The 57,671-nt window shown below is 39.1% G+C and carries 59 protein-coding genes (1 of these 59 running past the window's edge); 13 read left to right on the top strand and 46 right to left on the bottom strand.

Annotated elements, in window-relative coordinates; translation table 11 throughout:
- The 3 genes from ispG to ctpC all read left to right on the top strand — a co-directional run.
- Window positions 1-237, top strand: partial view of a (E)-4-hydroxy-3-methylbut-2-enyl-diphosphate synthase gene (gene ispG, locus V7K31_RS19400; RefSeq protein WP_335096206.1) — the end only. The gene continues 990 nt to the left of window position 1, outside the view; only the last 237 of its 1,227 coding nucleotides appear in the window; its start codon lies off the left edge, out of view; the stop codon is at window positions 235-237.
- A 55-nt stretch (window positions 238-292) separates the two neighbouring features.
- Complete coding sequence (locus V7K31_RS19395) at window positions 293-430, top strand: histidine kinase (RefSeq protein ID WP_335096205.1); 138 nt, start codon at window positions 293-295, stop codon at window positions 428-430.
- Between the two features lie 91 nt (window positions 431-521).
- Window positions 522-1,805, top strand: coding sequence for a carboxyl-terminal processing protease CtpC (gene ctpC / locus V7K31_RS19390; protein WP_335096202.1), 1,284 nt, complete (start codon window positions 522-524; stop codon window positions 1,803-1,805).
- 149 nt (window positions 1,806-1,954) lie between these two features.
- Here the strand turns inward: ctpC and V7K31_RS19385 are convergent, their stop codons facing one another.
- A complete protein-coding gene (locus V7K31_RS19385; protein ID WP_335096200.1) occupies window positions 1,955-2,140 on the bottom strand; it encodes a DDE transposase family protein in 186 nt (61 codons plus the stop codon).
- Between the two features lie 378 nt (window positions 2,141-2,518).
- Between V7K31_RS19385 and V7K31_RS19380 the strand changes: the two genes are divergently transcribed.
- Entirely contained in the window at window positions 2,519-3,022 is a 504-nt protein-coding gene (locus V7K31_RS19380) for a DUF6174 domain-containing protein (RefSeq protein WP_335096199.1), read from the top strand.
- A 174-nt stretch (window positions 3,023-3,196) separates the two neighbouring features.
- Here V7K31_RS19380 and V7K31_RS19375 read toward each other — a convergent pair whose 3' ends face one another.
- The 18 genes from V7K31_RS19375 to V7K31_RS19290 all read right to left on the bottom strand — a co-directional run bounded on the left by V7K31_RS19375 (window position 3,197) and on the right by V7K31_RS19290 (window position 22,014).
- Complete coding sequence (locus V7K31_RS19375) at window positions 3,197-3,736, bottom strand: WcaF family extracellular polysaccharide biosynthesis acetyltransferase (protein WP_335096197.1); 540 nt, start codon at window positions 3,734-3,736, stop codon at window positions 3,197-3,199.
- Between the two features lie 214 nt (window positions 3,737-3,950).
- Window positions 3,951-4,925: an SGNH/GDSL hydrolase family protein gene (locus V7K31_RS19370; RefSeq protein ID WP_335096195.1), complete on the bottom strand. Its 975-nt coding sequence runs from the start codon at window positions 4,923-4,925 to the stop codon at window positions 3,951-3,953.
- 66 nt (window positions 4,926-4,991) lie between these two features.
- Complete coding sequence (locus V7K31_RS19365) at window positions 4,992-6,203, bottom strand: glycosyltransferase (protein WP_335096193.1); 1,212 nt, start codon at window positions 6,201-6,203, stop codon at window positions 4,992-4,994.
- Window positions 6,204-6,234: 31 nt separating this feature from the next.
- Window positions 6,235-7,410, bottom strand: a complete 1,176-nt coding sequence (locus V7K31_RS19360; protein ID WP_335096293.1) for a glycosyltransferase — start codon at window positions 7,408-7,410, stop codon at window positions 6,235-6,237.
- Between the two features lie 45 nt (window positions 7,411-7,455).
- Window positions 7,456-8,709, bottom strand: a complete 1,254-nt coding sequence (locus tag V7K31_RS19355) for a glycosyltransferase family 4 protein (RefSeq protein WP_335096191.1) — start codon at window positions 8,707-8,709, stop codon at window positions 7,456-7,458.
- Window positions 8,669-10,096, bottom strand: a complete 1,428-nt coding sequence (locus V7K31_RS19350) for a hypothetical protein (RefSeq protein WP_335096188.1) — start codon at window positions 10,094-10,096, stop codon at window positions 8,669-8,671. Before V7K31_RS19350 ends, V7K31_RS19355 begins: the two co-directional genes overlap by 41 nt.
- Window positions 10,097-10,244: 148 nt before the next feature.
- Window positions 10,245-10,913: a class I SAM-dependent methyltransferase gene (locus V7K31_RS19345; RefSeq protein WP_335096187.1), complete on the bottom strand. Its 669-nt coding sequence runs from the start codon at window positions 10,911-10,913 to the stop codon at window positions 10,245-10,247.
- A gap of 141 nt (window positions 10,914-11,054) precedes the next feature.
- A complete protein-coding gene (locus V7K31_RS19340) occupies window positions 11,055-12,185 on the bottom strand; it encodes a glycosyltransferase family 4 protein (protein WP_335096185.1) in 1,131 nt (376 codons plus the stop codon).
- 11 nt (window positions 12,186-12,196) lie between these two features.
- Window positions 12,197-12,877: a class I SAM-dependent methyltransferase gene (locus tag V7K31_RS19335; RefSeq protein ID WP_335096182.1), complete on the bottom strand. Its 681-nt coding sequence runs from the start codon at window positions 12,875-12,877 to the stop codon at window positions 12,197-12,199.
- 31 nt (window positions 12,878-12,908) lie between these two features.
- Complete coding sequence (locus tag V7K31_RS19330; protein WP_335096179.1) at window positions 12,909-14,000, bottom strand: glycosyltransferase family 1 protein; 1,092 nt, start codon at window positions 13,998-14,000, stop codon at window positions 12,909-12,911.
- A gap of 94 nt (window positions 14,001-14,094) precedes the next feature.
- A complete protein-coding gene (locus V7K31_RS19325; RefSeq protein ID WP_335096177.1) occupies window positions 14,095-14,877 on the bottom strand; it encodes an FkbM family methyltransferase in 783 nt (260 codons plus the stop codon).
- Window positions 14,878-14,926: 49 nt separating this feature from the next.
- Complete coding sequence (locus V7K31_RS19320; protein ID WP_335096174.1) at window positions 14,927-15,874, bottom strand: glycosyltransferase family 2 protein; 948 nt, start codon at window positions 15,872-15,874, stop codon at window positions 14,927-14,929.
- A 51-nt stretch (window positions 15,875-15,925) separates the two neighbouring features.
- Window positions 15,926-16,657 (bottom strand): FkbM family methyltransferase, encoded by a 732-nt coding sequence (locus V7K31_RS19315; protein WP_335096172.1) that lies wholly within the window; start codon window positions 16,655-16,657, stop codon window positions 15,926-15,928.
- Window positions 16,658-16,833: 176 nt separating this feature from the next.
- Window positions 16,834-17,982: a glycosyltransferase family 4 protein gene (locus V7K31_RS19310; RefSeq protein WP_335096169.1), complete on the bottom strand. Its 1,149-nt coding sequence runs from the start codon at window positions 17,980-17,982 to the stop codon at window positions 16,834-16,836.
- Between the two features lie 85 nt (window positions 17,983-18,067).
- Window positions 18,068-19,159, bottom strand: coding sequence for a glycosyltransferase family 4 protein (locus V7K31_RS19305; protein WP_335096166.1), 1,092 nt, complete (start codon window positions 19,157-19,159; stop codon window positions 18,068-18,070).
- Window positions 19,160-19,181: 22 nt separating this feature from the next.
- A complete protein-coding gene (locus tag V7K31_RS19300) occupies window positions 19,182-19,838 on the bottom strand; it encodes a methyltransferase domain-containing protein (protein ID WP_335096165.1) in 657 nt (218 codons plus the stop codon).
- Between the two features lie 66 nt (window positions 19,839-19,904).
- Entirely contained in the window at window positions 19,905-20,966 is a 1,062-nt protein-coding gene (locus V7K31_RS19295) for a glycosyltransferase family 2 protein (protein ID WP_335096163.1), read from the bottom strand.
- 265 nt (window positions 20,967-21,231) lie between these two features.
- Window positions 21,232-22,014 carry a Uma2 family endonuclease gene (locus V7K31_RS19290; RefSeq protein ID WP_335096292.1) on the bottom strand — a complete coding sequence of 261 codons (783 nt, stop codon included), beginning with the start codon at window positions 22,012-22,014 and terminating at the stop codon, window positions 21,232-21,234.
- Window positions 22,015-22,034: 20 nt separating this feature from the next.
- Here V7K31_RS19290 and V7K31_RS19285 point away from each other — a divergent pair, with 20 nt between their 5' ends.
- Complete coding sequence (locus V7K31_RS19285) at window positions 22,035-22,196, top strand: hypothetical protein (RefSeq protein WP_335096161.1); 162 nt, start codon at window positions 22,035-22,037, stop codon at window positions 22,194-22,196.
- 210 nt (window positions 22,197-22,406) lie between these two features.
- On the opposite strand, the gene V7K31_RS19280 is transcribed toward V7K31_RS19285, so the two are convergent.
- The 11 genes from V7K31_RS19280 to V7K31_RS19230 form a co-directional block, all read right to left on the bottom strand.
- Window positions 22,407-22,535: a DUF29 family protein gene (locus tag V7K31_RS19280; protein WP_335096160.1), complete on the bottom strand. Its 129-nt coding sequence runs from the start codon at window positions 22,533-22,535 to the stop codon at window positions 22,407-22,409.
- Window positions 22,536-22,594: 59 nt separating this feature from the next.
- Complete coding sequence (locus tag V7K31_RS19275) at window positions 22,595-23,077, bottom strand: DUF29 domain-containing protein (RefSeq protein WP_335096159.1); 483 nt, start codon at window positions 23,075-23,077, stop codon at window positions 22,595-22,597.
- A 206-nt stretch (window positions 23,078-23,283) separates the two neighbouring features.
- A complete protein-coding gene (locus V7K31_RS19270) occupies window positions 23,284-24,483 on the bottom strand; it encodes a glycosyltransferase (RefSeq protein ID WP_335096156.1) in 1,200 nt (399 codons plus the stop codon).
- Entirely contained in the window at window positions 24,480-25,415 is a 936-nt protein-coding gene (locus V7K31_RS19265; protein WP_335096154.1) for an NAD-dependent epimerase/dehydratase family protein, read from the bottom strand. The genes V7K31_RS19270 and V7K31_RS19265 overlap by 4 nt, the downstream gene beginning before the upstream one ends.
- Window positions 25,412-26,257 carry a class I SAM-dependent methyltransferase gene (locus tag V7K31_RS19260; RefSeq protein WP_335096153.1) on the bottom strand — a complete coding sequence of 282 codons (846 nt, stop codon included), beginning with the start codon at window positions 26,255-26,257 and terminating at the stop codon, window positions 25,412-25,414. The genes V7K31_RS19265 and V7K31_RS19260 overlap by 4 nt, the downstream gene beginning before the upstream one ends.
- Window positions 26,247-26,870, bottom strand: a complete 624-nt coding sequence (locus V7K31_RS19255; protein ID WP_335096150.1) for an acyltransferase — start codon at window positions 26,868-26,870, stop codon at window positions 26,247-26,249. The genes V7K31_RS19260 and V7K31_RS19255 overlap by 11 nt, the downstream gene beginning before the upstream one ends.
- A 121-nt stretch (window positions 26,871-26,991) precedes the next feature.
- Complete coding sequence (locus tag V7K31_RS19250) at window positions 26,992-28,263, bottom strand: ABC transporter ATP-binding protein (RefSeq protein WP_335096148.1); 1,272 nt, start codon at window positions 28,261-28,263, stop codon at window positions 26,992-26,994.
- Between the two features lie 132 nt (window positions 28,264-28,395).
- Window positions 28,396-29,355, bottom strand: a complete 960-nt coding sequence (locus V7K31_RS19245) for a GDP-mannose 4,6-dehydratase (protein WP_335096146.1) — start codon at window positions 29,353-29,355, stop codon at window positions 28,396-28,398.
- 185 nt (window positions 29,356-29,540) lie between these two features.
- Window positions 29,541-30,383 carry an ABC transporter permease gene (locus V7K31_RS19240; protein ID WP_335096145.1) on the bottom strand — a complete coding sequence of 281 codons (843 nt, stop codon included), beginning with the start codon at window positions 30,381-30,383 and terminating at the stop codon, window positions 29,541-29,543.
- A 49-nt stretch (window positions 30,384-30,432) separates the two neighbouring features.
- Window positions 30,433-30,861, bottom strand: coding sequence for a hypothetical protein (locus V7K31_RS19235; protein ID WP_335096143.1), 429 nt, complete (start codon window positions 30,859-30,861; stop codon window positions 30,433-30,435).
- Window positions 30,862-30,989: 128 nt separating this feature from the next.
- Window positions 30,990-32,351: a glycosyltransferase family 4 protein gene (locus V7K31_RS19230; protein WP_335096142.1), complete on the bottom strand. Its 1,362-nt coding sequence runs from the start codon at window positions 32,349-32,351 to the stop codon at window positions 30,990-30,992.
- A 1,122-nt stretch (window positions 32,352-33,473) separates the two neighbouring features.
- Here V7K31_RS19230 and V7K31_RS19225 point away from each other — a divergent pair.
- The 3 genes from V7K31_RS19225 (at window position 33,474) to V7K31_RS19215 (ending at window position 36,519) form a co-directional block, all read left to right on the top strand.
- On the top strand, window positions 33,474-35,651 hold the full coding sequence (locus V7K31_RS19225; protein ID WP_335096140.1) for a GumC family protein: 2,178 nt from the start codon (window positions 33,474-33,476) through the stop codon (window positions 35,649-35,651).
- Between the two features lie 195 nt (window positions 35,652-35,846).
- Window positions 35,847-36,104 (top strand): hypothetical protein, encoded by a 258-nt coding sequence (locus tag V7K31_RS19220; protein ID WP_335096137.1) that lies wholly within the window; start codon window positions 35,847-35,849, stop codon window positions 36,102-36,104.
- Window positions 36,094-36,519, top strand: coding sequence for a PIN domain-containing protein (locus tag V7K31_RS19215; RefSeq protein WP_335096136.1), 426 nt, complete (start codon window positions 36,094-36,096; stop codon window positions 36,517-36,519). The genes V7K31_RS19220 and V7K31_RS19215 overlap by 11 nt, the downstream gene beginning before the upstream one ends.
- Window positions 36,520-36,614: 95 nt before the next feature.
- Here V7K31_RS19215 and V7K31_RS19210 read toward each other — a convergent pair whose 3' ends face one another.
- The 5 genes from V7K31_RS19210 to V7K31_RS19190 all read right to left on the bottom strand — a co-directional run bounded on the left by V7K31_RS19210 (window position 36,615) and on the right by V7K31_RS19190 (window position 43,034).
- Window positions 36,615-36,743 (bottom strand): hypothetical protein, encoded by a 129-nt coding sequence (locus tag V7K31_RS19210; RefSeq protein WP_335096133.1) that lies wholly within the window; start codon window positions 36,741-36,743, stop codon window positions 36,615-36,617.
- Between the two features lie 82 nt (window positions 36,744-36,825).
- The gene (locus V7K31_RS19205) at window positions 36,826-37,839 is read right to left on the bottom strand and encodes a ComEC/Rec2 family competence protein (protein ID WP_335096130.1); all 1,014 of its coding nucleotides are present in this window, start codon (window positions 37,837-37,839) and stop codon (window positions 36,826-36,828) included.
- Window positions 37,823-38,524, bottom strand: coding sequence for a hypothetical protein (locus tag V7K31_RS19200; RefSeq protein ID WP_335096127.1), 702 nt, complete (start codon window positions 38,522-38,524; stop codon window positions 37,823-37,825). The genes V7K31_RS19205 and V7K31_RS19200 overlap by 17 nt, the downstream gene beginning before the upstream one ends.
- 5 nt (window positions 38,525-38,529) lie before the next feature.
- Window positions 38,530-40,608, bottom strand: coding sequence for a sensor histidine kinase (locus tag V7K31_RS19195; protein WP_335096125.1), 2,079 nt, complete (start codon window positions 40,606-40,608; stop codon window positions 38,530-38,532).
- Between the two features lie 377 nt (window positions 40,609-40,985).
- A complete protein-coding gene (locus V7K31_RS19190) occupies window positions 40,986-43,034 on the bottom strand; it encodes an elongation factor G (RefSeq protein WP_335096123.1) in 2,049 nt (682 codons plus the stop codon).
- Window positions 43,035-43,301: 267 nt separating this feature from the next.
- Between V7K31_RS19190 and V7K31_RS19185 the strand changes: the two genes are divergently transcribed.
- Window positions 43,302-44,225, top strand: coding sequence for a tetratricopeptide repeat protein (locus V7K31_RS19185; RefSeq protein ID WP_335096121.1), 924 nt, complete (start codon window positions 43,302-43,304; stop codon window positions 44,223-44,225).
- An 89-nt stretch (window positions 44,226-44,314) separates the two neighbouring features.
- A complete protein-coding gene (locus V7K31_RS19180; RefSeq protein WP_335096120.1) occupies window positions 44,315-44,863 on the top strand; it encodes a phosphate-starvation-inducible PsiE family protein in 549 nt (182 codons plus the stop codon).
- A gap of 4 nt (window positions 44,864-44,867) precedes the next feature.
- On the opposite strand, the gene V7K31_RS19175 is transcribed toward V7K31_RS19180, so the two are convergent.
- The 4 genes from V7K31_RS19175 to V7K31_RS19155 form a co-directional block, all read right to left on the bottom strand.
- Complete coding sequence (locus V7K31_RS19175; RefSeq protein ID WP_335096118.1) at window positions 44,868-45,119, bottom strand: DUF4915 domain-containing protein; 252 nt, start codon at window positions 45,117-45,119, stop codon at window positions 44,868-44,870.
- A 463-nt stretch (window positions 45,120-45,582) separates the two neighbouring features.
- The gene (locus V7K31_RS19170) at window positions 45,583-46,104 is read right to left on the bottom strand and encodes an FKBP-type peptidyl-prolyl cis-trans isomerase (RefSeq protein WP_335096117.1); all 522 of its coding nucleotides are present in this window, start codon (window positions 46,102-46,104) and stop codon (window positions 45,583-45,585) included.
- 78 nt (window positions 46,105-46,182) lie between these two features.
- The gene (locus V7K31_RS19165; RefSeq protein ID WP_335096115.1) at window positions 46,183-46,506 is read right to left on the bottom strand and encodes a phasin family protein; all 324 of its coding nucleotides are present in this window, start codon (window positions 46,504-46,506) and stop codon (window positions 46,183-46,185) included.
- 487 nt (window positions 46,507-46,993) lie between these two features.
- Complete coding sequence (locus V7K31_RS19155; protein ID WP_335096113.1) at window positions 46,994-47,404, bottom strand: 2TM domain-containing protein; 411 nt, start codon at window positions 47,402-47,404, stop codon at window positions 46,994-46,996.
- A 579-nt stretch (window positions 47,405-47,983) separates the two neighbouring features.
- On the opposite strand from V7K31_RS19155, the gene V7K31_RS19150 reads away from it, so the two are divergent.
- Entirely contained in the window at window positions 47,984-50,170 is a 2,187-nt protein-coding gene (locus V7K31_RS19150) for an FAD/NAD(P)-binding protein (RefSeq protein ID WP_335096111.1), read from the top strand.
- A 122-nt stretch (window positions 50,171-50,292) separates the two neighbouring features.
- Here the strand turns inward: V7K31_RS19150 and V7K31_RS19145 are convergent, their stop codons facing one another.
- The 3 genes from V7K31_RS19145 to modA all read right to left on the bottom strand — a co-directional run bounded on the left by V7K31_RS19145 (window position 50,293) and on the right by modA (window position 52,950).
- A complete protein-coding gene (locus V7K31_RS19145) occupies window positions 50,293-50,937 on the bottom strand; it encodes a DUF642 domain-containing protein (RefSeq protein WP_335096110.1) in 645 nt (214 codons plus the stop codon).
- A gap of 519 nt (window positions 50,938-51,456) precedes the next feature.
- The gene (locus tag V7K31_RS19140) at window positions 51,457-52,032 is read right to left on the bottom strand and encodes a DUF642 domain-containing protein (RefSeq protein WP_335096108.1); all 576 of its coding nucleotides are present in this window, start codon (window positions 52,030-52,032) and stop codon (window positions 51,457-51,459) included.
- A 66-nt stretch (window positions 52,033-52,098) separates the two neighbouring features.
- Window positions 52,099-52,950, bottom strand: coding sequence for a molybdate ABC transporter substrate-binding protein (gene modA / locus V7K31_RS19135; RefSeq protein WP_335096107.1), 852 nt, complete (start codon window positions 52,948-52,950; stop codon window positions 52,099-52,101).
- A 947-nt stretch (window positions 52,951-53,897) separates the two neighbouring features.
- On the opposite strand from modA, the gene V7K31_RS19130 reads away from it, so the two are divergent.
- Window positions 53,898-54,299: a fasciclin domain-containing protein gene (locus V7K31_RS19130; RefSeq protein WP_335096106.1), complete on the top strand. Its 402-nt coding sequence runs from the start codon at window positions 53,898-53,900 to the stop codon at window positions 54,297-54,299.
- A 191-nt stretch (window positions 54,300-54,490) separates the two neighbouring features.
- Here V7K31_RS19130 and sfsA read toward each other — a convergent pair whose 3' ends face one another.
- From sfsA to V7K31_RS19115, 3 genes are all read right to left on the bottom strand, one after another.
- Window positions 54,491-55,210 (bottom strand): DNA/RNA nuclease SfsA, encoded by a 720-nt coding sequence (sfsA, locus tag V7K31_RS19125; protein ID WP_442941321.1) that lies wholly within the window; start codon window positions 55,208-55,210, stop codon window positions 54,491-54,493.
- A gap of 408 nt (window positions 55,211-55,618) precedes the next feature.
- Complete coding sequence (locus V7K31_RS19120; protein WP_335096105.1) at window positions 55,619-56,008, bottom strand: hypothetical protein; 390 nt, start codon at window positions 56,006-56,008, stop codon at window positions 55,619-55,621.
- 157 nt (window positions 56,009-56,165) lie between these two features.
- The gene (locus tag V7K31_RS19115) at window positions 56,166-56,543 is read right to left on the bottom strand and encodes a hypothetical protein (protein WP_335096103.1); all 378 of its coding nucleotides are present in this window, start codon (window positions 56,541-56,543) and stop codon (window positions 56,166-56,168) included.
- Window positions 56,544-56,671: 128 nt separating this feature from the next.
- Here V7K31_RS19115 and V7K31_RS19110 point away from each other — a divergent pair, with 128 nt between their 5' ends.
- Window positions 56,672-56,860, top strand: a complete 189-nt coding sequence (locus tag V7K31_RS19110) for a hypothetical protein (RefSeq protein WP_335096102.1) — start codon at window positions 56,672-56,674, stop codon at window positions 56,858-56,860.
- Between the two features lie 313 nt (window positions 56,861-57,173).
- Here the strand turns inward: V7K31_RS19110 and V7K31_RS19105 are convergent, their stop codons facing one another.
- Complete coding sequence (locus tag V7K31_RS19105) at window positions 57,174-57,569, bottom strand: hypothetical protein (RefSeq protein WP_335096101.1); 396 nt, start codon at window positions 57,567-57,569, stop codon at window positions 57,174-57,176.
- Between the last annotated feature and the right edge of the window lie 102 nt (window positions 57,570-57,671).

The raw sequence follows: 57,671 nt of genomic DNA, 5'->3' as shown, positions 1-57,671 counted from the left end.
CTGCACAAAGTTCGGGAAGCCACTAAACACTTAACTGGTCTTGACATAGCAGTTATGGGTTGTATTGTCAATGGACCCGGAGAAATGGCGGATGCTGACTATGGTTATGTTGGCAAAACACCTGGTTACATTTCTTTGTATCGTGGCAGAGAGGAAATTAAAAAAGTCCCAGAAGATAAAGGTGTAGAGGAATTAATTAACCTCATTAAGGCAGATGAACGCTGGGTAGAGCCATAAAGGGGCTAGGGGAGTAGGGAGTAGGGAGTAGGGAGTAGGGAGTAGGGAGTAGGGAGTGGGGGCAGGGGGAGCAGGGGAAGATGAGGGAGACAAGGAGAATGCCCCATGCCCAATGCCCCATGCCCCATGCCCCATGCCCCATGCCCCATTCCCCAGTCCCCAAATTCGCCAGATTGTCAAGTATTTTGTTTAAATTAGGGATACATATTCGGTCTGTACAGTAGTAGCCTGTGTTAGATTGAGCATACTGAAATATATATTTTCCCTCTGACCCAGCTGTCATTATGGTGATTACAAAAAGTAGGCTTGTTTTGGGTGCTACGGCAGTGACACTCTCCACGATCGCTGTTACTAGCCTTGGCATTCACTCACGAGGTCAGGCTTTATTTAAAGCAAGTCCCAAAGAATTGGTAGATGAAGTTTGGCAAGTTATTCAACGCCAATATGTAGACGGTACTTTTAATCAAGTAGATTGGCAGGCTGTTCGTAAGGAGTACTTGAGCAAGTCCTACAGTAATCCACAGGAAGCGTATAAGTCCATTCGGGAAATGCTCAAAAAGCTACAAGATCCATACACCCGGTTTATGGACCCAGAGGAATTTAAGAATATGCAAGTGGACACCTCTGGAGAACTAATAGGTATTGGGATCACGATTAGTCAGGATGAAAAAACGAAGCAACTGGTTGTAATTGCCCCAATCGAAGATACACCAGCCTTTAAAGCTGGTGTTTTGGCGAAAGATGTCATCCTGAAAATCGACGGCAAAGATACTAAGGGGATGGATACCAATCAGGCAGTATCATTGATTAGGGGTGAAGCAGGAACTCAAGTCAGCCTGACAATTGGGCGCGACGGTAAAACAAAAGAGTTTGACATCAAACGGGCGCGAATTGAAATTCATCCAGTTAAGTTTTCCCAGAAGCAAACTCCAGCAGGGAATCTTGGCTACATTCGCTTGAACCAGTTCAGCGCCAATGCTGGTAAAGAAATGCAAACTGCCATCAAAAATTTAGAAAGCAAAAAGGTAGCTGGATATATTCTGGATCTACGTGGTAATCCTGGCGGCTTACTTTTCTCCAGTGTGGAAATTGCCCGGATGTGGATAGATAAAGGTAAGATTGTCTCCACCGTTGAACGCCAAGGAGAGGCAGAAAAGGAAGAGGCAAACGGACGAGCCTTGACAAATAAACCCTTGGTGGTGCTGGTAGATAAAGGTTCAGCCAGTGCAAGTGAAATCCTCTCCGGGGCTTTGCAGGATAATAAGCGTGCTACTTTGGTTGGTACTCAAACCTTTGGTAAGGGACTGGTGCAATCGGTGCGTCCCCTGGAAGATGGTTCAGGATTGGCGGTGACAATCGCTCATTACTATACCCCTAGCGGTAGAGATATCAATCATAAAGGGATTGAGCCAGATGTAAAGGTGGATTTGACCAAAGCGCAGATGGAGGAGTTGTGGCTCCATGAACGTGACAAACTCGCTACTCTAGCAGATCCCCAATTCGCTAAAGCAGTGGAAGTCATAAGTAAACAAATTCCTGCTAAGGGCACGCCTACAGCAGAAAAATGAACAGTTAGGAATAAAGTTAGGAGTGAATAGTCAGGAGTTAGGAATAAAAACCATCATTGTCAATTTCAAACTCTGCCAATTTTGGATTTTAGACTTTTCCTTCAATCCAAAATCCAAAATCTAAAATCCAAAATTGAATGACTCCTAACTTAAACTGGTTGGCATTTTCCTGCCCTAATAAGTCCGACACGCCGAGCGATCGCTTCTTCTTGCGAACTAAAAGGACCCCACTGTTCTATAATCTCTAAATTCCCGTCTCCAACTTGATCGCTGGGGACAATTTTACAATTACCAGCAGAACGCTTGACAATATACCAAGTTTGTGCATTATTCATGCTTGAAATAAAAAATTTTTTTTTACAGTAAGAATTTTACAGCATACAGAAAAGATTTTCGCCCGTATGCCATGCCTACGGTGGGTTGTGCCAACGCGCCGGATATGATTTGGCTATAGACTACACTCATGAATCAATTCCCTAGAGTCATAAATTTGCTATTTGCCCTTGGCTACCCACTGATGAATTTTAATTAAAATATAAAGTGTATTTAAAGAAATAGATGAATTAATAATATATAATTTTTTTATAAAATGGATTTGACGAGTTCCGTGGGTTTAAGTTGCTTGAGATTCTATCAAGCGGCAATTTTTGTCACAGAGTCTAAATCCCTGTTACAAAAGTTAATTACGAATTACGAATTACGAATTATTTAATATGCGTTTACCGATCATTATCAGTGCCGGATTATTGCTATCTTTTGGTCTGAACCTACCAGTAATGTCCAAATCTCCCATAGAGATAGCAGAATCGCCAGCGAGTAATAACTTGAATTTAAAACGATTAGAAAAGCGATTAGAATTTAATCGCCGTTTCTGGAATCGGCAAAATATTTCCAACTATGACTATACTTTGAGCAATAGTTGCTTTTGTATAGCCGACGCTAGGGGACCAGTAGTCATTAAAGTACGTAATGGTCAAACAACTTCCATCACTTCTGTAGCTACAGGTAAACCAGTTAATCCAGAATTCTTTCAAAACTACAACACAATTCCTAAGCTATTTGATGTGATTCAAGATGCTATCAACCGTCAAGCCTTCAGCCTGAATGTACGGTACAGTGCTAGATTTGGCTATCCAACCCAAATTGATATCGATTACAACAGTCAGATAGCAGATGAAGAAAAATATCTCACAATTGAGAATTTTAAGAAAATTTAATAGGGGGATCTGACTTTCGTAGAAAGCCTAAACCTCACCCCAGCCCTCTCCGTGAGTTCGGAGAGGGGGCAGGAATCTTGTTTCTCTATCTTTCTCCCCTGCCTCTTCGGTCAGCCGCTCCTCACCCAATTTGTAGTAAACTAAACTATGAGATGCGATCGCAAAAATTGGATATCAAAGCTTTCTCTGCTTGATAGGTTGAGCCGGATTACCTGCATAAATAGTCATTGGCTCTAGTGAGCTTCCAGTCACGCCACCTAAAGTCAGTACTGCTCCCCGACCAACAGTAACTCCTGGACCAATTACCGACTTGGCAGCAATCCAACTACTCTCTTGAATATTGATTGGAGCAACAATTAATTTAAAATCGGGATGATTCCAGTCATGATTTCCAGTGCAGAGATAGACCATTTGAGATAGACAAACATGGCTTTCGATGGTGACAAAAGCGAGGTTATCTATCCATACATTTTCCCCAATCCAAACAAAATCACCAATGTATAACCGCCAGGGAAATTTTACCCGGACTCCAGGTTTGATGCGGACACCTTGACCGATTTTAGATCCAAAACTGCGGAGTACCCAAATCTTAAAAACTGAAAATGGTAGCCAATAACTTTCAACCAAAGGCGACCCAACAAAATACCAAAAAAGTTGCTTCCAGAATGTTGCGCCTGGAGTATAGTTACCAATAGTATATTGATCTAGACGCATATGGTGGGTAAGCAAGGTAGGTTGAACAAGAATTCAATCAGCTAAAAGTCAGAGTGTCGGAAACCAGCGCTCTGACTTTTCAAGATAGTGAGGGATATACCTACCACCAAGGATAAGGGTAGCGATCGCCTTGGCTCTGGGTATGTGAAAATCTGAAGTAATTATAAATAGGTGTTATATCTGCTGTTGCTAGAAAACCCTTACTAATGATTTTTTATTGCTTGTAATAAATCGGCGATATCTGCTGAAACAGTAAATTCGCTAAGGCTTGATTCCCTACCTCATTTGGGTGTATGCCATCTCGAAATAAGGTTTCCACTTTTTTACTAGGCAACGTTGACCACTCGGACTCAGCGTCAATTAAAGGAACCTGTAAAAACTTTAACTGCTGAATAAATTCCAATTTATATTTAGGTGGATTGTTGGAGGGAACTAAGTTAGAAAGTTCCGGTACGAACAATACAAAAATAGGAATTTTTTGAATACGCACTAGCTGTACTGTAGTTTTTAGGATCTGCATATTCTGTTGGAACTGGCGATCGGGTTCAACTGATGAAGCAGTTAACGGAAAATCAGAAGAGACAGAGCCAATTTGAAAAATGTTTAATAACCTTGGCCAAGTATACCGAGTCCAAGCTTCTTGAATTGCCAACAGTGGAGGATGAGTAGGAAAATTAGGGTCATTTCCTACAGGTGCGCTAGTACTTGTGGGTTGAGCTAAATCGTTTGTACCAATTTCGAGAATGACAACATCACTATTAAAAGTACCAAATTCACGTAAATATCCTAAGTGGTTGCCAATTCCCCAGGAACCAGCAGAGGCATTAAGGACTTCTACAGGATGTTTAGCAGCCAATAATTTAGACTTAAAAATCTCAGTAATTATTTGCTGTTGATCAGTAGGACTACCACCATTAAGAATGGAATCACCGATCATCAGAATTCTTACTACTCCTTGGGGCTTTTGGGGATTAATTGGCTCTGAACGCTGGGAGTACTGGTTATATTCTATTCTTTTACGAAAACGAAATAATTTTTGATTTGCTTGAAAGCGATAACCTGTATAAGGATCTGCTTGACTTAATACCGGATTACCTAGTCCGAGCAGAAGTCTGAAAAAAATTTCAGCAATTATTATAGCAATTATTATGTAAATGAGTGTTCTATATTTATGAAAAAATTTCTTCATTAATTTCTACGAACCTCGTTTTGATCCAATTTTTCATATTCAATCAAGCGTAATAATTTCATATATCTAGATTTTTGCACTTGAGTCTACAAGATATTCTGGTAAAAGTTTTCTTTCAATAATCGCATGATAAACAGAGGTAAGATTTTGAGCGATCGCTCCCCAGGAATATTGCTGTTTAACAAGCTGTTTGCCATTCTCGCCTTGCTGTTGTCTCAGATTAGGAGATTTGAGTAACAGCGCGATCGCTTCTGTCAATGTTTCAAGTGTACCCTCAACAACCAACCCAGCTTGGGCAGCAGCAACTTCTGGAGAAATTTGAATTCCTGGAGTTATAATCACAGGCAATCCAGCCGCCATTGCTTCAGCAACGGCGATACCGAAATTCTCGGAAAAAGATGGTAAAATAAACATATCTGACCCTTGCAGCAGCAAGTCTTTCTCTTGCCCCATCACAAAACCAGCAAAGGAAGTTTGCTGTGAGATGCCAAGGGATATTGCCAGGTTTTTTAGCTCAGTTTCATATTCTGGTTCCCCTGAACCCGCTACAATTAGGTGAAAATTATAGTTTTGTTCTACAAGACGGGCAAGTGCCTGTAGTAGTAGGTCTGGGCGTTTTTTGTAGTGAAGACGAGAAAGAAACAGTATTACGGGTGTTTCTGTAGAAATTCCATAAATGTGTCGTAGTTTTTGTTTGGCATCGGGTAAAGGGTGAGGGATATTCACCCCAAGAGGTAAAGTGAGAACGGGTGTTTTAACACCGAAGTTACGGATATCTTCTGCTTCACCAGCAGATGTAGAATGAATAACAGCCGCACGATTTAGATTATGATGCTCAATCAGCCGACTATAAACCTGTTTCTTCAGACGACTTTGAGCTAGTGCCCAAGGTGACAATTGACCCATTGTGCGAACTAAATAGGGGATTCCTTGCCAACGGGCGATCGCCGCAGCACAAGTAGGAGCATAGGAAAAAAGATAGTGAGTTTCCACTAGGTTATAATTTCCCATGTGTTCCCAAAGCCAAGGTGCTAACTCAGGGGAAAAGATATATTCTTTGATTCGGCGGGAAACACGGGGGAAAAACCAGATTGGCACTTCTTTATACTCAATACGCTGACGAAGAGGGACATCCAACAAAGTATTTCCATCATCATTGGTGGTGACAATTTCAATATCTAACTCACACTGGCGCAAGGCTTTGGCCAAGTTTATAACAACTTCAGTAGGCCCGCCCATAGTCAGACTGATGGAGGGTATGACTTGTAATATCTTCATCTATTTTTTAGGTTAATTTTGTTGATCAACTTCACCAGGTAGTCGGTAGTAGTTTAGTTTGAATTAACTCAGCCAGAGTTTGTTGGAACTGTTCAAATCCAAATCTGGCAATCACTTGCTCGCGTAAAATTTGAGGTTGATAGAGGATAGGGTGAGGATAAGTACCTCGTAAGATTTGAATCAGTGTTTGGGCGATCGCATTTACATCATCAGGATTCACCAACACACCTAACTCCCCATTACAGAGGGCATCAACTGCACCATCTTGATTCCCTGCTAAAGTTGGTTTGCCACAAGCCATAGCTTCCAAATACACAATTCCAAATCCCTCTCCTTTACTAGGCATGGCAAAAACGTGGCAGAGATTGTAATAGTCACAGAGTTCTGAATCTGGTATAAATCCTGCTAGCGTTACACAATCGCGTAAGTTTAATTGAGAAATTAGTTGCTCAATTCGGGGGCGATCGCTTCCTTTGCCTACTAAGATGTAATGAGCATTGGGAATGGCTAGGCGAATCTTAGGCATTGCTAGTAAGATTTGGTCGTAGCCTTTGTAGCGTTCACTATTGTCTAATCGAGTTACGGTCAAAATGATTGGCTGTTCAAGAGTTAAGCTATGGCGTTCTAGTAGATATTGCGGCTTCGGAGCAATTTGGAAGCGTCTAGCATCAAAAGTAACTGGTAAAAGTTCAATCTTATCTGGATCTAAATTATGCTCATTAATTAGGCGATCACGGGTATAACCACTAATTGAAATTATTTTTTCAGCAGTATATAACGCTTTTGTTTTCCATGTATTTTGAATTTCCCAAGCATCAACACCATAAACAATAATTCCATAAGGAATACCCGTAAACTGATGAATAAAAAATGCTAAAGGAGAAAAATTAATATGCCCACATAAAATAAAACTTGGACGATTGATTAATGTTTTTGTAATTAATTTAAAAGTAAAGTGCGCTGTTTGTAACACACTAGGCAAATGACCGCTAAAAGTAAATGAATAATTGTTTGAATTGAATTTATCTACAGGTTTATTTCTGTCTAGCTTATCTAAAATACATACAGATAAGTTGGGTAGTGCTTCTTGTATAGCCTGGAGAACATCCTGGAGATAAACCTGAATACCACCCTTAAATTCAAACAGGTTAGGAAACCAAAGATGCAGAGACTCTCGCTTTGCAGATTTTAGCTTTTCAACATTCATTATTTGCATATTTATACCTCTAAAATTTTATGCTTAGTTAAGTATTTAGTAATTGATAATTTCCTGAACTCGACTTGCCAATCTCTGGCAGTACATACCCCAGTTCAACTCTTCAGCTTTGCGTCGGGCAGATCGCCCCATTTCTACTAACTCTTGGGGATGAGAGTAGCACCACTCTAGTTTTTCTTTGAGTGCTTCCACATCTCGAATGGGAATAATAAACCCTTCCACCCCATCGGTTAAAATATCAGGGCCTGCTGTGTTAGGCGTGGTAATTACAGGAATGCCACAAGCCATCGCTTCTAGAAGTACCAGTCCAAAGCCTTCTACTAAAGAAGGAAACACAAACACATTGGCATTACTGTAATATTGATTCAGCGTAGTATGGGGTACTGATGGGATGTAATTAACTCCATCAGGAAGTTGGGAAAGCCAGGTTTCTGGAAATTCGTTCACTCCTACTAGCATTAACTCTGCCTGGGGAAGTTGTAGTTCTTCCCATGCTTTGACGAGGTAATGAACTCCTTTGCGAACACCGACGCGACCGACAAACAAGGCACGAAAAGTTTGATCTAGTTTGGGTTGGGGTTGAAAATAATCAATCGGTGCGCCGTAAGGGATAACCGTAATTTTGTCAGGACTAACCCCTTCCCTGAGTAAGGATTGCTGGGTAATGGAAGAGGCCACAAAAATATGATCTGCCAGCGCCACTTCTTGCTCCTTGCGTCTCAACTTCCAGTCAGGTTCTCGTACTGCTTGCAGTGATGCAGACAGTGCTGGGAACCGTTCAGCCTCCTCTTGCTGAATTTCTCGCGCCATGCGGTAGAACAGGATAGGCAAGTCGTACAGGCATAAAATTCCCTGTTGCTTGGCAATCTTAAAGGTAGTAGCAGCCCCATCTTCATAAGCATAAACTGCTGCCAGACCCTGGAGGTGATGCTTGGCAACATGGCGATCGAGAGAAGCATAAACCCAATCTATAGGACCTTGAGAACCGAAGCCAAAACGCCTACTGAGTCCAGTTTTTACTAAGATCATCCGCATTGCTTCACTCCAAGGGTGCGATCGCATGGCTACACCGTTTGGAGGAATCCAGGTACGCCGCCCTAGTTCATTAGCAATAGAATTACTAATTTGAGCCGGAAGCAGCTTTAAGTAGTGGCTGATACTTCCTTCTGGGTTATAGGCAATGGTTGTAATCACCTCCCGCAGCAGACCGACTTCTCCTAGTGCATTCGCTGCCTGACGGACGTTAGGATTACCTGTAGGATGTATGAGGGTGATAGGTATCTGGACCATTGAAGTATTCCTGTTGTTGTTTCCAGTTCTCTATCTGTTCGAGTCGGGGTAGAAGGAAAATAAATCCTGCTAGGAACCAGTAGTAGACTAAGAGAGTATGGTTGAACACAACCCGATCAGTAAATAGAAGCGCATGAATCAAAAAAGCTGACAGCGCTAGCTGTCGCAACAGAGGGCGCTTTAATTTCAGGAATGTGCGCCACAGTAGATAAATGAATATGAGTCTCAGCAAATACCACAAGAAAAAACCTATAGGACCAATTTCCAGAACTATTCGACCCATTTCCGACTCATAGTAGACAGGAATGGTCTCTCCTAGAGGTAAATTTAGAATCCTACGCAATACTGAAGTTGCTGGATGAGTTGCGCCTGGACCATAACTATCCAGTCCTTTTAACTTTATAAATTCAAAAGGCTCAATGAAGATTCCCGAAATGCGACTAGATACATCATGATTGGAATTGATGCGGAATAGTAAAGAATTGATAGCAGACTGAAACAAAGTGACAGTCACAACAGCTATGGTGATAATAGGCACTGTAAACTGTTTGATCAAGGGAACGGCTGTTTTCAGATTAGTTAGTAACTGTCCCCCAAAATAACTAATTAGAAACAGGATTTCAGTGAAAAAAAGACCACGAGCGCCGGTCATAAACGAGGTGCCACTAATTAGTAGTAATTCTGCGATTGTTGCCCAACGCCACCATCGAGATTGCGGAACTGCTAACAGGGGAACTAACAATCCAAAGGAAATAATTGCATAAACTGAATAGCCACTAATGTAGGAAAAAGTGCCTGTGACACGAACACTCGTGGAATTTCCATCTCCAAAAGTTGCAATATTTTGTTTTATATCTTGGGCATAGGTGTTGAGGGGACTTGAAGGGGGGCTAAAGAACTGTGCTACTGCCAATAGCGCTACTGGAATGACCAACAGCAGGTAGGATCGTAGAAATCTATATAATTCTTCTTCTGAACGGAAGAGATTGGGTAACATCCATATTAAAGGAATGTATAATAAGTATCCTCTTATTCCAAAAATAGCAATAATTGGAGAACCCAAGCTGGGATTAAAAACTTGTAACAGACACCAAGCTGTTAATAGCAAAATCACCGAAGCGATAGTTTCAGCTCCCGAATTGCCTTTGATACGAAAGGTTTTTTCAGTAGATGAGAAAATGTAATAACGAAGATAAGCCCCTATAAGTACAATATCTTTCAAAAAATAGATGAACTGACTGGCTTCGGGTAGAACCCATTTCCGTAAAGCACCTTCAATTACCACTAAAACTAGTATAGTTTTTATAGAAGTCCGCCAGTTTTGAGCAGAAAGATAGAGAATAACTATAATGGCAAAGGGAGCTAAAACTCCAATATACTCTTTCACCGAATTACTGCCTCAATTACTTCTAAATTATTTTTCATAACTCTTATACAATGTGACGAATTAAAACAGTTATTGGGTTAATACCCTCTGACATTAACTTGTATCCAGTGTAGTCTACATAGTCTAGTTACTCGAAATAACTATATAGTTAATAACTGGTTATTCGTTCTGCAACAGTTAACAAGGAAGGATATGATCTTTTATATTTTCCAAACAATGCTGATAGCTTAATTAACTGCAAATTTGGAATTTGGGAAGCCATTGTTCTTAACAGAAAAGGATTATATAAGTAAGATTGATGAATTGGTCGCCAACCACAGTGAAATAGAAGGTTTGTTATATTTTGAAATGTCCAACATTGAAAGTGCTGGTCGGAATCAGGTTGTAAACTTGGATTCAAATTCGTTTCAATAGGTAAAATTAAAAATAATTTACTATTAGGTTTTAAGTATTGGTGGAATTCCTTCAAATCATTAGCGGGTTCTGGTGAGTGTTCTAGAGAATGAGAGGATATCAGGTAATCAAAACAGTCTAGAGGAATAGATTTTCGGTTACTTGTAGCATTTTTCCCTTGACGACGGAGAAAATCAACTGCAAAGTCTGATGGATCAAAAAAAGTTACATTTTTCAGAGAGGCAGTAACCTGTCCTAAACCACAGCCATAATCTAACGTAGATAGTTCAGGTGAAAAACCTAATTTTTGAAAAATTGCATATTTCCAGTAATTTGAAAGTATCTCATAATAATCATTGTCATTCAGGAGAAAACCGTAGTGAGATTTATAATAATCTTGATCATAAAAATTAAGGCTCTGCATAGTTAAATTTCCTCATAAAAAATGTTTGATCAACATGGGTATAACGCTAAGTTTAGTCATAAATTATCTCTAATTTACAATATATATATGTTTTTTTTATAACTACTTGCCCCTAATCATGAGAATAAATTTTAATATATTTCATGTATATTTATTAATTACTTGGGCATAAATTTCTACATATTTTTCTGTAAGTTTAACTTCATCAAATATTTCAAGCCTAGTATCAGATAATTTTAATTGTTGTTGAGCTAAACTTTCTTCAGAAAGAATTGTCTTCATACACTCATAGAGTGCATTAATATCTCCATTTTTGAACTTAAGACCAGCATTGCCAACACATTCTGCAAGACCTCCAGACTCAGAAACAATAACATTCTTACCTGCTGCAAGTAATTCTAAGGATACTCCTCCCATTGGTTCTTCATAAGCTGAAGGAATAATCCCAATTTTTGCAGTACTAATAATATCAGTTAGTTCAGAACCATACTTATGTCCTAGAAAAGAGACATTAAGCTCCAAGTTCAATTTATTAACTATTTCTTCTAACTTGGCTTTCATGTTTCCAGAGCCTACAATTGCAAGACTTTTATTTTCGTATCCAGGTGTTATAATTAGTAATTTAAATGCTTTAATTAAATCAGGCAGACCTTTTTCACTGACTAAACGGCCAACATAAATAAAGTCATACTTCCAGCTATTATTAATTTTTTTGGCATTTTTAAAGCGATTAATTGGGTAGGGTGTATAAGCAACAATCTGGTTTTTCAAGGGTTGCCGCTTTGCAACCCAGTAAGTTGCTGCAATGTTCAAATCTACGTGATTTGCAACGTAACGCCTTATCCCAAGTTTTAGAGACTCTTTTAAGCCATGAAATAAACCTTTCTTCCGAAAGTGGTAAGCCAGAGATGCAAGGGGAGTGATTGGCGCTGGTTCACCATCCACCCATCCTAATCCATCCACACAGCAAACCTGATATCCGTTGTGTGTCCAAATAAATGGTTTATTACTGAATTTAGCAAAAGGATACAGAGCAACGCTTGCACCGTTAGAGTGTACTATATCGAATTCACTAGTTAATGCGAGTCGCTCTTTCCAAGTTGGTTGTCGTATAACTTTATAACTATTGTGTTCATCAGTATTAGTAGGAGTTTCAGTGATAACTGTACATTCATGACCCAGCTGAATGAGATTTGCAGCTAATGTTGCACTAATAGTTTCAATACCACCCAGAGAAGGGAAAAAAACTGAGGAGTATAGTAAAATTTTCATAGTTGAAATAATTAGGGTTTGTAAGCAATAGTCAGTAAATTATCGCTGTAGCGTAAACCCTTAAGTAGTCCTCCTGAAATTTGTTGCCATTTAAATTGAGGAAGTTTGGGAATACCTCCAAGATTAGTAAAAACAAATGTTGGCTCAGAAAAGCCCACTTCGCCTAAAATGCGCCGAATATCTTTGCGAAGAAGCGCTGTAATGTGCGCTGGATAGCAAGTATCGCTGAAAAGTACAAAATGTCCTTGTAGGAGGAGAGCAATTAAAGCTCGCCAACTTTCATTATTAGGTGTGCTAAAAATTATAATTCCATTAGGACGTAGTAATCGAAACCATTCTCTGATAGTTGCTCTGGGATTTTCTAGATGTTCAATAACCTCAGCAGATACAATAACATCAAATTGTTGGCCAGGTATATCTAGTGATTCATTAAGATCCCAGCTAATCCACTTAATTGAATCATCTATCCCGACAGGACGCTGCATCATGTCAGCAGCAGTAATAGAATTAAAGCAGTCTCGACTTGGAAGCAGTTGAGTTAAATTTCCTATACCTGCTCCAAAATCAAGACAATCACCTTGAATATTTAAGTCCTCTATTAATTCCAAAAAATTATCATATATTGGTTGGCTGCTAATGCCCCCACTAGCTATAGATGCAGCCTGTCTTTTGTTTTTCAAATTCAAATTCATCTTAGCTCCTATTAATTAATTCAGTACTTAATTACTTATTAAGTAGTTCAGCAAAAGTTTTAACAGTTATTGATAGTCTATGCGTTTGATACCATAAATAAGCATTGTCTGCGATCGCCTGCATCTCCCCGTCATTTCCTAACTCGTTCCCTTGATGATTAGGAACCCAATAATGCTTACCTGATTCTATACCATCAACTACTGAGGCATTACCTTTCGCATTGATAGGTAATAGTCGGTGGGCACAGTAAGAAGCAAAAATAGTTGACTTAGCTAAAAAATCGGGGTTATAGTTTGAGAAAGCAGCAACAGAATCTGCCAAAATATCACTCACCTTTTCGGGAGATTGCTGTCCTATTTCTAAGATAGGTATTTGAGTAATTGAGGATAAATTTATTCCCATAGAAGTTCCTATATCCCAAATTTCTTGAATGTTTAACCTCTGACAAACGTAGTCCAAAATGGCTTGAGACTCTCGGTAAACTCTTGCGCGGTTGGCAATACCTCCAAAGACAACTAACCTCTGCTGGCGTTCTAACAAAGGAAGTACTTTATCTGGTTCACCAATATTAGAAAAAACTGGGAGGAATGAAATTTGATCATGCTTGCCTCGGCTAATATTAGCAATTATTTCAGCATAAAGTTGTTTACTAGTAATACAGCGATCGCTCATTTGTGCCAAACGTGCTGCTAAACTTTTTTGTAGGGATGATAGCCAAAAAGCACTTGTCCAGGGTGGGCCAGAAGCAGAAATTTCGTGGAACATGGTAAGGAGCGATCGCTTGGGAAATAAACTTTTCCATCGCTGTAACCCATCGACTAACCAAACTGGACAGCCTCGTTGAGCATAGCCGTAGCCTACATAATGTAAAAGGATGCTGGATGAGCGATCGGTTGATAATAAATTTAGCAGTGCATCAGGAGAGCGATCGCTAATTTGGCTAACAGGAAATCCTTCAATTTCTGCTGCACCAGTCCAGGTAGTATCACCTATTATAAAATCAGTTTGAATATGAAAGTTCTTGCGAAGTTGACGAGCTAAATTTAGCGCATAGTCTCCTACACCATCAATTGCAGGAGGCAGTCGAGGGACAATAGAGATTACATTATTTAAATTGACCATCAGATGCTTTTAGACCAAATTTAGAAAATTTTAGCCTATACTATAATCTTTTTATAAAAATCTAAAATTAATTATAGGGAAAAGCATATCAAATTTACTCAGTCGCTGGTATAAGGGTGGCATACCATTCTCCTTTACCGATTGGTTTAAGTTGATAGCCACAGGATAGGAGTAATTCTTTTGCTGTCTCTGATGAAAGTCCTAATGCAGACATCCGTACTTTATTCTCCTCAAAAAAGATATGCTTTATTCTTTTTTCTTTAAGTAGTTGAGATGCGCCTTCCAATACCCATGTATCGGCTCCTTCTGTATCAATTTTTAACACGTTAATCGTTGGATATGAAGTCTTTGCCCAAAATTGATCTAAGGTAACAACAGGTACATTAATAGTGTTAATTTCATCTTTAAGAGACAAACCTCCCCATTCTGTTTGCTCATCGGACATGAAACTAAAAGGTAAATTACCTATTTCCTTTCCTAATGCAATATCATAAATATCTACACGAGGCTGAATATGGTTATTGATAATATTTTTACGCAAAGGAAATATATTTCTCGGAGAAGCTTCAAAAGCTATAACTTGATTTTCGGAATTTGTGGCAGCCCATAAACAGGAGTAATATCCATAGTTCGCACCCACATCTACAAATAAACCACCTTGTTTACCTAATGCAACAATTCTACGCGTGACTTCTAATTCATAAAAACCACAGAAAGCTATCACCTGGTGTCCCACGTCTTTTGGTTCAAGTTTTAACCTTGTATTTGGGGCAAATTCTAAAGATATAGAGTCAAACAAATGGGAAAATTTAGAAAATTCTTTTGAAAAGAAGCGATAGTATAACTTTTTTCTTAACCATAGGGGTTTAATTTGCATGAAAAAAAGCTGATTGTGCATAAGATTTAATTAAGGATCATTAAAATACTCACTCATCCAAATCTTTCCTTGATTCAAACCCAGCACACGTTGTTGATTTGGTTGCGTTGAAGCGGGAATAAGAACCTATCTTGAATACAAGTGGTCTTGCTAATAAGCCCCTAATAATAACTTTACAGTGCCAAACTGTAAGACCATTTCGAGAATGAATAGCAGCTAGGAACATTTTTACACATCCTAACAACACTTTACTTCGTTGTCCTAATTGTAAAGCTGCTTCCATTTCATCATAGTAAGCAAGAGACTGATACTCTTTGCTAATTTTTTTGAGTTCATTTGAGTTTGTCCAACTAGGAGGTTGTTGAGACATTAAAAGAAGTTTATCTCCTAAATTATAGTTGATTTTAGCTAGGTGATAATACCAAACATCTGGTGATTTACTACCCATCATACTGGAAGTATGAACACGGTAAAAGGTCAATGCTTTATCTATGTTGATTCCATGTCCAGCCGATTTAAGAGGATGAAAAAAAATTTCATTTTGGACTGGTATCAAAGAAAGTGCAGCAACACGATTCAGGCATAGAGTACTAGTATTTCCACCCCCATGAGTAATAAAATCTATAGCCTTGCCATTTGGATCTATGTAATACGTATTATTCTCTATGTATAAGTAACCAGATATAATCCAAGGGAGAAGAGTCAGTATCTTGTTACTGCTAAAATAGTCATCCGCATCCAATAAGCAAACATAGTCTCCTGATGCTTCACGAATAGCTTTATCTAAACTAGAACCAAATCCTTGATTTGGAGAATGCAGTACTCGAATACGATTGTGATAACTTTGACAAACTTCTGGGGTTTCATCTGTAGAACCATCATTAATGACTAAAACTTCTAATTCATACTCACCTGGTTCTTGATTGAGACAACTATCAATTGCTTGAGCTAAGTAACGACCATAGTTATAGCAAAGAATAGAACAAGTTATTTTCATTTATTGTCTTTTAGAAAAGCATTTATATTTTTTATCCAAGTAATAATAAATTTAGGCATTTTTGTGTTTTGCCCAAAAAACTCCTGCTAAACCATCAGCAAAAGGGAACCATTGCTCAATTTCAAAGCCCCTATTTTTTAAGATTTCTAGTCCTAATTGTGGATTACCAAACTGACAAGTATGTAGTTCTCCAACGATATATCTAAATGACTCCAAAGATGATGCCTGCATGATTTCATATTCATAACCTTCGCAATCAAGCTTTAGCAAGCTGACTGGTGTCTCCAGCTTGGCTGCTATATCATCAAGACTAATTAATTCACACTCTTGGCTTCCTAAAAAAGAAATATCATTTTCTAAAGAGATATAGGAGGCACTCAAATCATCTAGCTCATTAAGAATAACTTTTCCTCTAGTATTACCAACTGCATAAGGGTAAACTTCAATATTAAGCCCAGTAACATTCATTTCTAGGAATAATCTCGATTGGATACTCGGCTCAAAAGCAAGTATCCTAGCTTTGGGAAATAGAGTAGAAGCATGAAGAGAAAATGTACCGATATTAGCGCCAACATCCACAATATTATCTAGGTATCTAAATCTTTTTAAGCCATATGAATCATTAATGACAACATCAAGTAACATACTTAAGGCTTGTTCACCTTCAACTGTGCGGATAATTCCATTAATGTTGTAAGTACAACCTCTTGGTATTTGTTTGGCACGAAAATACTTTCTAGTTAGCTTTATAATTTTGAAAGAACGCTCAATTCTATCTAGCATATTAATTTTTGATTATTTGTTAATAGCTATCTTATTCCAAGGATAATTTAGCCCTACTTCAACACAGCTTTCAGAAAATTTATAACATCTGAACTGTGTAAAATTTTAGCAAAAAATTAGTAAAGTTCATAAATTTTGCAGTATCCCTAACTTAAACGAGTAATTAATTATCTACTTTAGTTTTTAGATGCTTCCAAAAACTTATAGTAAATTTCTAACGTTTGTTTAGCAGTTTTTTCCCAAGAAAAGTTACTGGCAATCTCAAGACACTTGTTAGTTAGATAACTATAATTTTCTAACTCCATATCTAGCAGAGAAACTAATTTATGAGAAAACTGCTCAACATTTCCAGCCGTAATCAGCAAAGACTCATCCAAAAGTCTTAAGGTTTCTCTCGGTCCCGGTACGTCATAAGCTACAGTTGCTATTCCACAAGCTAGTTTTTCCAGCACAGCGAAACCAAACCCCTCAATATAACTTGGGAAAGCTCCTACTGTTGCTCCACTCAAAAGTCTAGGAAGTTCATCGCTGTCATAGCTGGGGATAATCTCAATCCAGTCACAAACTGGAATATGCAAATCCTCTAAAACTTTTTGAACACTAAAACCTGTTCCTAAAAAAAGAAAGCGAACCTCTGGAACTTGCTTTTTAACGCCCATGATGATTTCTCTCCAATCTCTAGAACCTTTGCGCGGTCCCCAGACACCTATGAAGACAACTTGTTTATTTGCCAATCTAACTTCGACAGACTGAATAGCTTCAATAAATACTTTTTGTCGTTGTTGCGAAAGTCCAAAGGGAAAAACTACACACTTATTACGTAGTTCTAGAATATCACGAATATAAGCCAATTCATCATGGTTTGGTACATTAATCAGATCGCAGGTTTGTAAACTCCAAGAGTATAAGGGATACTCACGTCTGTTCTGCCAAGACCTGAGCAGATTTCCCAACCTAGTTTTGATTTTTTGAGGTGCTTTTCTTGCGTTTTCTTGCTTGGTAAATTCATCATAAAAAGCATAAAGCCCTACTGAACGAGCAACTAGCAAACCTTGAAATCCTAATTCTTGCTTTAAAAATGGTAAATTTCCTTGATGAGCATCAATAATATCAAAACGATGGGCATTAGCTTGAACAAAAGCTTTTGCTTTTACTGAAAAGCTAGGACGAAATAATTCTCCTAAGCGAGCTGATTGATGTTTAGGGAATGCGTCATAGTAGTCAAACTTTTCTACCTCATGACCTAATTTCCGAAACTCTTCAGCTAATTCAAGTTGGACACGAGATCCCCCTAAATTTCGCTCCCAGGGCATGTGGAGAACCATAAGTATGCGGAGAAATTGATTCATTTGGAAGCAATCATATAAGTATCTACGTGTAAATTAAACATTTTTTCAGGCTTCTGTCCGACTACTTAGCGTCTTTGTAAATATCTAAATGTCTTTGCACTACCGTTAACCAACTAAGTGGATTTATCCACTCACGACAACGTATTTGATATTCTGCATATTCTAATGGAGATAAATTAACTATTTGACGCAAAGCAGTAGCGATCGCTTCCCCAGAATTTTGCTTAACTACAAATCCAGTCTTGGCATTATCTAAAAACTCATGCATTGCACCAGCATCTGTACAGATGACAGGAGTTCCGCAGGCTTGAGACTCTAATAAAGTAAAACCCATTAACTCTGGAACTGGGGTATAATCTCCGTAGCAATTAGTATGAACAGATGGTAAAACTGTTACCGTAGCTGTGCGATATTCTTGTATCAATCGCTGATCATTAGCATCGTGAACAAATTCCACATTCAGTCCTTCTGTTTGGTGTTTAATATCTTGATAGAATTGTTCACTGTAGACTCTTCCAATAATTTTTAGTTTGTAATCTGAACGATTAAGTAGATGGAATCCATCGATTAAATAGTTAATACCCTTGTGAGGTAAAATTCGGCCTACATACAAAATATTATTTTCCTTTTTTAAGGATGTATCAGGATAAAATTTATCTGTATCAATGCCTCCTTTAATCAAAACAGATTTTTTTTGAAGTTCAACAGGGATAAAATCTAGACCAAAGCGAGAATAGGCGATCGCATTTTTATAACTCCTAAATACGGGTAGCTTATGGTTCAATACCAAGCTTCCTCCACCGCCATAGTCAGTAACAAAAACTCGTTTACCAAGCAAACCAGCTATGAGACAGCCCAAATCAGAAACTAGAGTATGAATATGGTGTATATGTACTATATCAGCGCTGATAATTGAGCGTAGATATTGAAAACTTAATGGATTTATCTTATTCCCATGAATTAAGTGTTTAACTGGATAGGTTTCGATTTTGAGTTTACCTTGATTATAAGTTCTACGCACTGAAGAAAAACTTACAAGAGTAGTATCTACAAAATTCGACATCCAAGCAGCTAATTCTGTGGGATATCTTTCTCCACCACCAATGATTGACGACTCATCAAAATAGGTTGGAGTAATATGAACAATTTTCATAATGAAATGCTCAAGAACAGTGTTATTTAATAGCCTCTAACTCAAAATAAACATACCAAGCCGGAAACATCCAAGCCCATCTTTGCTCATAAATTTTAGGAAATTTGTTAGCTAATCTGCTCAAAATAGAACGGTTGAACCTACCACCTTGAAATTGGAGATGACGATATCTAATTCGGTATCTAGCTTTCGAGTAATATGACAAATTGTGGCTATTAGAGAAATAATCAAAAGAGAAATAGCTTAAATGCCATTTATGGGTTGGATCTATGTACGAATTAGCACAAGAAAAATGAGGAGTTGTAATCTTTAACACGCCATCTGGATGCAATATTTTATGAAAATATTCTAAAACTTTTGGGATGTTATTTAAGTGTTCTATAACATCAAAACATTCAATAATAGAGAAACTTGACTCATCAAAAGGATAAGGAAAAGAATTAAGATTCCACACTACATCGGGATTAACTTCTGGAGAAATATCCAGACGTATTACTCCAGATTCACTTTGACGTGAGCCGCATCCTACAGAAAGAATATTGCCTTGATTATTTACAGTTGGGTTCATAGAGATTAAGCCTTCAAAAAGTTGAGGAATAAATTTATTGTTATTGTATAGAATTATGCATAAATTTTTTAAAAGCGAAGTATCGTTTTTTGCCAATACAAGATTTGACAAATATTTTCCAAAAAATAGACCAACGTGCAAGGTTCGTGAGTAAGAAGCTAAATCATTTATACAAAACTATTTCAGTTTCTCCTCATATTCATATAAACCAAAAATATAGTTCCTAACTTTTTTTATAAAAAAAAGATTTCTTTCTCCTATTAACGAAAATATATATTTTAATAATAAAATAGGAGTGAGAGATCTGAAACTAGATATTGCAACTAATTCTGTAATGCGCTTCCGAAAAAGACCGAATTTTAATTCTGCAAAGTCATTTAAGCAACAACCACGCATACAAGATAAAACTTTTTCTTTAATATCTGCTTCAAGATTAGTATCTTTATAAAGAAATTTATATACTTCAAAAAACTCTTTATCTGCAATATCTTTTTGTGTATGACCTTTCGCTTTTGAATGTTGCCTATGACTAGCACTTATTGCAGGAATAAATTTAAATTGATAATTTGCTAAAGCTAGTCGCCAAAAAAAATCATAATCCATAACATGCTGTTTATCTTCATCTATAAAATTTCCATCTATAAAAATTTTACTTTTAAAAAAAGTTGCCTGATTCAATATGCATAACCAAGGTAACATTTTCTTAAAATCAAATTGGCTAATTTCAGCTTCAAATATTATGGTTCCGCCTTCATCAACATAATTGACGTTGCCATAAATAATATTAGCATCGCTATAAGTCACTGAAGCTTGTGCAGCAAAAAGAAAGGCTCCAGGGTTATAATAATCATCTGAATTCTGCCAGCCGACTAAATTACCTGTGCCTTTACGGAAACCTTTATTAAGTGCATGTGACTGCCCCCGATCCGGTTCACTAATCCAATAAGCTAAGTACGGCTCGTACTTCTTGATAATTTCAATTGAATTATCAGTACTACCACCATCAATAATAATGTATTCTAAATTAGTGTAACCTTGCAATAACACGGAGCGGATAGTCTCTTCGATAAACTGACCTTGGTTGTAGCTTGGAGTTACTATAGTAATCCTCGGCCATTCCAAACCATTAGGCATCCGTCTTGGAAGTGGTTGATTTTCTTCTGTCCAAGGCCAACCTGTTTTACCTTCCGGTGATGTAGGTAAATCTTTTAATGTCAAAGCACCGTTAACAATTGCCATTTTATTTAATTAATTTTCTCTACTGAATGTATAAATAAAAAGCTCCAGCGTAGCCGTCGTAGACATCCCTCCAGTCTAAAAATTGCGATTACATTTTATTCAGCAAATAGGAATTAGGGAATAGACGATCGCCTGTAGTGTTGAATCTAGTGAGTATCGCAGTATTATACAACACCATAAAAATAACATTTGCCTTTGACTCAAAAGCGATCGCCTGCCAATCAAGTTATAAATCATCTGGATCAACACCGAGCGATCGCAATTTTTATGCTAATCGTTCGGCTCGTTGACTTTCCTGTTCGGCTCGTTCCTCTGGTGTCACAATCCAATTACCTGTAGCATCGTACCAACGCAGCCATAAACCTTCAGTTTGCTGATAACTCCCAATCCATACCCCTAACCCTAATTCCAGTTCTCTTAACCAAAACTTTTGTTCTGGAATTTCTACCGCTTGATATCGTGTTGCGGTTGATTGAAACACTCGCAATTGATTTTGATAGCGGTCAAACACGATATAGTAAGGAATTCGCAAACTCTGTTCATACACCAGCCATTTTGTTGGCGGCTTGTTGGCATCTCTGAATGTTTGTCCTAAATCTTCGGCTTCGGTACCGGGTGAAAGTAATTCAACTACTAAAAATGGGGCGATTCCCTCTTGCCAAACAACATAGCTGAGGCGCATATCTTGTTGTTGTTGGGCACGAGATACACCTAATACCAAAAACCAGTCTGGTCTTTTGTGCCACAATCGATTGCGGGCATCGTAATACAAATTTAAATCTGTGCCAATAAACATTTCCCCAGTTGGGTAATTTGGGGGTTTACAGGTTTCGCGTAATAATTGGGGTTGGAAGTCGTGGAATTCGTCCGGCAAACCAGGCTCCTCTGGATCTTCACTAGGAAGATCATACATTGTCGGCATGGTTTCCCTTGGTGGACGAGGATGCATATGTTCCGGTAAGTCCATATCCTCTGGATCTTCACTGGGCAGATCATACATTGTCGGTAGGACTTGGCTGGGAGGTAAGGGTGGATCTGTTTGGTACATAGCTTCGTTTTTCACCACAATTGGCTAAAGTTATTCCTGTTTCTGCTGATGCCTCCCGACGAGCAGCTTACTACTTGTATTTTATAAGAGCGATCGCCCCATTCCAAGCATTGCGATCGCTCGACAATTTTTACCCATGCGATCGCAAATATCAACATCTGGCGATCGCTCCTCAAGGTTGAGATTATCTATTTCAAACCTTAGTGATCAAATTTTTTACCTCAAAATGACCAAATTATCAATTAGCAAAGGGGCTATGATGTACTTCATGTCATTAGGAAACGCTATACCTATTTTAATCCGAGCAACCTTTTATTTATCTCAGAGGATGTTTGAAAAGTATTTGGCGAATAAAATTCGCTACTACACAAACTCTCGTCTTCCTCCGTGGACTAACGAAAAAGTAGTGTTTTTAACCGATTCTCCCAATCTAAAGCTGCCACATCTCGATTAGCTAAGGCTGATTGCTGCTGGGTTAACCAAGCCAAAAAATCTTGCTCGTAGAGAGATGATTGAGACATGATATCTTTGCCAAGCTTAATATTGCTGATAGCTGACGGCTGAATGCTTACCTCAATTTTTATTGAATTTCTTCAGGTAGCCATTTTTCATCTAACGCTTGTTCAGGAGTCACAATGGATTCTAAAGGAAAAATTTGCGGTTCAAGTCCAGTTTTAACAATTGTAATATCTCTAGCATCTTGATAAGTTTCTGCAAATATTTCTAAAAAGAAAGGTTTGAGGCTAGGATTTCTTTTGAGAAGCTTTTTGATTTGTTTTCTTTGTTCTATAATTGTACCTTGCCATCCTCGAATGTTATAGTTTCTTTCTTGATACCAATAAGTTAGTTTGAGCAGATGCTCAAGTAAGACAAGTAGGCGGCTTTCTAATTGATGCTTTTGTTCGTTACCCAAGCCTTCTAACTCTTCTAATAAATTTTCCCAATCCAGAGACTTTAAATCTCGATTACGGATGTTGTGAATAGTAGTTTGTACCCACTGATAGAAATCTTGATTATATAAAGCATTTAACTCGTTATGTGAGTCTTTTATTATCTGATTCATATATCTGTCAATTCAAGACAACTATCTATATGCTACAACAGTCGCCAGTTCAAAATTCAAAGTAATATTATTCAAGGGCGATCGCCTTAGTATGGGTTATGATTCCCGATTACCTGATGACATTTTATACTTTACAAATATCCTTTAAGAGCAGTGTGCGATCGCAAATATTGACTTCATAATGCAAAAACCTTTTGCAGCCTGAGCTAGAAAGCCTTAGTTCTAGCAATTTCCAAAAAACTGTATCCAAATATTTTAACTTCTTCCCTATTTCTTGCCTGAGCTAAAGTTTCTTCCTCATAATTTGATCCAGGTTTGAGTTTTTCCCACCATTCACCAATTAAATCTGCTAGTTGTTGAGGGGAGTGTCGATCAAAAAATGCACTTCCTGGTGGGTCTTGCTCTAAGTGAACTGGAAAATCTGAGAGAATCATTTTCTTACCAAGACAACGAGCATCTTCTACAACCGTACTCCAACCTTCAAATAGAGAAGGCTGAATCACAGCAAGCGAACGACGCATAAGTTGAATTTGGTCAATTCTTGGAATTAGACCTAGTAGGTAAACTTGGTTTACTAAACCACAAGTATGAATAGTTTGTAAAATAGTATCTATGTAATCAGGCTTGCGATAATCATAAGGATGACCAGTAAATACAATTACTGGATAGATAGAACTGGCTTTTAGTATTTTTAGAGCTTCTAAAACAATCAAATGATTTTTGTGCTGCCAAAATTGATTGCTAATTATGAAAAATCTATCAGGTAGATGGTATTTGCTTTGCAAATTAACCGAATTTAATTCATACCAACTTAAAGGTAAAGAAGTTCTAAATTGTAATACTTTCGTATTACAATCTGAATTTAGAAAAAACTTTTTAAAGTCGGCTGCTGCTGTTTTACTACTTAATACAACTCTTGAACTTGAATTGGCTATTTTAGCAAATCCTCTATCACGTTCATCAATATCAGACTGTGTAAATAAATGAGGTAAATACTTATGTTGAAAGTCGTAAATCCAAGGACATCCTTGATAAGGCGCTTTTTCAGTATGAGGGACTAAATAAGGATAAACAAAATGAAATTTATTTTTTTTCAAAAAATTTGATGTACGAGGATCTGATTGCTTGAAAACTACCCTCTTTACTTTCCACTTCAAGCGGTTGAAAAATGTAAAAGAATCTAATTCTGTTTCTAGGTTGTAAGTATCCTTTAAATAAGGTTTTAATTGATTTTGAATATCCTGCTCAAAAGATTCTCCATAATATAATAAGCAAATTTCAAAAGTTGAACGTTCTTCATCTGGAAGACTAGATAATGCCAAGATAATATTTTTGATATACTCAACACCACCTATCCAGCCACGTCCACCTTGCATTATTAAACCAATTCGTAAAGGTTGATTCATACACCTACCAGTTCAGCACGACACCAGTTTACAAAGGTCTTAACTCCCCGTTCTAGCTCAACAGTTGGAGTAAAGCCTATCGATTTCAGCTTAGAAATGTCCGCTTGCCAATTGAGAGGATTACCTATGGGGACAACACCATCAAATTGCAGCTGACAATTTTGCTCTAATGACTCTAGCACTATCCTTGCTAGTTCAGATATTGTTACCTCTCTACCTGTGCCTAGATTATATATTTCCCCTTCCATTGGTGCTGATTCGACAACTACGCTTAATGCTTTAGCAATATCTAAGGCATGGATAAAATCACGGCTTTCTTGACCTGTACCTTGTAGTAATAAAGAACTTTGAGTAATTGCTTTTTGGCAAATATCCCAGAGAACCTGACGACGCAAACCAGGGCCATAAGCAGAGAAAATTCTCAAACTGGCTGTTGATAAGCCATAAATTTTTGTGAATTCGAGGCACAGTTGCTCACACATCAGTTTATGAAAACCATAAGGTGAAATAGGAGCGACTGTTTGTGTTTCCCTCACAGGTAATGACTCAGGATTCCCGTAAATTGCGGCGCTAGAGAGAAAAATAAATTTACATTTGGGAGAATAGATACGCAGTGCATTAAGGACTTCAAAGGTAACTATTGAGTTTGTATAAAAGTCTGATGCTGGTTCAGAGACGGATAAGCCTACTGAAGCCCTACCAGCACAATGAATACAAATTAAGGGAGAACGTTCCTGGAGTATTTCGTGTAAATTTGAATTCGGTAATTTAAGACAATAGTATTTTGTCAAATTTGCTAAAGGTGCATTCTCTGGGGGAGAAGTGCCAATACCAATGACAGACCAGCCTTGCTCTGAGAAATAACGGGCAACGTAGCGACCAAGAAAGCCAGTAACACCTGTAACTAATGCAACTTTATTACTTACATTCACGGCTTAACTGCTAGAAATGAATATAAACGACCAGGATTATTCAACTTTTGTGATATGTACCAGCCATAAAAATCTTGTACCATCTTAAATTCAGCCAACTTAGATCCTAATGTATTCCCGAAACGCCTTGCTAAAAAAGATTTGACTAAATTTTGATACTCTGCTTGAGTCATCGGAGCATAGTTAATAACACTCTCGAATGGAGCAAGATTTTGCAATACTTGTAAGCCTGCTGAACGAATTGCTGTAGTATATTCTTTCAAAAGATAAGCATTTTCTCCTCCGTACAGAAAATGAAGGGGATGGGAATCTAAAAAATCTTGTAAGTCCTCTTTTTTTGAAATGATATGTTCGCGGGTAGCAATGAAATAACCACCATGTTTTAAAACTCTCGATCCTTCTTTACATAGCTGGTTTAAGTCTTGTGCATGGTGTAGTACTGCTCTACCATAAACAATATCGAAAGCATGATCAGGAAATGGTAATGTTTCGCCCCAATCCTGTACCACTTGAATAGATAAACCTGTACTATTAGACAAATTACGAATTGCTACAGCACCTACTAAGTCACTTGAATTAGGCTCTAATGCGGTAACGGAACATCCCGCTTTTGCAAAGGCGTAACTTGAAATTCCTCTACCTGCTCCTATATCTAAAACCTGTCCCGGTATTTTGTGTTTAAGAAGTTTGGTCAATGCACTCCATTCTTCGCTTTCACTAAAGCGTTCAGCAGTAGAATATAGTGGATCATCATAATAGCAATGTTTAACAAGTTCGTGTCTTTCAGGCTGATTTCTTAGCCATTGGACTGCTTCTTCCCAAGTTAATATTTTATCGCTCATCTTCTGGAATCTCTCTAATTACTCGTGCTGGGTTGCCAGCTACAATTGTCCAAGGTGGAATATCTTTTGTAACTACTGAACCTGCTCCAATTACTGCACCTTCACCAATTGTTACTCCTTTTAAAATAATTGAGTTAAAACCAATCCAAACTTTGTTACATATTTTGACTGGTAATATTTTGACATAACTCCAGTCTTTTTTACCTACTAACCAATCAATAGCATCTTTCTCACGATATGAAAATGATATGGAATGAGAGTTATGGTCAACAATTGTTGTTCCCCATGAAATTAGTACATCATCGCCAATTTTTACGCTTTGAGCAACAATAACCGAACCACTTATAAATACACGCTTGCCAATTGATATAGAGGCATTTTCTTTATCAAAGATAATAGAGCCACTCACTTGAGTCTGTTCATCTATATTTACGGTACATCCATTTTTTAGAATAATATTAGACAAATTACATTTTGAAGATGGATGAACTTTAATGTTTTTATTAGAAAAATCGTCATTATTATCAAAAAAAACTTTTTCTAATTGAGTTGCTGTTTTATTTAAAAAAAAACTAGTTTTTTGAATGATTATTTTAATTGCATCTTTGTTCATAATTAATATATAGTACATATAAATCTGATTTTTGTAAAATTACTACTAATAGTGTAATACTCTAGTAATATTTACGAATATATATTTTTAAATATCTCTATTTAAATAAATTGTATTCTTCTTAATTTCTATTTGTTGGGCAAACTTCTTTCCAGGTCAAATTCACTAGTACAACTCCAAAAGCAGCACCACTATATACAGCCATGTTACTTCCTGTTTCTTCTATTTCAAAACTAATTAAAGATGAATAATGTGATAAAACTTCAACATTTGGAATATGTGCGCCAATATCAATACTATAAGTATCAGATACAAGTAATTTACCTGGAAATTTAATTTCCGCAATATAAGTACCTTCTCTAACTTCAGAGCTTAAAGAAGAAGAAGACCGATTTACACTAAAAATTGGTATGCCACTAGAATTATAAACTCTCATAGTTAGCTCTAAGTCTTTAACAAACTGTATTGAGCAGTATTCTAAACGAACTCTTATTGGTTGTCTTATATCAAAGACAGACGTAACTTTACCTTCTACATTTAACAATGATATGCGCTTAAAGCAAAAACGCGGATCTTGTCTACCTGTCTCTAAGCTTATGTCTCCTGATAATTCAGAACCATGAATTAAATATTTACTGGTTATCCAATCTGCATTTCCTTCTTGATGTATCTTACCATTAATCAACCATATTACACGTTGACAAAGTGAAGTTACTGTAGCCATATTGTGACTAACAAAAAGAACTGTACGTCCTTCCTTTCCTACATCCTCCATCTTTCCCAAACATTTCTTTTGGAATTGAGAATCTCCTACTGCTAACACCTCATCCACAATCAAAATCTCTGGTTCTAAATGTGCCGCCACCGCAAACGCCAAGCGCACATACATCCCCGATGAATACCGCTTAACTGGCGTATCTAAAAACTTTTCCACCTCCGCAAACGCTACAATTTCATCAAACTGACGCTTAATATCTACCCTACTCATTCCCAAAATTGCACCATTGAGATAAATATTTTCTCTCCCAGTCAACTCTGGATGAAACCCCGTACCCACCTCCAACAAACTAGCAACTCTTCCCTTAATTTTGATGCTTCCTTGCGTAGGTTCAGTAATCCGGCTGAGAATTTTTAAAAGTGTAGATTTTCCCGCACCATTGCGCCCAATAATTCCAACTCTGTCACCCTGTTTGATTTCAAACGATACATCCTTAAGCGCCCAAAACTCCTCCTGGGAATTTTGGATTTTGGATTTTGGATTTTGGATTAAAGTACCAAGGGACTTAACTTTATTAGCAATCACATCGCGCAGCGCAGTGTAACGTTCTTGCTGTTGATGCCCAATAATATATTTTTTACCTAAATTTTCAACTTGAATAACAGTATCAGACATTGGTTTTTCACTTATCAGTTATCAATAGGTATAATTATGTTCGCAGCGATGAGAAACGACAAAGCAATCCCAATCATTGCGAGCTACCCATCGGGAAAGCTTTATGACTCTTTCTTCGCATTTATGAATGATTTAGGATTGTGATAGTTTAGCCTCCACCATCATTTGCACCACCTGCTTCATCTTGTATTTCGCCTGCCATCCGAGCTTGTCCTTCGCCTTAACTGGATTACCTCTACCCACTGCCAAATCTGTAGGTCGCAGCAAGCTATTATCTATCACAACATGGTGACGCCAATCTAAATCTAGAGACGCAAATGCTGCTGCTACGAAATCCTCTAATAAAGAACTTTCTCCCGTAGCAATTACATAATCATCCGGCTGTTCCTGTTGCAGCATCAAATACATCGCCTCCACATATTCCGGTGCCCAACCCCAGTCACGCTGAATCTGCATATTTCCCAAATAAAGCTGCTCAGTGCTACCTTGAGCAATGCGACAAGCAGCCGCAACAATCTTTTGAGTCACAAATCTTTCTGGTCGCAAGGGAGATTCATGATTAAATAGAATCCCAGAACAGGCAAACAAACCATAAGCTTCCCGGTAGTTAGCAACTTCCCAAAAAGCAGCAGCTTTAGCTACAGCATAGGGGCTTCTGGGGCGGAATGGTGTTGTTTCATCAGCCGCAGTTTCGCCAGTATCCCCAAAACATTCACTAGAACCAGCATTATAGAGTTTGATTGGCACACCCAAAAAGCGAATAGCTTCTAATAAATTTAGAGTCCCAGTAGTGATACTTTCTAAAGTTTCTACTGGTTGTTCAAAAGACAAACCAACTGAACTTTGTCCTGCCAAATTGTAGATTTCATCTGGCTGAATTTTTGTCAGCACTTGCAATACACTCCGAAAGTCATTCAGAGCCATTGACTCTAATTTTACCTGGTCACGGATAGCTAAGTAAACCAAATTTCGGAAAGAGGAAATCTGGGCATCTCGTGAACTACCACACACGCTATAGCCTTGATTAAGAAGTAACTGTGCCAGGTAAGCTCCATCCTGACCCGATATTCCACAAATGAGAGCTTTCTTCATCAGCTTATTTTAGAGGATGTTTTAAAACTATTGGGCGAATATATAACGTTTCCCAACAAGAGTGAAGTACATCTCAAAACCTCACCCCCAACCCCTCTCCTTACTAAGGAGAGGGGAGATAAAGAATAAGCTTTATCGGGGTGAGATTAAGCTGTACCTCAGTTGCTTAAGGATTCGCTATAACTTTATATCACATCTGCAAATGTCCGTTCCACCTTCCGAAAATACCAAATCCCACTGATAAATAACAAAATTACTAATCCCAAAGACAGCAAAAAACCTGAGAGATATAACTTTGACTCACCCCCTAAAATCGCCCAACGGAAACCATCAATTACTCCTACTATAGGATTCAGGGAGTATAACAACCGCCATTTTTCTGGAACAACACTGCTGCTAAATCCCACTGGCGAGATATACAAACCAAACTGCACAATAAACGGCACAATGTAACGAAAATCTCGATACTTGACATTTAGAGAAGCAAACCATAATCCCGCCCCCATTGAAGCAGTAAAGGCAATAGCAATAAACAGTGGTAGTGTCAGAATTCGCCAACTGGGGACAAAGTTATACCAAGCCATTAACCCCAATAAAATCATCCCGGAAATCAGGAAGTCTACGAAGCTAACTACTACTGCACTTGTCGGTATAATTAAGCGGGGAAAATATACCTTTGAGATTAAGTTAGCATTGCCAATCAAACTATTGCTGCACTCCGAGAGTGAATTGGCGAAGAATTGCCAAGGCAACATTGCTGAAAAGACTAGAATTGGATAAGGCACACCCTGGGAAGGTAACTTTGCCAATTGTCCAAACACAATTGTAAAAACTACCATAGTCAAAAATGGACGAATCAGCGCCCAAGCAATACCGATCGCAGTTTGCTTATACCGTACCAAAATATCACGCCAAGCAAGAAAATAGAATAATTCTCTATATCGCCAGATGTCTTTCCAATATTGGTGGTCTGTGCGTCCAGCTTCAATCACTAACTCCTGTTGAGAGATAATTTTTGGATCACTCATAATTATTGATTGAAGATTAATATATTTAACAAAATGGCACTAATAACACTTACCTCACAAACTGGAAACCTTTAAGACCTTGATAACCAACATATCTGGCACTCTTGCGCGTAAACTCCCCAACAGAAGGGTTCCCCAGAGCATCAATCACTCCGCTTACTTGCTGCCATAGTTCTTGTGGTGCTACCGAAATTTCATAACTGCGATCGCCACACTTGTGAATATGATACCAAGTTGTTTGCTGACACTCTTCACACCAAAAAGCTTCTAACCATTCCCCTTCTATAGGCACTGTGGTTTGGTTAGATACTAACATCAAGGCATTCCGCCGACTCATCCCTCGTTGCTGTAATTGACCTGCTTGGTCTGCAAACATTTTATATTTCTGACTGACGCTATCGATATAGCAGCTATGAATGAGGCAATAAATAGCCCGTCGCTGGGAACGTTTCCGATTTCGGTCACACCTTTTCTGCAATTCCACCTCCTGTATAGACAAAAACTATGAGCAAGGAAGGCTATGTTGGAGGGACTGAGATCAATAAGACCATCGAAGCCCAACTCCTAAAAAAGTAGTGCGAAAATATGCAATTAATTCTAATATACTTACTTTACATCGCTTTGAGATATGGCTATTATTTCATCAGACAATAGTGCCTGCTCCAAAATATGTAAGTATTGTTGAGAGATAACTTTCGGTGTAAAGTGCGACGATCGCAAATACTGGCGACCTGCTTTGCCCATCTGTTCTCCTATTTGTGGATCTCGATTCAGAAAGCGAATAAATTGCGCTAGACCTTGACCATCTCCATTGTCAAATGTCCCACCACAGTTGGCTTCAGCCATTAGTTCTCTGAGATATGAAGTCTGTGAGCAAATTACTGCTATTGGCCGCTCAGAGGCTAGAGCTGAATAAAATTTGCAGGGAACAACTAAACCCTCTGTAGTTGCATCCACACTCACTAATGATAGATCGCAAGCTGTTAAAGAATAGGGTAACACTTGCTGGTCTTGATAGGGTAAAAACGTAAAATTGTTCAGCCCTAACCGATTTACTTCCGTGATTAATTCTTCGCGTTTAGCACCACCACCAATGCAGACAAACTGAATTGGCTCGTCTTGTAGTTGCTTTGCAGCTTCTAACATCGTGTCGATGTCATGGCAGCGACCCATATTGCCAGAATAGAGTACGGTAAATTTGTTAACTAAGTTATACTTCCAAGCAAACCAGTTTTCTCGTTTGGCAATCGGCACGATCGCTTCTGGGTTAGCCCAACTGTGAATTATAGAAATCTTATCAGCTACTTCGGGACAATGCGCTAATACCTGTTGTTTCATCACCGGACTAAGTACTATAATCCCCTTGGCTTTTAGCCAAACCTGTTTGTTGATCCCATGCCACAAGCGTACTAGCCAGTGACGCTTGGAAATTACGCCTAGTGCGATCGCAATATCAGGGTATAGATCATAGAGTACACACACATAGGGCAATCGGAACAATAAATAACCAAGATATCCGATAACTGGCAAAAATGGGGGAGCTGTAGTTATTAATAATATATTGTTGCGACGCCAAGCTTTGAGTAGATAGAGCATAGCGCGTAAAGTATATAGTACCCCATTAACAGCTTTACCACGAATTCTTCCCGTCCAAATTTGGGCAGTGCGCGATCGCTGAATTCTGATTTGGTCAGCCCATTCAACTGCTGGGGCGCGATGAGAGCTAAACGCATATCCTGGCTGACTTGTAAAGACTTCAATCTCCACCCCTTGCTTCCCTAACTGTTTCACTAGTTCTTCAATCAACTGCCCTGTAGCAGCATAATCTGGGGGAAAAAATTGGGTCAGCACAGATAATTTAATTGATTTTTGAGTTTTTACAGAAGGTTTATTCCTTGCATCTAACTCAGTAGAAATCGATGGCAATAATTGTTGATTAATCCATTGATTAAGTTCATTAAGTCTCATGAGTTATGTTCCTAGTCTAGAGTAGAAAAAAGCTTGTTTCTTCTCTCAATGTTTGAAAGGTTAAAGCTATGTATTAAAGTTTCCCTAAGCGGAACGAGTTAAAGCAAAAAGCCTAATCTCCCTTTAGGACTGAGACGCTTTACCAAGAAAGAATAAAGGCATCAATTGCCAGAACAAAGCCCAGCCCGCGAGCTTCTGAATAAAGGGGTTTAAGATCCCCACTAAATATGCATATATATTTAGTGGTCAACAATAAAGTGGTGGTCACTGACCAGTTCGACAGGTATTACAGTGGCTTTGTCGAACTGCTCACTGTAATACTTTTGCCTGCACTGAGCTTGTCGAAGGATCGAAGTGCGGGTTTGAATCCCCACTGATAGCGCCACGCTTTCTCGTGTCCGCGAGCGTCTTCATTCTGACTCCTGACTTTTGAATTATTCTTGGAACACTACGCACCCTGTGGCAAGGCTTTTCTACGAAAAGCTACCTAAACTAGAAAAATAATGATACAAAACTCACTGTTCAAACATCCTTAAGAGATTTAAAGATATCATCATTGAGTTTTATTTTTTACGTGTAACATCTGTTACGCCCCACCTTATCATGTTTCAATTATGAAGACCAAAACCTCATCAAAACTTTATATTCTCAAAGATATACTAGCAAAATTTTTATAAAACAAATATTTTTATTACTTACGCACTGTATAAATTGATTGGTATATATATACTACTTTTAACTAAAATAGGGCATTTCAGGCTTTTCTCAATCATCCTTTGATAAGTCGCCGAGGCATAGCCCAACCCTGTTATCGCTGAAAAAGCGTCGAAAAATCAAGTTTTAATACCTTAAACTCGTATTTGATATTTGGTATTTTTTGTCAATACTTGAGTTCTATTGTTATACTTTGAGCAAGCAAATACTAAGTAAGTACTGTAAGTTATACTTTTTACTTACTTTATTACGTGCTAGGCTCAAGAAAAAATACAGAGCTTTCATTAAAAAGAATATCAAATAATATTATACGTAGTATATATTACTACTTACAGTTCAAGAACCTAACTGAAAGTTTCAAAAGCCTTTTTACTGCTCCCGTTCAGTGCATTAGCAACTATTAAACACATGATAGAGAATTATCCTTCTCAAAATTCAAGTTCTAATCGCAGTAATAACTCTGTGCCTCCATTTCCTCAAAATCAACCTGTTCGCTGGGCTGAAGAACAAGAAGAGGAATGGAGCTTTCAAGAATTTATAAGTATTTTACGGCGGCGATCGCTACTCATGACAAGTGTAACGATTGCTTTGATGACACTTGTAGTAATTAACTTGGTGGTAAACGAGAAGCCCCCAGAATATGAAGGCAGTTTTCAACTGTTGGTAGAACCTGTAAATGATGATCCCAAAGTTGTGGATGTTGTCAAAGACTTGAACTCACAGAAGTCTAGTCTAGATTATGAAAGCCAAATTCAGGTTCTTAAGAGTCCTGAACTGATGAAAAACACTCTTAAACAGTTGCAAGCCTACTATCCAGAAATCAACTATTATTCTCTTGTCGAATCTCTGAAGATTAATCGATTGCAAGAAACCAAGATTATAGAAGTTCGTTATCAAAGTAGCAATCCAAAGCAGACTCAAGTTGTACTAGAGCGAATAGCAAATAATTACTTAGACTATAGTCAATTAAGGAGGCAAACCAAGTTACGTCAGGGGCTTCAGTTTGTTGAAAAACAACTGCCATTTATCCAAAATCGGGTCGATCAGATTCAAAAAGAATTGCAACTTTTTCGACAAAAGTACAATTTTAATGACCCAGAAAGCCAAGTAAGCCAAATTGCTTTACAAACTGTTGAATTCTCTAGACAAAAACAAGTAATTGATCTACAGTTAGCCCAAGTTCGTGCTAATTTTGCTATCCTACAAGGAAAAAATGGAGCAACGACAATACTGAATAATGCTCCTTTATATCAACAGTTGATTGCTCAAATACGCCTATTTGATCTTCAGATTGCTACAGAATCAGCTCGTTTGCAAGAAGAGAATCCCAGCATCCAAACATTGAAAGAGAAACGAGCTAGTCTTTTACCTTTGCTACGTCAAGAGTCAGAGCGCTTATTGAGTGTAGAGTTTGCCGAAGTAGCGACACAGTTTCAAACCTTAGAAGTACAAAGCCAAGAACTTGCGAAAATAGAACAAAAATTTGCACAACGACGCAGCCAACTGCCAATTTTAATCCGACAGTACACTGAATTACAGCGCAAATTACAAATTGCTACTGAAAGTTTAAATCGGTTTCTATCAACCCACGAAAATCTCCAAATTGAAATATCCCAATCGGATATTGGCTGGCAATTACTTCAAAGACCAACTACCCTAGATATTCCTGTTGATCCTTTTTCTACTCAACGCAATTTTATACTGGGATTCGTTGCAAGCATCCTCGCAGCAATTGGTATTGTTTTACTTGTAGAAAAGCTAGATAATACCTACCATACTGTTGATGAACTGAAAAAAAAGCTCAAACAACCATTGTTAGGAAATATTCCTTTTGAAAAGCAAGTTAAAACTAACAAAAACCGCACTTTTAATCAAAAAACTTCCTTAGCAAGTATCCAAAATTCTTCTTCTCAGGGAATTGCTGGATTGGCTGTTTTACCAGATCAAAAGTATGGTGACTCTTCTACCAACTTTTTAGAAGCCCTACGGGTACTTTATAGCAATATTCAACTACTCAGTTCCGATCGCCCGATTCGCTCCATAGTTATTAGTTCAGCGATGAGTGGTGATGGTAAGTCTACGGTTGCCCTCCATCTAGCTCAAATAGCTACAACAATGGGGCAACGAGTTCTACTTGTAGATGCTGATCTTCGTAAACCCACAATTCACGAGCTATCAGGTTTAAATAATCTATGGGGATTAAGCAATTTAATTTCTACAAACTTGCCATTGGGAGAAATAATACGACAACTACCTTCCATGAACCAATTATCTGTAATCACCTCTGGACCAATACCACCCGATCCGACAAAGTTGCTCTCATCTCAAAAAATGAAGCAACTAATGACAGATTTACATAACAGTTTTGACTTAGTGATTTATGATGTCCCTCCTTTGGTGGGATTAGCCGATGCTAGTCTGATAGTACCCCACACTGATGGGCTTTTGATAGTAGCCAGGATTCAAAAAACAAATTCCTCAATGCTAAAAGCAGCTTTAGATAACCTGAAAATTTCTCGGTTGAATATATTAGGCATAGTTGGTAATGGTCAGAAAAATACCAACAATAGTTATTATTATTATTAGTAAATAAATAGTCACGTCAGGACTCACACTAGCTAACTACAACCAAAGTGCGACTTTATTACCATAGGGGTAGAAAATCAAATACAGCAGATGGTCGTATTCCCAGTGGAAGGAACCAACGCCGAGAGTGAGCGATCGCAATCTCACTAAAAAGCAATGTATAATGTAATGTATACATTATACAAATTTTAAATTGTGTCGAGCAAAATTCGTAAGCAGATTTATATTGAACCACGTCAAGAGCATCTGCTAAAAGCGATCGCCCAACAGGCCGGTGTAAGCGAAGCAGAGATTATTCGCCAAGCCATTGACCTCCATCTTGGTGAAATAACTGCACCCCAAACAAATCTCGCAATCTGGGAAGCCGAAAGAGAATTTATTAACCAAATCAAAACTCGACCTGCTCAACTTGGAGGTCGGGATTGGGAGCGTGAAGACCTCTATGAACGGTAGGGTTTTACTGGATACTAACATTCTCGTTTACATCTACGATCCACTGGATACCGCAAAACAGGAACGAGCGATCGCAGTTGCTGACCAATTGATTCGTTCTGGGAAGGCGGTAATTAGTACCCAGGTGTTGGGAGAGTTTTTTATGGCCACAACCCGGACTCGGCGATCGCTTTTAACTCCTGCTGAGGCGCTGGTGCGAATGCGTAACTATTTAGCTGCTTGCCATATCGTTGATATTACACGGCTCATTTCTTTAGAAGCAATTCGCGGTGTGGAAACCCATCACTTCGGGTTTTGGGACGCGCAAATTTGGGCAACGGCGCGACTCAACCAAATTGAAGAAGTTTATACTGAGGACTTTGCATCAGGTGCGATAGTTGAGGGCGTGCGATTTACAAATCCTTTTATAGATTGAAAAAGATTCCCGACTTTTGAGAGAAGTGGGGAATCTGAGCTTTGAAATGATGCCTACGGCGGGCAAAGCCTACGCAACTTTACATTAATCCAAAATTACTTGCCGTTGCCGTTACCACCATTACCATTATTTTGAATGACACGTTCGGCAAGCTTTTCCGGCACTTCTTGAAGATGGTCATATTCCCAGTGGAAGGAACCAACGCCAAGATTGAGCGATCGCACTTGATAGCTAGTTGATGTATAATGTAATGCAAGTATGTCGTGGGGAATAAACCCTTCACCAGTTAGCTTTATTTGCGCCGACCTACTTATCCGGTTTAATGATAGATAAAAACTTTTGACATATTGGGCTAGCTACTTGACTAACAATAAATTCTTTATGTAAAGCCATCTCAGCATAACTTGTCCTGCTACCATCTATTTTAAGAGTAATAGTTCCTCCACAACAGCTATTACTATTAAGCCCTCTGGCAGGAAGTGTATTTAGATGTGTAGGCTTTGAACTAGGAAGACTAGAAGTACATTGTTGGGATAATTGAGTGCACAAAATATGAGCATCTGGAACTGAAGAAATAATACCGTCTACTATTTCTGTGCGGGGATTATTAAAACGATTACGATCAATTGAGAATATTATTAACTTTGGTTGAATAAAAGTACAAAATTGCTGGGCAAATCTTTTAGGATCTGCACTCCCTGGTTTTCCACCATGATGAGGAAAAACAAGTATGTCAGCACTCAAACTCTTTTGATCTTGAATCAAATTCTCAAAGCCTACATTATCAATATCTGCTGCTAGTATAGCCACTCTGTGAGAATCGTGAACTATACCGATAACGGCTGATATTGAGTTAGAAGTTAATCGCCTTCCCTGTAAGTCTGTTCCTCCAGCACCACCTAAAATCAATTCAGGTGTTGGCGCAAGGATTTCTATATTAACTGAACCAATATTCAAACTTCCCGTTTTTGTTGTTGTCAACTCTGATGAAACGTTAGTTCCAAAACGTTGGCGTGCATCTTTTAAAGCAATACGTAAATCTAACCAAATTGCAATTTTCTTAATTGCATCAGGGTTTATATGTACATTTTTAATTTTGATATCTTCATTTGAGAGTAAGTCAATCATACCTGCAATATGATCTGCATCAGAATGGGAAATGAGGATATGTAAAATTTCTTTAATAGATAGATGTTCAAGAGTTTCTGCCAACGTACCCCCAGGTGGACAGTCAATAACCATTAAATCATTTACATCTCTAATTAACGCACAATTTCCATGTCCAACATCTAAAATAATGAGTTCAGGCGAGTCCATCATCTTCATCTGGTTCAGGTGCTAATTCAAATTTTTCAAAATATAGGTCATCAGATTTTTCTGCTCCTGTGTTTACGTGAGCAAATAAACGGATATTTGGTTTTAATACAACTCTAATATTTTCTGGAATCAGAGAAGCTGGAAAACGAACAGCCTTATGGGGATTCCAACCTGGAACAAATGCATCTACAACAGGTTCATGAGATTCTTCATCAATATTAGTAATCCTAACTATCGTTCTACGAGGTTTTCTAGTACTCGGTATTTTACCAGAAAGTTCTAAGGTACAATCTTCTATTCCCTTAGCAATGCTTGAAGCATCGGCTTCTTCTCGACTCAATAGTACAGGTATTTTATGTCTCCATTTTCTAATCGAAAAAGATGTATCCATTTCTGTATACTGAGTTATTAACAATGATGGAAATTTAAAATCGTAAAGATTTGCAACTAATTCTGCTCCATAAAAGTTAGCAAATCCAGAATTACTCAATCGGTGATCGCACACAGCACCTTGAGCATTTTCTCTAATAAGTGATACCAAGTCACTGACATTGCCAAAGTGTCTATTGTCTAATAAAAATGGTTGATAGCCTGCTTCTTCTACTTCCCAAGCTATTACATCAGCTAGGTTTTTATCATCATCAATTATAGCTATTTTTATATTATTCAAAACTTGTGTCATACTCATAAAACTTACTCTCTAATAAGTGTTAATTCTACAATAAATTCTGCTCCACCTAATTCACCCTTTGCAATTGCATCTACCGAGCCTCCCATATCAGTTACAGAATCTCTCACAATTGTCAATCCTAAACCTGTACCACCTTCCCTAGTGGTTTTATCAGGTAGCCAAATCTCGTCTATTTTGATATTATGAATTCCTGAACCATTGTCTAAAAATTTAATTTTTAAACTACTTCCTTTAATTTCAGTTCTGATAATTAATTTACGTTCTTCTATACGTCCACCTTCAACATTAAAAGCATTTATAGCATTTGTTAAAAGATTTGTAATAATTGCTTCTAGCAAAGCCTCGCTTCCATAAATGCAAGGTTTGGTATCAATTTTTTCTTTGATAACTTGAATTCCACCTTCATCAAAAAAACTTTGAAAAAGTGCGAGAATCTCATCAATAACACTATGGACATCTACAACACCTGCACGACGTTTTTCTCGTTTCAACAGATGCAGAGGGAAATCAGAAAAGCGTAGTAATGACTTACTTACTTGATAAAGCTTTCTAACTGGTTCTCCGAAATATTGTTCATACTTTTCTCCCAGAATTTCTTTACCCTTTTTTTCTATTCTGTTAGCTATTTTTGCAATTGAAGTCACTGGTTTAGCAGATTCATGAGCGAAAACTGCTGCGGTTGTTCCCGCTGTAGCCAGACTACGATAAAGCTGAAGGTCTTCACGTAATACCTTGGTTTCACGTTCTGTTACAGTTTCGTATTGCTGAACAGCTTCTAAGACTTTAGGACGAGATTCTTGAGGAACTTCTGCTTCAATAACTTCTTCAATTCTGGCTTTAGCTTCTGTAATATCACGAGGAACTTGTTTCTTAACCCTTTGTCTTTGCGTTTCAGTAACTTTCAGCCTTTCTTTCGCCATCCATTCCAACACATCAATTGCGAAGCGTTTTAACTCTAAAAAAGCTTCATTTTCAATAAAACCAAGCCGATCAGTTTTTTGAAGTAACATATCGTCATGGTCTTTAACAATGACTCTACCAATAACTGTTTTAGTTGAAGGACGAACTTCTGGATTTCTTGCTCGTGCATAATTTAAGTTTAACCAATCATCGTCCGGATCTCCATAAGGTTTTACCCGCAAACCTCGATGGTAGAGACGAACATTTCCGACTTGAGCAAGCCATTCTCTAACTTGTGTGAAAGAAACAGAAGTCTTTCTAGCTGAAAAAGTTTGAGGATTTAGAAAGAATACCCACAGTTCAAATTTAGTTGCAGGTGTTTTGTAAGGCTCTTGAGAAATATCACTATGTTTTGCCTGAAAAATTACGTTATTCTGCCAGTCCAGCAAACTGGCTTCAGCAATCCCAAGTTCATTTATACTAGCTTGCAAATGATATTCGGCATCATCAAAGTAAGCATTGTTTACTTGTTTTTCAATTTCAGCAAATTCTAGAGCAATAAGTTTAAGGCGAAAACCTGCATGATTTTCAAATGGATCTGCTAGTAGTAAAAGTTCCCTAGCTAGTCTTTGGATATCACGTTTATTAAATATATTTTTAAGATTGCTGACGATAATATCAGTTCCATGCCGTTGATTTGTACTACTTTTTTGGACATTAAAAGGAACATCTTCTACTACATCAACTTCCTGGAAATCATCCCAATTAATCGTTAAAGAATATTCAACTCCTGGCTCATGTTTAGGTCTAGTTTTTAAGAATACTTGAGAACCAATCTGTAGAGCCGCTAACCTACCTAATCCTTTATTACCTACAGGTAAGCGACCTAATTGAGTGAGTTCACGATTAGCTTTTTTTGAGCGACCTAACACTAGCCATCCCTCGCTAATGGCATCTTTATCCATACCAACACCGTTATCTGAAATAATAAGCGAGCCACCTATGGTGCTAGTTTTGGTAAGTTCTACTGTGCATTCAGTAGCATCAGCATCATAAGAGTTCTTAACCAATTCGATGATTCCTTGGTCTGGATTTGGAATGAGTTCTTCTCCCAGCCTTTGCAGAATTTTAGGTGAAAACTTAAAATGCATCATTGTTTCGCTACAATCTGAATAATTCAATAATTTCTACTTGATTAATTTAATTCGCTATTATTTAGCAATAAAGTCTAGTTTTATCTAAGACCAATACTCAGTAAGGATAAACAGTTCACATAGTGAAGTAACCTATAGAGACTATTTAGCCTTGATTATCTACCTAAATTTTAAATCTTTTGCTTTAGCCTAGCAAACAAGACCCTCTGTTTGAGCGATCGCTAATATTCGCCTCGATGCAGGAATGCGGGGAGTTTTTTTGATAAGTGATTCAGCGGACATGATATTAATCCCTGCTTATCAATCGCAAACGCTACAAAAGAAGAAAAATCTGTATAAAATCAAGGACATCCACAAGAGATGTCCTTAAATATAAACTCAATGGATTCCCAACAAATCCCAAACTACTTGCCGTTGCCGTTACCACCATTACCATTATTTTGAATGACACGTTCGGCAAGCTTTTCCGGCACTTCCTGGAGATGGTCATATTCCCAGTGGAAGGAACCAACGCCAAGAGTGAGCGATCGCAGCTCTACAATAAAGTTTTGCATCTCTGCTTGTGGCAAATATGCAGAGACATTATCCCAGCCCGGCCAATCGTTTCTGCCTTCATAGCCTAAAATTTGCCCCCGTCTACCACTCAACAGTTGCAGCACCTTGGAGGTAAATTCGCTAGGTGTGGTAACATCCACCCGCAGAATTGGTTCTAACAGCGTAGGTTCCGCTTGAGGTATCCCCGTTTGCATTGCCAATCGGGCAGCTTGCTTAAAGGCTTGTTCGGAACTATCAACGTTGTGATACGAACCATTAGTTAGAGTTACCGCCAAATCCACTATTGGGAAGCCCAAAGGCCCATGTGTCAGAAATTCCCGCACGCCCATTTCCACGCCAGAAATGTACTGTTTAGGAACCACGCCCCCGACAATAGTTTCATTAAAGTTAAAGCCTGTACCGCGTGGTAAAGGCTTAATTTCGAGAAAAACATCACCAAACTGTCCATGACCACCGCTTTGATGCTTGTAGCGCCCATGAACTGAAGCCACCGTTTTGCGGATGGTTTCTTTGTAAGGCACTTGCGGTGAGTGCGTTGTCATCGGCAAGTTATATTTGCGGCGCAGTCTGTCTAGAGTGACTTGCAAATGAATTTCGCCTTGACCCCAAAGAATTACTTCGTGAGTATCGCCGTGTTGTTCCCAAGCAAGTGAGGAGTCTTCTTCTAACAACTTGGTGATGGCACTGCTGAGTTTAACTTCATCGTTACGCTTTTCTGGTGTAATGGCCAGAGCATAAACTGGTTCCAACTGTGCAGCTTTGGGTAATTCCATCGCCGACTGCTGTTCTATAGAGATTGTATCGCCTGTTTTGACTCCTTCTAAACGGCTCAATGCAACAATTTCACCAGCACTAACTTGGTTAACAAACTGCTGTTGTTGTCCCATCAGGCGGTAAATTCCCCCAGTGCGAATGCCATTGAGGACAATACCATCAGTTAATTTGCCCCGCCAAACACGCACGAGAGAGAGCTTGCCACCTTGGGGAGTGTAGTAAGTTTTTAATACCTGCGCTAGAGGTGTATCACCTTTTAAGTTTTTTAAACGACGTTCTGCTGTGGTTTCTGGTTCGGGGGCTTCCCGTAACAAGGCTTCTAATAGAGGTCTAACACCATAATCTTGTTCTGCCACACCAAAGAAAACGGGCACTACCAAATCTGCCCCTAATTCCATTTTTAAATCTTTGAGGATTTCCTCTTGGGGTGGCTCAATGTCTTCTAAAAGTTCTTCGAGTAAGTGGTCATCAAAATTTGCTAGGGCTTCGAGCATTTCTGCCCGTGCTGTATGTTCTTCTGCTTTTAAACTTTCGGGGAAGGGAATGGGGTCAGCAGGTGCGCCTGGATGATATTGATATGCCTGTTCACTCACCATATCAATAAAGCCGGTGAGTTGTTCCCCGTTCATGATCGGATATTGATGCGCTACCAAAGGACGGCTAGATACTGCTTTCAGGGCGTGCAACGTTTCCAAAACGTGAATATTTGCCCGATCCATTTTGTTGACAAAGATGAGGTGGGGAATTTCCCAATCGTCTAGGAATTTAAATAGAGGGGCGAGGGTAAGGACTCGCTCGCGTATCGGTTCGCAAACTACGATTGCCGCATCTACTCCGATTAAAGCATTGTACGTTTCTTGGGCAAATTCTACACTTCCCGGACAGTCAATAAAAGTGAAGCGAATGTCGTTATACTCAGTGCTAGCGGCGCTGACTTCTACACTCATCTGGCGATCGCGCGACTCGGCAGCACTATCTCCCACTGTATTGCTGTCCTTAACACTCCCTTTGCGGGAAATTGTCCCTGTGACAAATAACAAGCTTTCTAGTAAAGTGGTTTTTCCACTTAAATAAGGCCCGACAATTGCAACATTCCGCGAACCCGATTTTACTTTTTCGTTCATAAAACCCCCTTGCGGTAAGTCTTTTATAACCGCATTATTCTGCTGTATATGTCAGGGATAAAAAAATGGTTCTCTGGAGTCAAAATTACCCCTTCTTTAATTTGTTATTATCCTTCTTTTAATCGAAAGTTAATAAAATTGTAGCCTGTTGTAAAATTTAGCTTAAGAAAAGTTAAGTATCACAAACTTTCATGCCAAATAAAAAATTTTTGTAAAAAAGTCCTGATGAAGTAAATTTAACTGAAAGTATTGCGAGTCAGAAAATCAATGGGATTATCATTCTCTAAATATCGCATAGCAGGGTTAGTAAGTTTGACTTTGTTGGTTGTGAGTATTTCCTCGCCCTCTCTTTCTCTATCTCCTCCTGTGGCCTCAAAGCTGGCACAATCTCATGCTAAAACTGCCATAGACTGGTTAAATCAAGGCTTACAGGCAATTCAGGCGGGAAAAGTCCAAGATGCGATCGCAGCCTTTAAACAAGCAGCCAAGTTAGATCCGACATTGGCACCAGCGCACTATAATCTAGGGCTAGCATTCCGACAAACAGGAAAATTACAACCCTCTGCGGACGCATTTTATCGAGCAACCCAAGCCGATCCCAAATTTGCTCCAGCTTTTGCTAATTTAGGCGGTGCGTTATTAGAAGGTAATAATTTACAGTTAGCTAACGATTATTTGCAACGCGCGTTGGAGCTCGATCCCAAACTAGGATTTGCCCACTATAACTTGGGATTGGTACGAGAGCAGCAACGAGATTGTCAGCGAGCGATCGCATCTTTTAAAAAAGCCATAGAATATAGCAAAAATGCACCAGAACCTCCTTATCATCTGGGGATGTGTTATCTCCAACAAGGTAAAGTAGATCAAGCAAAAGATGCCTTTCGTAAGGCAGTAAAAATTAATCCGAAGTATCCAGAAGCTTACTATAATCTCGGTTCAATTTGGTTTATCCAACACAAATTAGAGGAGTCGTTAGAGGCTTTTAGAAAATCAGCCCAAGCTAACTCTAACTATCCCAACGCTTATTATGGTGCAGGGTTAGTTTTTATGCAATTAAAGCAATATGGAAATGCAGTACAAGTATTGCAATTTGCTAAAGATTTATACAATACTCAGGGTAATCCCCAGTGGGCAAAAAATGCCGAGCAATTGTTGCAACAAGCACAAAATTTAAATTACCAACCTCGCTGAGGCGCAAAAGCTTAATATTGCATAATATAAAACTATTGGGTTGACTCGCTGGTGTTGTCTGAGCTAATCCCGATAGGAATGAAACGTACATGCAAAAGCGCCTAAAGAGTCGATTTTTATTTAGCGATCGCTGGCTTGATCGGCACTCAATTGTTCGCAACATGGAAGCCTTTCAAGATTTAATTGTGATTGTTTTGTGTTTGGGTTTATTCGCCGTCATGCTGATCCAATTGTGGGGGATAGCTATTGTCCTCACGCAGCCACTAGACTATCAACATGTGACTGCAAAAATACTATTTGTGTTGATTTTAGTCGAGTTATTCCGACTATTAATGGTCTATTTGCAAGAACATAGTATCTCTGTGGGAGTGGCAGTTGAGGTAACAATTGTATCTCTACTGCGAGAAATAGTAGTTCACGGAGCGCTGGAAATTTATTGGGTTAATACGCTGGCAATTTGTGGATTGTTGTTTGTTCTGGGTGGACTACTTGTGGTGTGTGCTAAGACGCCACACATGGATTGTATGAGCGCTAACACTAAGTTTTGTCCGGTTGCGTATAGAGGAGGTAGGGAAGGGCAAAATGAGTTGGAATTACAGTATTCACGTCAATGTGATCAGAATCAACCGCTTGGATAAATTGTTATGAAAGGTGACAGCGATCCTCATTTACCAAGCTAGAAATAAACTTCGGTTTCCATAAAGGAATGCAACTATGGCGATCGCTCACTGTCGCCACACAATTTAATATAGTACTGATAAACAGAATGCGATCGCCTCTGGCGTTGGCAAAGCGATCGTTATCAGCTTCCACCATCAGATCATAATTGTTAGTTTTATGACCGCAAGCGATATCATCTGTGTGTGGTATTGTTATCTGCTCACTATAAATCACTGCGATCGTTTGAGTTAATGGACTAAAATTGTAGTGGTTGCGATCGCTACAACACTCATCATCCCCAAAGGATACAAAACTAATAACAGCCTAGTGTAGTCATTGTGAGAAACTTGAAGGAGTTTTTAGGACTTAGGAATAAGAATTAAATAACATACAATTTATGTTCCTGGCTTACCTCACCCTCAATCCCTCTGCTTATAAAGGAGAGGGATCGTGAGACAGGATGAAGTTTTGCATTTTATTTAATCCACGTTCCTTATTGTTTTTGCCAAGCCTCAAAAAATAGGGAGTTCATACATAAACTCACCCTCGTAAATTGGCGTTCGCGTAGCGTGTCCTTTAGGACAAGGTATTGGATTAAATAGTAATTTATTTGATCGGGCATTGAGCATTGGGAACAGAGAAAATAGTAACTCCTTTTAACAATTCTCCCTTGTCCCTTTTCCCTATGCCCCAATCTCTATTTAACTCCCAGCAATTCCACATCAAAATGCAGAATGGCGTTGGGCGGAATTACCCCACCAGCACCACGAGCGCCATAACCTAACTCTGGGGGGATGATTAACTGACGACGACCGCCTACTTTCATGGTGCTAAGTCCTTCGTCCCAACCTTTGATTACCTGTCCAACGCCAATTTTAAAGCTGAAGGGTTGGCCGCGATCGCGTGAACTATCAAACTTAGTTCCATCTTCTAGAGTGCCGACATAGTGAACTTCAACCGTTTGTCCAGGTTGAGGAGTCGCCCCAGTCCCCTCTTTTAACTCGACATACTTTAATCCAGAGGGGGTAGTTACGACATTAGCATCAGACATAGTATTACTCGCAATTAAGATATTGTTTTCAGTTACAGTTGTGGGCGCTGGCGGCGTTTGGGTTAACTGGGCAGCAATGGCAGTATTCTGTTTACTGCCTACTTGTCCCACAACCAAAAGCACAACACACACCAGCATGAAGGCCACGCTAAGAAAAATTGGTTTCAAAATCAGTTCTCCTTACTTAAGTATCCTGGCAAAAAGATTACCAACAGGACACAATTAGTTTAAATCAGAAAGGACATCTTAACGCCAAAGCTTATTTTCTAAATCGCGTAGTTGACGCTCTAAACGGTCAATTCTACCCCTGAGTTCGTCCACTTCCGACTGGCGAGCTACTCCCAAATCCTGCATCATATTTCGCATTTGCCGTTGCATTTGGACATCGAAATTTCCCTGTTCCGACTTTAACTGCTGGGCAATATCATCTATTACCGCCTTGGCTTGCTCAGGATTGAGCTTACCGTCTTTAACTAAATCATCGCTGACTTGGCGCAATTTTTCTGCTACTAAAGACGTTGTGCCAAGACCCACCATCATTAGCTGTTCCAACCAGTTGTTGCTGTCCATAATCCCTTCCTCTTACTTATTAACCAGCCGACCCTTGCACCTGAGTGTAGGCAATCAAGCTATGCTTAAAGCGTAGTTATTCTAGCCTACAGCTCTATTTTGGCAAATTAGCAAGCAGAGGGTTCAAAGGGCGTGCTTATAGAACTCCTCAAGTTTAAGGTTGCCCCGAATTTACGGGAAGATTTTATCCACAAGGATGCCCAAATTTAGACAACAGGGCTGGCTGAATATCCTAAATTTCTCAGTAAATAGGTTTGTATAAGTCCCAATGACCACAAATAATTTATCCTGATCATTCGTTGGGCAACGCTGGAGCAGTGGAAAGCCATACCCCAAGCAGATTTGCAGACTATTGAAGACAAATTCATCCCAGCACTGGCAGAATCCTATCCGATAGTGGAGTCAGCAGAGTATCAAGTACGGAAATTTCCCCATTTGTAGGTGAAAGATTACTCTTAACTCGTAGGACTAGATAGCTGTGCGTTAGTTAAATTTGTGTGCGCCATTTCTGAAAGGCTATCTCGTAATCCTCTGTTTTAGTCTGATAAACACTCCACCAATGAAAAAATAGTCCTAACCCCCATCCTAATACTGGGAAGATAGCCCAAAAATAACTAGGACTAGTGATTAAATTCAAGAGAATCAGGAATAAATTCACTGCTAGGAAGCAAACAAAGTGCGCCCAAAAACCTCTGCTTCGGAAAGTATTAAATGTCCGTCGCGAACTTTCCTCTTCTTGTTGAGCTAACCACTTTTGCTCAGTTTTTTCCAAAATATTAGAAGAAATACCTAACTCAGATGCCATTTCTACAAGCTGTTCTCGTGAAAATTCACCTTCCTGTTTATCAGTCAGTGCTATTTGAAGGATTTGTTCCACATCTCGGGAATCGTAAGTCATTTTAATTACCTTATAAGTTTGTGTGTAAATGCGCTTTTGATTTCACGAAGTTTTTAATAGGCTTCGTCCAATTCAGTTAATGAACGCCTCCACATTTTGCACCCAATACTTAGTGACCTTCACAACCTTATTATTTTCTCACAATCGATTTAGGGCTACTGTATTTGTCAATACCTCTATAGTGCTGTTAGGATATTAAGCCAAACATTATCTGAAAGTTGAATGCTAGTAGTGTCAGAAAATATTGACAATTGTAAAGGTAAAATTCTCCCTTTTGAAGGGGTTTTTTGATGTTAACTAAAAACCCCGGTATTTGCATCGGATTTGGATGCAATAGACACATCAATTTTAGATAAATAGTTCTAAAACCCTGTCTCGTCTAGATTTTAGTTTGTGTAATCTGACGATCGCCACTCTCTCGATCTGGGGAATTGGACACTCAAGTGCAATTCCCACTTATTCATGTGACTATGTGGTTTTTTGAGCTAATTCATCCGTCTAACAGCTTGCTACAAGCGGAAATTTAAGTTTATTGGCTGTAAATTGATCAGTAAAAAGCAAGTGCAACTCACACGTCCTATGAACAACAGCATTTTTAACCTAACCGTCTCTCCAGTTGCGATCGCCATTATTGGTGGTGGTTTTAGCGGTTCTCTGGTTGCAGCCAATCTTTTACGCAACGCAACTATACCACTATCTATCAAGTTGATTGAACGTAATTCGGAAGTGGGCAGAGGAGTTGCTTACGGGACACCAGTAGATTGTCACTTGCTGAATGTGCCAGCAGGTAAGATGAGCGCATTTGCTGATCAACCAAATCACTTCCTGAACTGGCTGCATAAAAATGGGCATGAACAGGTAACTCCATCTACCTTCGTGCCGCGTCGGGTTTATGGGGACTATGTGCAGGCGACTTTAAAAGCAGCACAGGAAAATGCAGCAGCTAATGTGCAGCTAGAGAAGATTGTGGATGAAGCGATCGCCATTGAAACAAAAGCTCACACCACAATAGTCTACCTGAGCAGTGGTCAGTGTTTGCATGTGCAAAAGGCGGTATTAGCGTTGGGCAATTTCCCGGCACTTCTGCCTGCACCGCTCGCCGTTTTAGACAACCGCTATGTTAAAGATGCTTGGTCTGCTGATGCGATCGCTGACCTAAATCCAGAGGATGCTATTCTGCTGGTGGGCACTGGGTTAACAATGGTAGATGCGGTTGTTGCCTTGCATCACCAAGGATTCCAGGGACAAATTCATACCGTCTCGCGCCACGGATTGATGCCCTATAGCCACAAATCAACAACTTCTTATCCGCCATTTATTGATGTCGAAACTGCACCAAAAACGGCGCGAGGACTGCTGCATGTGGTACGTCAAGAGCTGCGTGAGGCTCTTACCCAAGGACACGCCACTTCCTACAACCGGGGGAACCCCGGCAACGGACTGGCTCAAGATTGGCGGGCAGTAATCGATGCCATCCGCCCAATTATTCCCCAACTTTGGCAAGCAATGCCATTGCCAGAACAGAAGCGATTTCTGCGCCATGTCAAAGCTCACTGGGAAGTTCACCGGCATCGGATTGCTGAAGAAATTGCCGAAGTACTGGATGCTGCAATGGAGTCTGGTCAACTGATCCATTACGCAGGTAGGATTCAAAGTTGTCAGGAGTTTGAGGATGGGGTGAATGTGAAAATCTGCGAACGGGGGACGCACAAGGATATCGTTTTGCAAGTTAAGCGGATTGTCAACTGCACCGGTGCAAATTGTGATTACCTCAGATTGCAGCACCCATTGGTCGCTAGCCTCCAAGAACAACGATTAATCCGTCCCAACAGATTGTCAATGGGAATTGATACTGCCCGAAATGGGGCGCTGATTGATGCAGATGGAAATGCATCTCAAATGCTGTACACCTTGGGGACACCGCGCAAGGGCAATCTTTGGGAAACTACTGCTGTTCCAGAAATTCGGGTTCAGGCAGCAAGTTTGGCACAGGAGTTACTGAAATCTCTCAATCCAAAACCCGATGCTACTACTTTCGTGTTGAAGAAATCTGCTATGTTATTTCGTCAACTATTCGATAAAGAATCTTGTACTTATACTTATCTAATTGCCGACCCAGAAAGTAAAACAGCTATCCTAATTGATCCTGTATTGGAGCAGGTTGAACGTGATCTTCAGATATTGCGACAATTGGGGCTGACTCTGCGCTACTGTCTGGAAACCCACATCCATGCCGACCATATTACTGGGACAGACAGACTCAGATCACTTACGGGTTGTTTGGGGATTCTGCCTGAGAATGCAGCCGCTACCTGTGCAGACCACTACATTGCCGATGGGAATATGTTGGAATTAGGGAACGTGCAGATTCGGGCGATCGCTACCCCTGGTCACACTGATAGCCACATGACATACTTAGTCAACGGCACTCACTTATTAACTGGAGATGCGCTATTCATCCGGGGTTGCGGTCGTACCGACTTCCAAAGCGGCGATGCTGGATCACTCTATGATGCCGTTACTCAAAAGCTATTTACATTACCTGATGATACCTTGGTATATCCTGGTCACGACTACCAAGGACAGACAGTATCCACCATTAACGAAGAAAAGTGCTGGAATCCTCGGTTTGCTGGACGCAGCCGCAACCAGTTCATCGAACTAATGAAAAACCTCAACTTACCCCAGCCGAAAAAGATGCTGGAAGCTGTACCTGCAAATCAGCATTGTGGCAAAGTTTTAGTTGCATTAGACTATCAAATTTGAACTTTATTTAGCTATAAAAAGGGTAAGGCGATGTCTACGATGGGCTACGCCTTGACACCTTTTCCATTGAGATTGTATGGTGTCTGTTGTTTTCCAAAAGTGATAAAAAAGGGCAATTATTTCTAGCTAATGGCCTTCTTTTTCTTCAACCATATTCCCAATAAACCGGCAACTGCAATTCCTCCAATAGTTGATGACTCAGGCACAGGTTTTACACTCACATTATCCAAGTATAAGAATGCGTGTCTATCCACAGACCCAAACTTTAACTCTGTAGATGATGCATCTGCCGTGAAATTGAACTTATATGGCGTGTATCCTTGATAAGAAATGTTTTTTTGATCAAAAATTTTATTTCCATCTACAAATGTCTGAAATTGATTATCAAGGTCAGGGACTCCATCTATAGATGATAAATAGTAACTAAGTTCGTATTTCTGACCAGGTTGTGTAGAAAGTGTCTGTGATATGTAGCTGAGGTCTACAAATCCACCAAGTGATAGGCCATGATTACCACTTTCAGGAAAATTGCTCATTTTAATCAATGATGTATCCATCGGATCGCCAAACTTAGTCCAATCTGTAACATTAGGATTTGTAGTGTTGAGATTGTTAGGATCTACGAGGGGATCGAGTTCAAATCCTCCATTTCTAACAAGTTCTGCCGCTTGTGCAGCAGTATTATAAGTATTGGTAATCACAGCAGTGCTAACAAAGGTTGTGGTAAAACTCAAAACAATAATTGGAAGTTTTTTAGTTAAATTCATGAAATTTTACTCCAAATAATTCAAAATTCTGACAATGTTTAAAACCAATTGATTGTTACTATGCTGATTCTCAGTAGTGTCAATAAAACTAAACACTTGATATCGATTTAGAAGAGTTAGCTTTATTAAACTCTGTAGAGACGCGAAATTTCGCGTCTCTAAAAGCTGAAAATTCTCACCAACAAACCTTAACTGAACTATATTGACTTATAGGTGAGTTCGGACTTAAGTCTAATTATTGGCATGGTGGCATTCTCGACACTATAAAGCCAGACATCGCTTGGGCTTCTAATAAAATGAGGATTAGCTTCAATACTGCTCGGTTAAGAATATTCGTAGGTTGGGTTGAGGCAATGCGTTACCCAATAAACCCCGCAAAATGTTGGGTTTCGTTCCTCAACCCAACCTACACATTTTTATTTTTTAGACTTAACCGAGCAGTATTGCGATTAGCTTGTCATCTGTGGTTTATTCATCTCCATCATCTATCGCTTCGTCCCGACAATTTTCTCCTTGATGTTAAGGTGTAGCTTTAACACTCACATCATCCAAATATAAAAACGCAAACTCGGCTTTGGAACCAAACTTTATCTCTGTAGATGTTGCTTCTGCTTTAAAATCTAACGTATATTGCCTGTAGTTCTGAAAGGGAATATTCTTTTTAACATCAACTTCCTTTTTACCTATAAAAATCTCAAACTTATTATTCAGATCAGGTACTTGCTCTGTTGATGCTAAATAGTAAGTAAGTTGGTAGTGTTTACCACGAACTGTAGGGATAGTCTGTGATATGTAGCTAATCTTTGAAAATCCACCAAGCGATAAAGCCTGCTTACCAGTTTTAGGAAAGTTGCTAATTTTAATAACTGATGTATCTATCGAATCGCCAGACTTAATCCATCCTGTAATATTAGGATTTGAAGTGTTGAGATCATTAGGATCTACGAGAGGATCGATTTCAAATCCCCCGTTGATAATCAGCTCTTGTCCTTTTGCTTGTGCTGCTGATTTATAAGTATTGGTAATCACAGCAGTATAAAGGAAGGCAGTGGTCAAACTACAAACAAGAATTGAGAGTTTTTTAGTGAACTTCACAAGACATTACTCCAAATAGTTCAAAATTCACGACAACGAGTACTTAATTGATTTACTTTGTGGTGATTAAGGCAACTTAAATTGATAACTTTTGAAAATATTCTTGGCATTAGTACCACTTAAGTAAGTAGAAAAACTCTGTGCCGTTGATTGAACTGTAGTTCTGGCGAGTATACCCAGTGGATAGACAATCGCAGCACTATCTGCCGGGTTGGCAGTTTGTACGACTTTTACCTTGTTAGAAATGAAAGCATCGGTTGTGTAAACAAAACCTGCGCCAATAGTTTTATTTACACCTCCAACTGCAAGAGTTTTATTTTCAACAGCAGTTAAGACGTTACGTACATTGCTAGCACGGTATAATTTAGGACTAAGAGTGGTGAAAATACCTCGGCTAGTAAGAACTTGTTTGGCATAATTTCCTGCTGGCACAACTGGAGGAGTACCTGTGTAGTCACCTATAGCAATACCAGTAATGTTGGCGTTGGTTAAACCATTGATGCTAGTAAGATCAGCACTACCAGCACTAATGGGAGGTGTCGTAGGAGTAATCAAAACTAGACTGTTTTTAACAATGTTCTTACGGCTACCTGCCACTAATTTACTTGGGCTTGAATTCTGCAAGACATCTATTTGGTTGGTGGCAGCAGAAATGAAAATATCTGCTGGAGCTCCTGCTTGTATTTGCTTCAATAAGGTACCAGAAGCACCAAACGTATAAACAACGTTGACACCTGGGTTAGCATTTTGGTACTGAGTCTTAATGGCATTCAGCGCGTTTGTTAAGCTGACAGCCGCATACACGTTAAGTGTGGTTACGGATCTTGCTGGCGAGAAATTGACAAACTGCAAGCCAATTACCAGCATGATGCTGGTAACTGCCGTAGCAATCCAAGCAATAAGTCTTCTTCTTTTCATGAAAGTTATAGTTTGGGGAAAATATTACCTAAAAGTCTCATTGTTGACATACCTAACTTACGCACAGGCATCGGAAAACCAGCCACAGAGATGGCAGAGGCTATGGACAAATGCGAGTTTGAGAAGGTTTTTGCGTAAGTCCAACGTATAATCAATTCTGGAAATAAACGGCCAATCACAATTGCTAAAAGCATTAGTGTGATGGAAATTTATTATTTCCAAGTAGGATTACACAAACAGCGAGTGAAATGTATTTAGTGATGAAATAATATCAGTTAAATACGCGCATTACCAACATTTTTGGTGATAAATTCATGACAAAAGGCTAGGATAAAGGAATATAAATGCTGAATAAGCTCTGCATTGCCTGTTTCGCAAGGATATTAAAAATTTTCAGATAACTCTTAAATAGCTAAAAACCTGATTTTATACCAATTTTGTAAAAATTAAGATGCTTTTACCATCTTTTTAACTAACTTTTTTGGTAAAAAATGCTGTGTTGATACTAGTGAATAGGCACATTGGTGTCAACTTAAGCGCAAACCCTTTTAAAACCTCGTTTCCAGCAAGAAGGCTGGAAATGCACCTCATTGCGGCTCTGCCGCTTTTCAAGAGGCGGAGCCTCTAAAACGGCATTCCCAGTAGGAGACTCTTGACGAGACAGTCTCTAAAAGCTAGTTATAGACTGGCTTTCACGTTATTTTGACACGTATGGAAGAGGCGATCGCCCCTACCACTTTCTAGAAAAAGGAGCGATCCGTATCCAGGAGTACCTATAACTCATCCACGCAGACAATGTACATATAATTCTTTATTTGTATAAAAATATATATAAACTTTTATAATATCAATAAAAATTTTTATTTAACATACACCTAACGATAGATAGATTTTATTAAACAAATAGTTTAGGTTTGTAACAGGTTACACAGAAACAGGTAAAGAACATGGCCAACATAATTGACACTGCCACTAATAATGGTTCTTTCAAGACACTAGTTGCAGCAATCCAAGCAGCTGGTCTAGTAGATACACTCAATGGTTCTGGTCCATTCACCGTTTTTGCACCCACTGATGCAGCGTTTGAAAAGCTTCCAGCAGGTACAGTAGACGCATTACTCAAAGATATTCCTAAGCTCAAGAAAATCTTGACCTATCATGTTGTCTCAGGCAAAGTACTAGCTGCTGATGTAGTAAAACTGAAGACAGCTAAAACAGTTGAAGGTTCAGATGTAAAAATTGACGCTTCTAATGGCGTTAAGATCAATGATGCAAAAGTTGCAACAGCAGATGTTGCTGCTGATAACGGTGTTATCCACGTAATTGACACAGTTTTGATTCCTGCATAAGCAAACCTCAGAATAGCGAATGCTATTTATGGGGCGGCGACTACCTATAGTCGTTTCTCCATTACAGTCTGGTTGAATATTTTTTAGTAAATACCAACTATCAATAAATCCATCTAGACAGTATCTAGATGGATTTATTGTTTTATGCGTGTAGAAATATTGCAATGCAATGTCTCTGTAATCAGATGTAATCAAATTTTTAGTTTTGCCAAACCCAAATAACGGATACCTTCAGGGGAAATGTCAAAACGGCAAGGTAAGACTTCTAAACCAAGAGCGATCGCATCCCGTAATAATTTACCATATAGAGGATCTGTGCGATCGCCAGGAGAGAACTCAGTACAATCACTGCGATTGATAAAATAAAGCATCACCGCACGAGTTAGAGGTAGCAGCGCCATTAGTTCTCGCAAGTGCTTTTGTCCTCTTGTAGTCTCCGTGTCAGGAAATAGGGCTAATCTACCCTCAGAGAAAGTTGTATTTTTTACTTCTAAATAAATCGGGCGTTCCTCATCACTCCCCGTCAAGAAAAAATCCACTCGACTTTTTTTATCTAGTCCATAAACCACTTCGCCCTTGATTTGGCTATAGTCGCCCAATTCTGGGAAAAGATGTTTCGCTAAAGCCAGTTTTACCACCCGATTGGGCAAAATTGTATTTATACCTACCCAAGTCGGCTCATTGTCATGTACCTGAATTAGTTCTAAAGTGTAAGCCAATTTGCGGTTAAGATTATCGCTTTTGGAAAGCTGTACCGCACTTTCGGGAGTCGATACTCCAGTCATTGGCCCTGTATTGGGACAGTGTGCTGTCACTATTTCGCCAGAAGTAAGTTGAACGTCAGCAAAAAACCGCTTGTAGCGTTTTAGCAGAATACCTGGATATAAAGGTGGGTACTCAAATACAAACATTAGCAGCACTCCTAGCTCTTACTACCTTAATAATGCTCACACAATGCTCAAAATAGCTATTTTGAGAGTTTCAAGGTACTTATCAGGTATAAATTACTACTCGGCAACCATGCTCAAAGGATGCTCACATTCTCAAAGGTAAATTTCTCTATCTATACCTCAAAGTTGTCTAACAAGTTGTTGAACAACTTTGAGATACACTCTCTAGCATACAAAAAAACCAGTACCTATTAATTGCGTTTTGGGTGACTGGCTAACTGGAATCAATTTATTTTCGTGGGTCAATTATAACTTCCCCCCCCGGTCACCACCGAGCATTCCATCAATGTGTATAACCCGAACTAAACTAAAATCCTATCAGCCAAATATACACATTGATGGAATGGTGAGCGGTGGCAGGGAAATAATTTACTCTTTTAGCGCTTGTTTCAGTTCACCTAGTCGCTGGGCAACGTATTTGTACCTCTCGCTGGGTTGCCCCCCGGCACTCTTCCCCTTACTCTCATCTACCTTCCCTTCCCAGTTCTCAAGTATGGATTCTACCGTCCCTGTTGACTGTTGTGTTCGCAATTGTTCCTCAAGTGCCTTAATCCTTGCCTCTGCCTCGTCAAGCTTGCTTTTCCCTACCAGTTCCCCTTTCAGCCATTTACTCACCATCTCATCAATCCTACCAGAGACGTTGTTACTTCCTTCAAGCCATCTTTTAGTCTCTGGCAGTATCGTCACATTGCACCTGACCTTCCCCTGGTTTCTAGCGATCGCTCCCATTTTTAAGTTCTCTAGAGATGCCGGGTTCATATTTCTCTCTGCCACGCTGGTTACTTCCATTAGTGTGTATGTATGGAAGTAAGCTAACATAGCTTACTTCCGAATGTGTGTATAGATAGAATGCTCGGCGCTGGCACAAGAAAAAAGAGAGGTGTTTAACCTCTCTGGTAAAATATCTGTGGTTGATTTATTCCCCTAGCAGTTCGACTACCTCCTCCAGCTTGTGTTTAGCTCTGTAGAGGTTAATTAGTCTCTCCTGTTCCCACCTCTGAGGTGCTTGATAGCGTTTACCTTCCAAGGTCAGCTTAATCAGCGCTGCTTGCTCATCAGTGGGTGAATTCATCTCATCCAGTGCGGCTCCCAGGTTTTGATAAGCTTCAAATGACAGCTTCCTTAATCCCATGCCTTTCTCTAACTGACTGAGTGCTATAGCAGGGAAGGCAATCAGGGAAGTGATGTAGCTTACTTTGTAGCCAGCGTTGCAAGTCGGCTTTAGCCCGTACCGTCTACATAAGTCTCTCAACTCAGTAATGGTTTTGATTTCGAGTTCTGACCTTGTGAACATAAAATAGAGTTACCTCTTGCAAAAGTGGTATCGGTAGGTAGCAACTTTCTCAGGGTTAATTGCCTACCGATTTAAAACTCTATTCGGTTGTACACAATCATATCAACCTATATTTACATCTCTCAACAATGCCTAACCCTAAAGGTAATCCTCAAAATTTAGAACCTGGGCAGCGCAAGGGAGATGAGCCGTTGACGACTACTATCAGTTTTCGTGCCACTGAATCAATGAAGGAAGAAGTTAAAGCACAAGACGACCCTCCCGAATTCTGTAGAGAAGCTATTCAAGAGAAGCTAGATAGGAGTAAAGAGAAGTAGTGCAAAATTACTTGGAGTAATACTTGGAGTAAATAAAAAACCCTCTTTAACGAGAGGGTAAATTATTGAATCAGGCTCTTTTCTTGTTTGCCGGGTACTGACTGTACTTCTTCACTAGCTTGTGAAACTGAGCTTCACAATCACATAACCGCCAGTAGGTGTATTGATTACTTACTACTCGATGTCTTCCCCATACTTCTACAGAATAAGCGCATTTTATGGGGACTCCTTTGACAAACACGGTACAAATATCTATTACTACCCTGTAACCATTGGGAAGAGTGCGCTGTCTCATACTATCACCTTCCTTCTTTTAACCTTTATTCCCGCCAACTGCCTCTATAGCTCGTTCTATGCGTTGATCGACATTCCCGGTGCGGTATCTGGCAAACTCCAACTTCACTCTAGCCACTTGCTGCAACTGTTCAAGATTTTCAATGTGATTTAATCCCACAGTTGGGTCGCAGCCTTCAATCACCTCAAGCTCCCTTAGCTCCCTAGCTGTCTTCCCGCACACCGCAGTGGTGATTTTATCGTGTGCAATCGCGCAGTGAAAAGTGTTAGCCAGACAGCAATTAGTGAAACTAGCATGGGCATCCTTGAGAAACCCTCTAGACTTCTCCCATGTCTGTCTATTAATGGCTGCTTCCTCTTCATATTCTTTCTCAGTCTTCCCTAGTGCAAAAGCCTTGTCGCATCTACGCTCCAATGCTTCCTTACCCCTCTTCTGTCACTCTCCGGCGTTAGCAAGTAGTAACTAAGTGAAATTATCCAGAAGCATAACAGGGTTTAAATTGATTCATTTCACTAA

Source organism: Nostoc sp. (assembly GCF_036917675.1).
GTDB lineage: Bacteria > Cyanobacteriota > Cyanobacteriia > Cyanobacteriales > Nostocaceae > Nostoc.
This window is presented reverse-complemented; position numbering and strand designations above follow the sequence as displayed.

Coding starts and splice junctions, on each gene's coding strand:
- ctpC (WP_335096202.1), top strand. CDS start 522: ATGGTGATTACAAAAAGTAGGCTTGTTTTGGGTGCTACGGCAGTGACA.
- V7K31_RS19385 (WP_335096200.1), bottom strand. CDS start 2,140: ATGAATAATGCACAAACTTGGTATATTGTCAAGCGTTCTGCTGGTAAT.
- V7K31_RS19380 (WP_335096199.1), top strand. CDS start 2,519: ATGCGTTTACCGATCATTATCAGTGCCGGATTATTGCTATCTTTTGGT.
- V7K31_RS19375 (WP_335096197.1), bottom strand. CDS start 3,736: ATGCGTCTAGATCAATATACTATTGGTAACTATACTCCAGGCGCAACA.
- V7K31_RS19370 (WP_335096195.1), bottom strand. CDS start 4,925: ATGAAGAAATTTTTTCATAAATATAGAACACTCATTTACATAATAATT.
- V7K31_RS19365 (WP_335096193.1), bottom strand. CDS start 6,203: ATGAAGATATTACAAGTCATACCCTCCATCAGTCTGACTATGGGCGGG.
- V7K31_RS19360 (WP_335096293.1), bottom strand. CDS start 7,410: ATGAATGTTGAAAAGCTAAAATCTGCAAAGCGAGAGTCTCTGCATCTT.
- V7K31_RS19355 (WP_335096191.1), bottom strand. CDS start 8,709: ATGGTCCAGATACCTATCACCCTCATACATCCTACAGGTAATCCTAAC.
- V7K31_RS19345 (WP_335096187.1), bottom strand. CDS start 10,913: ATGCAGAGCCTTAATTTTTATGATCAAGATTATTATAAATCTCACTAC.
- V7K31_RS19340 (WP_335096185.1), bottom strand. CDS start 12,185: ATGAAAATTTTACTATACTCCTCAGTTTTTTTCCCTTCTCTGGGTGGT.
- V7K31_RS19335 (WP_335096182.1), bottom strand. CDS start 12,877: ATGAATTTGAATTTGAAAAACAAAAGACAGGCTGCATCTATAGCTAGT.
- V7K31_RS19330 (WP_335096179.1), bottom strand. CDS start 14,000: ATGGTCAATTTAAATAATGTAATCTCTATTGTCCCTCGACTGCCTCCT.
- V7K31_RS19325 (WP_335096177.1), bottom strand. CDS start 14,877: ATGCAAATTAAACCCCTATGGTTAAGAAAAAAGTTATACTATCGCTTC.
- V7K31_RS19320 (WP_335096174.1), bottom strand. CDS start 15,874: ATGAAAATAACTTGTTCTATTCTTTGCTATAACTATGGTCGTTACTTA.
- V7K31_RS19315 (WP_335096172.1), bottom strand. CDS start 16,657: ATGCTAGATAGAATTGAGCGTTCTTTCAAAATTATAAAGCTAACTAGA.
- V7K31_RS19310 (WP_335096169.1), bottom strand. CDS start 17,982: ATGGTTCTCCACATGCCCTGGGAGCGAAATTTAGGGGGATCTCGTGTC.
- V7K31_RS19305 (WP_335096166.1), bottom strand. CDS start 19,159: ATGAAAATTGTTCATATTACTCCAACCTATTTTGATGAGTCGTCAATC.
- V7K31_RS19295 (WP_335096163.1), bottom strand. CDS start 20,966: ATGGCAATTGTTAACGGTGCTTTGACATTAAAAGATTTACCTACATCA.
- V7K31_RS19290 (WP_335096292.1), bottom strand. CDS start 22,014: ATGTACCAAACAGATCCACCCTTACCTCCCAGCCAAGTCCTACCGACA.
- V7K31_RS19280 (WP_335096160.1), bottom strand. CDS start 22,535: ATGTCTCAATCATCTCTCTACGAGCAAGATTTTTTGGCTTGGTTAACC.
- V7K31_RS19275 (WP_335096159.1), bottom strand. CDS start 23,077: ATGAATCAGATAATAAAAGACTCACATAACGAGTTAAATGCTTTATAT.
- V7K31_RS19270 (WP_335096156.1), bottom strand. CDS start 24,483: ATGAATCAACCTTTACGAATTGGTTTAATAATGCAAGGTGGACGTGGC.
- V7K31_RS19260 (WP_335096153.1), bottom strand. CDS start 26,257: ATGAGCGATAAAATATTAACTTGGGAAGAAGCAGTCCAATGGCTAAGA.
- V7K31_RS19255 (WP_335096150.1), bottom strand. CDS start 26,870: ATGAACAAAGATGCAATTAAAATAATCATTCAAAAAACTAGTTTTTTT.
- V7K31_RS19250 (WP_335096148.1), bottom strand. CDS start 28,263: ATGTCTGATACTGTTATTCAAGTTGAAAATTTAGGTAAAAAATATATT.
- V7K31_RS19245 (WP_335096146.1), bottom strand. CDS start 29,355: ATGAAGAAAGCTCTCATTTGTGGAATATCGGGTCAGGATGGAGCTTAC.
- V7K31_RS19240 (WP_335096145.1), bottom strand. CDS start 30,383: ATGAGTGATCCAAAAATTATCTCTCAACAGGAGTTAGTGATTGAAGCT.
- V7K31_RS19230 (WP_335096142.1), bottom strand. CDS start 32,351: ATGAGACTTAATGAACTTAATCAATGGATTAATCAACAATTATTGCCA.
- V7K31_RS19225 (WP_335096140.1), top strand. CDS start 33,474: ATGATAGAGAATTATCCTTCTCAAAATTCAAGTTCTAATCGCAGTAAT.
- V7K31_RS19215 (WP_335096136.1), top strand. CDS start 36,094: ATGAACGGTAGGGTTTTACTGGATACTAACATTCTCGTTTACATCTAC.
- V7K31_RS19205 (WP_335096130.1), bottom strand. CDS start 37,839: ATGATGGACTCGCCTGAACTCATTATTTTAGATGTTGGACATGGAAAT.
- V7K31_RS19200 (WP_335096127.1), bottom strand. CDS start 38,524: ATGAGTATGACACAAGTTTTGAATAATATAAAAATAGCTATAATTGAT.
- V7K31_RS19190 (WP_335096123.1), bottom strand. CDS start 43,034: ATGAACGAAAAAGTAAAATCGGGTTCGCGGAATGTTGCAATTGTCGGG.
- V7K31_RS19185 (WP_335096121.1), top strand. CDS start 43,302: ATGGGATTATCATTCTCTAAATATCGCATAGCAGGGTTAGTAAGTTTG.
- V7K31_RS19180 (WP_335096120.1), top strand. CDS start 44,315: ATGCAAAAGCGCCTAAAGAGTCGATTTTTATTTAGCGATCGCTGGCTT.
- V7K31_RS19165 (WP_335096115.1), bottom strand. CDS start 46,506: ATGGACAGCAACAACTGGTTGGAACAGCTAATGATGGTGGGTCTTGGC.
- V7K31_RS19155 (WP_335096113.1), bottom strand. CDS start 47,404: ATGACTTACGATTCCCGAGATGTGGAACAAATCCTTCAAATAGCACTG.
- V7K31_RS19150 (WP_335096111.1), top strand. CDS start 47,984: ATGAACAACAGCATTTTTAACCTAACCGTCTCTCCAGTTGCGATCGCC.
- V7K31_RS19145 (WP_335096110.1), bottom strand. CDS start 50,937: ATGAATTTAACTAAAAAACTTCCAATTATTGTTTTGAGTTTTACCACA.
- modA (WP_335096107.1), bottom strand. CDS start 52,950: ATGAAAAGAAGAAGACTTATTGCTTGGATTGCTACGGCAGTTACCAGC.
- V7K31_RS19130 (WP_335096106.1), top strand. CDS start 53,898: ATGGCCAACATAATTGACACTGCCACTAATAATGGTTCTTTCAAGACA.
- sfsA (WP_442941321.1), bottom strand. CDS start 55,210: ATGTTTGTATTTGAGTACCCACCTTTATATCCAGGTATTCTGCTAAAA.
- V7K31_RS19120 (WP_335096105.1), bottom strand. CDS start 56,008: ATGAACCCGGCATCTCTAGAGAACTTAAAAATGGGAGCGATCGCTAGA.
- V7K31_RS19115 (WP_335096103.1), bottom strand. CDS start 56,543: ATGTTCACAAGGTCAGAACTCGAAATCAAAACCATTACTGAGTTGAGA.
- V7K31_RS19110 (WP_335096102.1), top strand. CDS start 56,672: ATGCCTAACCCTAAAGGTAATCCTCAAAATTTAGAACCTGGGCAGCGC.